Below are 57,671 nucleotides of genomic sequence, written 5' to 3' on the forward strand. Positions count from 1 at the left end.
TAAAAGATTATAGTGACCCTGATTATTTGGCAGGAAGTCAGTATCAAATAGGTTCATTTGCGAGTGAGGCTTGGCTAGGTGCTTTAGATTTGAATATTGCAGATGGCGAGTTAATTGTAGATGAGTTTGCGCCAAGCAACTTTAACGTAAATGAAGATGTGCTTGCTGGTTATGTAATGCTAAATCAAAAGCTATCTGAAAAATTTAGTGTTTTGGTGGGGGTGAGATTAGAGAATACGAAGCTGGAATCTAAGGGTAATAGAGTTATTTATATAGAGGAAGATGAAGATGCTGGTATAGATGAGGCTGTGCTGGTAGAAGAAGTAATTGGTGAAAATTCATATACAAATGTGTTACCTGGTGTGCATTTAAAATATGATGTATCTACAAATACCATATTAAGGTTTGCATGGACCAATACATTGGCAAGACCAAATTATCAAGATTTAATTCCACGTGCAGAAGTAATTAATGAGGACAAAGAATTGGTTTTAGGAAATGCAGATTTGAACCCAACTACATCTATGAATTTTGACCTTATGGCAGAGCATTATTTTGAAAGTGTAGGTTTAATTTCTGGAGGTTTGTTCTACAAGAATATAGATGAGTTCATTTATACATTTATATATGAGGCACCAGATGATAATTTAGGTGCAGGAACAGAAGGCTATGATGTTTTTCAACCATTAAATGGCGATAGCGCTACAATTTTCGGGATGGAATTTGCATTTCAGCGTCAGTTGGATTTTCTACCAGGTTTTGCTAGAAACTTTAGTCTTTATTTGAACTACACTTACTTATCATCTTCTGCCGATGGTATACGAAATGAAGATGGCGATGAGCGTAGCGATTTAGATTTGCCAAATACGGCACCCAATATGTTTAATGGGTCTTTAGGTTATGCAGATAAAAAATTCAGTGCAAGATTATCGGCAAATTTTTCTGATAGTTATATTGATGAAATCGGCGGTAACGATTTTGAAGATAGGTACTACGATACTCAAATGTTTTTAGATTTTAATGCTACTTTTCAGATTAATAAAAATCTTAGTGTGTATGCAGATTTAAATAATATTACCAATCAGCCATTGCGTTATTTTCAAGGAGTTAAAGAGCGTACACAGCAAATCGAATTTTATGGACAGCGTTTTAGCTTAGGCTTAAAATACGACCTGTTTAAAAAATAATTCAGTATCCACGTTAAATATTAAAAATGAAAAATATATCATATTTACTAGTACTTACAATTGTTATGGTTTCTTGCAGACAAAGTAGGTTGCCAAAAATTATACCTGATGTTATCACAGAATTTACGTTGAACGATACCGATGATCCAGCTATTTGGGTTAACCCTAAAAATCCTGCTGAGAGTATTGTTTTTGGAACCGATAAAAAAACGAATGGTGCTATCTATGCTTTTGATTTGAACGGAAAAATTATTCAGGATAAAACTATTAGAGATATTCAACGCCCAAACAATGTCGATATTGAATATGGCTTTCAGTTGAATGATTCTACGGTAACCGATATTTTGGTTTTTACAGAGCGTGAGAAACAGCAAATAAGAATGTTTTCTGTACCTGATATGAAGCCTTTAGACGGTGGTGGTTTTAAGGTATTTGAAGATGAGGAATTAGAAGAGAATAAATTGCCAATGGGGGTAAGTTTATATAAGTCATCTAAGGATGCAACTGTATATGCTATTGTAGGTAGAAAAACTGGTCCTGCAGATGGTTATCTGTACCAGTATGCTCTTAATGCTGATAGTCTTGGTGTATCCTCCAATTATGTTAGAAAATTTGGCAAGTTTAGCGGAGTCAAAGAAATTGAGGCAATTGCTGTAGATGATGAAAATGGTTTTGTTTATTTCTCTGATGAAGGTGTGTGCATTAAAAAATATCATGCAGAACCTAGTATGGGAAATGAAGAGATTTCTTGTTTTGGGGGTAAATATTTTGATGAAGATATAGAAGGTATTGCTATTGCATCTTACACAGATGGACATGGTTATTTAATTGTGTCTAACCAGCAGAAGGGCGAGTTCAATATTTTTGATAGGGAAACCAATGCCTATATTAATGCTGTGAATCTTTCTACCACCGAAACTGATGGTTGTGAGGCAGTAACTGTGCCGTTAAATGATACATTCAAAAATGGACTTTTCGTCGCAATGAACGACGAAAAGAACTTTTACTTTTATGACTTGAAGAGATTGGGGTTACAATAATTTTTCTCCAATCTCAAACCACGTATTCACACGTTCAAATCCTTCGGTATTTACATTGTGTGGTGAGGTGAATTGAAGGCTTCTACCATTGAAATTCTCTAAATTGAAACTACGGTCATCTATTAGGATATCTCCCTTTAGAATGTGTTTATGACCGCAAAGAATTCTATTCTGCCAAGGTAAAAAAGGAAAGTGCTCATCTAGCCATTCACTTTTTTCTTCTAAGGAATTTGGGAATTGCATGGCGGCAGATGCTATGTAAACTTCATGTTTATCGGCAAGTTGAGATAAAATTTCTTGACTGCCTGCAATAGGTTTTAGATTTCTGAAAAAGCCTCTTCTGGTGGCGTGTTTGCGAACACTATCTTGATGTGCCTCTGGCACCATACGCCATACTTCTGTACCAGAGCATAGATCTTTAGTAAGTTCTCCGTTAAATTCCGTATTGTAAAGTTCTATATGGGCGCCATAGGTATCTGCAATTACCTCGTCCATGTCAACAAATAGTATCATAAATATTTTTTCGATTTAAATGAAAGGAAAGCTTTGGTGTAAAAAATCAACTTTCCATTGAAGAATTAAAACTAAGAATTTAGAAATTAAATGTATAGACAAAAACATCTATAGGGTTAATAATAAAATGTTTAGGAGAAAGCTTAAGGATAGTCTCACTCTATTTTGCGAATCTAATTCTAAAGATTTAAAATCATGAAAAAATCAGTTATCTGTGTTGCAATGGCAAGTACATTATTATTCTCTAGTTGCTTAGGTTCATTCAGTGCCTTCAATAATTTAAAAGATTGGAATCAAGGACTGTCTGAAAGTAAATTTGTGAACAACCTTGTATTTTGGGGCTTAAATATTATACCTGTTTATGGCTTATTCTTTTTAGGAGATGCCGTAATCTTTAACGTAATAGAGTTTTGGGGCGGTTCTAACCCAATTGCGATGGAAGAAGGAGAGTCGGAAACTCAAATGGTTGAAAGAGATGGTAATACCTTTGAAATGATCGCAACTAAAAATAGAATGCAGGTAACCGTAGTTGACGGACCTAAAAAAGGAAAGAAAATTGATTTGGTCTACAAGCCAGGAGATAAATCATGGAATGCCGTTAGACCTAATGGTGAGATTATTAAACTATCATCTTTCGAAGAAGGATTTTATATAGTTTATATGCCAAACGGAAAAGAAGTAAAAATTAATCCGTTAAGTTCCAAAGAAGAAGGTTTAGCTCAAATTAAAGAACAAACAGATTGTTATTATTTAGAAGGTATGTTGGCAGAGAATAACTAATCCTAAGAAATAAAAAGCATAAAAAAGGTCCTGATAAATATCAGGACCTTTTTAGTTTCTAAAACTAATGTTTTAGTATCTGTAATATTCCGGCTTAAAAGGACCTTCAACGGTTACACCAATGTAATCGGCTTGGTAATTCTTTAACTCGGTCAGTTCAGCTCCTAAACGAGATAAGTGAAGTTTAGCAACCTTCTCATCTAAATGCTTAGGTAACATATAAACTTCATTCTTATAATTGGCACTGTTTTTCCAAAGCTCTATTTGAGCTAGTGTCTGGTTTGTAAATGAGTTACTCATTACAAAACTAGGATGACCGGTAGCACAACCTAAGTTTACTAATCTACCTTCGGCCAATATGATTAAATCCTTACCGTTGATAGTATATTTATCAACCTGTGGCTTAATTTCATCTTTAGTATTACCATGGTTTTTGTTCAACCACGCCATATCAATTTCATTGTCAAAATGACCAATGTTACAAACGATAGCTTTATCCTTTAGAGCTTCAAAATGTTCAGCTCTAATGATATCTTTATTTCCTGTAGTAGTGATTACAATATCAGCGTTACCAATAACGTTTTCCAGTTTTTTAACCTCAAATCCGTCCATACAAGCTTGTAATGCACAAATCGGGTCAATTTCAGTAACGGTAACAATAGAACCGGCACCTTTAAAAGAAGCAGCGGTACCTTTACCAACATCGCCATAACCGGCAACAACAACACGCTTACCAGCAAGCATAGTATCTGTTGCTCTACGTATAGCATCAACAGCACTTTCGCGACATCCGTATTTGTTATCAAATTTAGATTTAGTAACAGAATCATTAACGTTTATGGCCGGCATAGGTAAAGTTCCATTCTTTACACGCTCGTATAAACGGTGAACACCTGTTGTGGTTTCTTCAGAAAGACCTTTGATCTCCCCTGCCATTTCAGGATATTCGTCCAATACCATGTTGGTAAGGTCACCACCATCATCCAAGATCATGTTTAATGGCTTTCTGTCCTCACCAAAGAACAAAGTCTGTTCAATACACCAATCAAACTCCTCTTCGTTCATTCCTTTCCAAGCATAAACAGGAACACCTGCAGCTGCAATTGCCGCTGCGGCTTGATCTTGGGTAGAAAATATATTACATGAGCTCCAAGTAACATCTGCACCAAGAGCGGTCAATGTTTCTATAAGAACTGCAGTTTGTATTGTCATATGAAGACAACCGGCAATACGGGCACCTTTAAGTGGCTGCTCATCTTTATATTCTTCTCTTAATGCCATTAGGCCTGGCATTTCAGCTTCTGCTAACTCAATTTCTTTTCTTCCCCAATCGGCAAGGGTGATATCCTTAACCTTATAAGGCACATACGGAATAGTTTTCGTGCTCATATCTTTATTATTTTATACTTTCGTTTATCTGTGTACAGCAATTTTTAATTCTTGCAAAGGTACGAATAACACGAAGAAACCCATGCCGCTTTACAAAACTATAACAGTAAATGAAGAAACCTCCTTAGCCATTTGGAAGGTTGAAGAGACCGAAGAAAATCTTTGGGAGGGTATTGAGCTTACGCCTTATTGTCAAAATAGATTTGACGGCATGAAATCTGAACTTCATCGTAAGGCGTTTTTGAGTATTAGGCACTTGCTTGCCAAATATGGTTATACCGATGCAGATTTGATCTATGATGAAAATGGTAAGCCACATCTAAAAGACGGTAATCTTATTTCTATAACGCATTCCCATAATTTTACCGGCATCATCATAAGTTCAAGTGAACATGTAGGTATAGATATTGAAATGCAGCGCGATAAAATACTACGTATAGCACATAAGTTTACTCCTTTTGAGGAGTATAAAACTTTAGCGAATACGGCCGCAGTGGTTAGAAAGTTGACCATTGTATGGGGGGCAAAAGAATCGCTCTATAAAATTTATGGACACAGGGGTGTTAGTTTTTTACATCATATTAATGTGCAAGACTTTAAGTTTGATGCTAATAAGACTACCGCTCAGATTATTTTTCAAGGAAATTTGTCCAATTATAAGATACGATTTCTAGAATTTGAAGCGTTTACATGCGTTTATGCTACAAGAGATAAAGAATAAATAAATATAATATAGCTTACTTTAAATGGATATATCAGTAGAATTGACATTTTCACCATTGCAAGATGATTTTGAACAACACATTATAGATTTCATAAAAAAACTACGGGAGTCTGGCTTAACCATACTTGAGAATCCGTTAAGCACACAGGTATACGGAACTTATGACGAGGTAATGACAGTTTTAAATACCGAAATCAAAACAGCGTTTGAGCTTATGGACCGCGGACTCTTGTTCATGAAAATAGTTAAATCTGATAGAAGCGACTATGAGCCCCATTTTTGATTATCTCTTTGGTCAATATGCCGAGTATGATATGTTAGATGTCGTTCTAGAAATAGTAGCGGTAATATTTGGTTTGCTATCGGTTTGGTTTTCCAAACAGAATAAAATTTTAGTGTACCCTACTGGTTTGATCAGTACTTCTATATTCGTGTACCTGTTATTAAAATGGGGGTTGTTAGGTGATATGATGATCAATGCCTACTATTTTATAATGAGTTTATATGGTTGGTATATTTGGACAAGAAAAGTAGATGCCGAGCACTATACGCCAATAACAAGGGTGACCAGGAAAGAAAATATTACCTCGATTTTCATTTTTATAAGTACGATTGTTTTTGTTTTTACGGTATATCAAGTTTTTGATAAATGGAATAGCTGGACGGCTTATGTTGACACCATAACAACAGCTATATTTTTTGTGGGTATGTGGCTGATGGCCAAAAGAAAAGTAGAAAATTGGATATATTGGATTATTGGAGATTTAATATCTATCCCATTATACTTTTATAAAGGATTTACGTTTACTAGTTTTCAGTATCTCATTTTTACAATATTGGCCTTTTACGGGTATAATGCATGGAAGAAAAATACAGACAAGAACCTTCAGATGTCTTAAAAGTGGTTCTTTTTGGACCAGAATCTACAGGTAAGACAACATTGTCAGAGCAATTGGCAAGGCATTACCATACAGTTTGGGTGCCAGAATATGCTAGGGACTATTTGCAAGATAAATGGAACAATGAGCGAAAAACTTGTGAACCGCACGATCTGCTACCTATTGCTGCAGGGCAAATGCGTATGGAGAATAATTTGACAAAAAAAGCTACGGATATTCTTATTTGTGATACGGATCTTTTAGAAACCAAGGTTTATTCAGAGGCGTATTATATTGGTAATTGTGATCCGGTATTAGAAAAGTATGCTTTGGAGAATACATATGATCTCTATTTGTTGACCTATATAGATATTCCTTGGGAAGCAGATGACTTAAGGGATAAGCCAGATGAAAGAGAGCAAATGTTCAATTATTTTAAGGACACTTTAGAAAAATACGGTAAAAATTTTATTACCTTGAAGGGGAACAAAAAAGAACGTTTACAAAAAGCCATTAACCATATAGATAAGTTATTACATAAATGATTGAACTTACAGATAAAGATTTAAAACAATTAGAGGAAAAAGGAATTTCTAAAGAGCAAATGTTGGGTCATATCAACACGTTTAAAGAAGGTATTCCTTTTGTGAAATTAGAGAATGCCGCGGTAATAGGTAATGGTATTCTAAAGTTTTCTGATGCAGAAGAGAAAGAACTCATTGCATTTTATGATTCAAAACTAAAAGGACTTGATATTTTAAAGTTTGTACCGGCTTCTGGTGCTGCTTCTAGAATGTTCAAAGCTCTGTTCAGCTTTTTAGGAGCTTATAATCCTGCTAAAGAAACGTTAGATGCATATTTGTCAAGAACTAATGACAAGGATATAAAAAAGTTTTCTGAAGGCTTGGAGCGCTTTCCGTTTTACCAAAAGGTGATGGATAGAATAGCTGTAAAATCTGATTCTCAAGGAGAGAAAGTATTTAGTTTCATTTCTGAGCTTTTAGGTGAGAATGCACTGAACTATGGTTTTTATCCAAAAGGATTATTGCCGTTTCATAAATATGAATCTTCTGCAGCAACGCCTTTTGAAGAACATTTAAAAGAAGGCGCTTTGTATGCAGGTTCTAACGGTAAGGCAAACCTACATTTTACAATTTCAGAACAGCATGAAGAAATGTTTGGTGAAGAATTTAAAGCCTCTGGACCTAAAGTTTCTGCCGATACAGGTATTACCTATAACGTAGACTATTCGTTTCAGAAACCTTCTACAGACACCTTGGCAGTAGATATGGATGATAATCCTTTTAGAAATGAAGATGGTTCTGTGTTATTTAGGCCAGGAGGTCACGGCGCATTGATCCAAAATCTAAACGAGCAAGATGCCGATGTTATTTTTATAAAAAATATTGATAACGTTGCCGTTATGAAAGATGCTAAGGCGGTTGCCGATAGTAAAAAAGTTTTGGCAGGTGTACTTTTAAAAGAACAGGAAAAAGCTTTTGAATATGCTGCATTACTTGATAAGGAAAATGTAGACGATGCACAAATTGAAGAAATCAGAAACTTTTTGGTTACGAACTTGAACGTTCGTTTCTCTGATGACTTTGATTCAAAATCTAACAGCGAAAAAGTAGCTGTACTAAAAGATAAGATCAATAGACCTATTCGTATTTGCGGTATGGTAAAGAATGAAGGTGAGCCAGGTGGTGGTCCGTTTTGGGTAACCAATGGTAAAGGAGAAGTTTCTTTACAGATTATAGAATCTGCCCAAATAGATATGGATAATCAACAACAGGCAGACTTACTAAAGAATTCTACGCATTTTAATCCGGTAGATTTGGTGTGTGCTGTTCGTAATTATAAAGGTGAGAAATATGACTTGTTGAAGTTTGTTGATGAAAAGCAAGGTTTTATAACGGGTAAGACTAAAGATGGTAAAGAGTTAAAAGCTCTTGAGCTTCCCGGCTTATGGAATGGTGCAATGGCATTTTGGAATACAATTTTTGTAGAAGTGCCTTTAGTAACCTTCAACCCTGTAAAAAGTGTAGTAGATCTTTTAAAAGATTCACATCAGGCTTAAAACATAATATCTAGTATCGTATAAAAAAGTGTGTAGTTTCTACACACTTTTTTTGTTTACACACATTTTTACCCACTACATAAAATAATTGAATAAACATAAATAATTGATATTAAGTATTTTACGAGTAATGAGAAGGTAAATTGTTCAGTGGCACAGTTTTCCTAATATACTTTACAAGAATGTTTAATTTAATATAAGTAAATATGAAAAAATTAGTTTTTGCCACAGCTTTAGCCATCGGTAGTTTAACAATAGGTACTGCCGCTACTCCAATTATATTTCACGACGGTATAATGGAAGATATCTTTTTACAAGACTACACAGAAGTAGCTGCTTCTGATCTGCCAACACCAATTGTAAATGCTTTAGCAACAGATTATGAAGGTGCAATGTTGAACAAGGCATATGTAGATGATGAAAATAATTACAAATTAGAAATTACTACACAAGACGGAGTTTCTAGTGTACTTTATGCAGATGCAGAAGGTAACTGGTTAAAAATGTAGTAATTAGGAGTTTGAGTTAGTTGTTTGTAAAAAGCTGCCTAGGCAGCTTTTTTACTTTCAAAAATTTAAAATTTCGTTGATTAATAATCCATATGTAAGATTACTCCGTAAGTATTCTAAGATTGAGAGTTGTTAACGATTAAAATATTAAGCATGAAAAATTACGCATTACTAGTATTCTTAACTTTAGGAATAATGTTTAACGCAACTGCAAAAGCTAGTTCAGATATAGTTAAAGCAGAAATTATAATTCATACGGCAGACGAATACGTAAAAATAAAATCGAGCGAATTAACACCGCCGGTTATCGAAGAGATATTAAAGCAGTACCCAACATCTAAACTAGGTGGTGCTTTCAAAAATGATAAAGGAGAATTCAAATTAATCATGGTACTTAAAAGCGGAACAAGAAAGACCGTATACATAGACCAGTACGGTAATTGGATCAATAAAAGATAGTCTGCATTACAGACAGAAATAAAAAAAACTGCTAAATGCGGTTTTTTTTTATTTAAAATGTGACCTATCGAAAAATGTTGTGTCTAAATAAGTGAAGCAAGTTATGAAACAATGGTCACATTAGTATTTATTTTAGTCTTAAGCACAGTTTTGATTTTTTCATTAGGTGTCATATCAAAATTATGTTATGAGAAATAAATAATTAAAATATCACTTTCGCGTAAACACTAACCGTTAACTATGAAAGTGCCACCAAATAATTGTAATTGAAATAATCCCCCGGATTAGCATAGCCCAATTTTAGTTGTTGTTGAATTGATTGAGGTGTTGATTTAAAATTTTAAGACAAGAGTTTGATAGGTGGTTTGAGGGGGGCTGCAATTTGCAGCTCCTTTTTTTTGTCTTCAATAAAGTTCCAGAATCGTTTTTTAGTCGTAAACGAATTGAGTAAAAATTACACAGTAGTAATCATTAGGTACAACTTTACACAGCTACTTTAATGATGAACAAAATTCAAATTACTGATAATCAGTAGTATTGTTGTCTAACCTTTTTTTGGCATTCTTTTTTCTTTGTTAATATTATTGATATGTATTATTAACTTAAATATAAAAAAGATGAAGACTTTATTTTTATTAGGAGCAATGACAATAGGAGGTTTTGCAATGAATGCACAGGAAGCTTTGATTTCAGAAAATGGTATTCAGCATAACCACATAAGTGAAGTTTCAATAGTTACAGAAGATTTTAAAGAAATTTCTGTTTCAGAAGTTCCACAGGCAGTATCAGATGCAGTATCTAAGAATTTTCCAACGGCAAATTTAGATAAGGCATACACAAATGAAAAGAAACAATATAAACTAGTATTATCTCTGGAAGACGGTACACAAGGTACCGTGTATGCTGATGAAGAAGGTAATTGGATAGATATGTAATTATAGAGAAACTTGTTTGTTCAAGTTGGTTTGGTCAGGAAAGGATAGCTCAATGCTATTCTTTCCTTTTTTTATGTCCTTTTTAAATTAAAGCTGTAAAGCTTTATGATAATTTTAAAACACAAATAATCGGCTTATGGTATTTTTACGTAGATACTAAGAATACTTAACTGACTATGACAAAAATACTGATCATTGAAGATGATACTTCATTTGCTCAAATGCTTCAAAAGTTTTTGGCAAGAAATAGTTATGATGTAGTATTAAGTCATACCGGGTTAGATGGTGAAAAACAGTTAAAAGAACAAGATTTTCAATTAGTGATTACAGATTTGCGTCTGCCGGATTATGACGGAATTAAATTGGTTTCTAAGCTAAAAGGACAAACACCCGTTATTGTAATGACAGGGTATGCAGAAGTGTCTACAGCAGTAAAGGCAATGAAGATGGGGGCTTATGATTATATCTCCAAGCCATTTACACCAGATCAAATGTTGTCGGTTATTGATGGAGCATTGAATTCTAGACCAGTAATTGCTAAAGAAGCCACTAAAGAAAATTCTAAAGCCAGTGCGCCAATTGAAAAAAGTGGAGCTAATTCTGAACATTTACTTTTAAGTAGTGATGCCACTCAGAAACTAGAAGAGCATATTGTTCTGGTTGCACCTACAGATATGTCGGTTTTAATCATTGGTGAAAGTGGTACGGGTAAAGAGGTTACGGCGAAGGCTATTCATCAGAAAAGCACAAGAAATGAAAAGCCCTTTATAGCACTTGATTGTGGGGCAATACCAAAAGAATTGGCTGCAAGTGAGTTTTTTGGACATATAAAAGGAAGTTTTACTGGCGCAGTTGCTGATAAAATAGGGAGTTTTGAAGCGGCAAATGGCGGAACATTATTCTTAGATGAGGTAGGTAATTTATCTTATGAGAACCAAATACAATTATTAAGAGCTTTACAAGAACGAAAGATTAAAAGAATAGGCAGTAATACAGAAATACAGGTTGATGTTAGAATTTTATCGGCTACAAATGAAGATTTAAAGGCAGCAGTTGAAAAAGGTACTTTTCGTGAAGATTTGTACCATAGGTTAAATGAATTTTCATTGCAAATTCCTGCTTTGAAAAACAGACATGGAGATTTACCGGTATTAGCCAATCATTTTTTAGAAAAGTTCAATAAAAAGCTGAACAAGCAAATCTTAGATTTCTCAGATGAGGTCTGGGATATTTTTAAGGCATACAACTGGCCTGGTAATATACGTGAGTTGCAAAATGTCGTTCAACGTGCGGTATTGCTGACCACAACTGATAAAGTGCAGGCAAATACGTTACCTTCAGAATTAATAAATCCTGTTTTAGAAACAGTGGAATTAGGTAGTCTTTCAAAAGCAGATTTTGAAAAAGAGCAAATTGTAAATGCCTTAAAAATAACTAATTATAATAAATCTAAAGCAGCAAAACTGTTACAGGTAACCAGAAAGACACTGTATAATAGAATCAATTATTATGATTTGGATTTGTAATTTTTTTTGAAAATATATCAATTAGATTTTCAATTCCCTTCTCTAACTTTTTGAATTTTTTCATTACTTCATTATGACTAATTTCATCATTTTTCATTACTTCAAATACCTCTAAAATAGGTATAGCGTTTTGTATTTCTAATTGACGAAACATTGGAAGCATTTTATGGGCAATTTTGTTCAATTGTTCAATGTCATTACCAGTTGCAGCAGTATGAAGATATTGAAGGTTTTCTTCGGTATCTTTCCTGAAAATAAATAACACTTCGTCAATAGCATTTTGGTCATCACCCAAAAACAATTTTAAGTTATTTAAGCTGAGTAATTCGTATTTATCGTCTTCAAATACACTTGGTGAATAGCTTTCAAGTTCAGTGGGTTGATTAAATAAATTATTTAATTTTTGAACTAATTCGGTATTTGAAAATGGTTTGCGTAGAAGGCTGGTAAATCCTTTTTCTGTGAAATGCTTTAATGATAAATCTCGTCTACCGGTCATTGCCAAAATGGGTTGATTATGGTAGTTGTTGTGCAAGCCAGATTTTAATTGGTTTACGATTTCATAACCGGTAACGTTTGGCATTTCTATATCTGTCAAAACCACATCGAATTCAAAATTTTCTTGTGGTGTAAATTCGTTAAAATCTGAAAATAACTTAGCTTCGATTCCTATAGATTTTAGCATTTCACCAATAAGTTTTAGTAGTGATGCATCGTCATCAAAAACAATCATTTTAATATCTTCTAGTACTATGGTTTCTTGAGGTGTTTCTTCTAATTCTTTACCAAATTCAATAGGTATTTTAAGAATGAAAGTACTGCCTTTGTTAATATCACTTTCCAATAAGATGGTGCCTTGAAGTAGTTCTGTGAGTTTTTTGGTAATGGTAAGTCCTAATCCGTAACCGCCATATTTTTTATCGGTATCGTTTTCTGCTTGTGTAAACTCTTTAAAAATCAGCTCTTGCTTCTCTTGAGAAATCCCTATTCCTGTATCGGCTATTTGTAGTTTAAGGTATTTACGTTTTTCTTTATCCACTATGCTTCCAGTCAAGGTAATAGTACCTTTTTCGGTGAACTTGTACGCATTTCCTAAAAGGTTAGATATTATTTGTCTTAAACGAAAAGCATCCGAAATTACAGTTTGTTTTAAAGGATCATCCAGATTTAAAATCAATTCAATATCCTTATTTAGGTATTGCGTTGAAATATTTTTAGAACTTTCTTGTATTAATTTATCGGCTCTAAATGTGTCGTGCTTTGTAACTATTTTACCAGCTTCTAACTGAGAAAAATCAAGCAAATCATTAACTAAGTTGTTTACGTATAAAGTGGCAGATTTTATATGTGAAATATATTCTTTGTTATCCTTAGGATTATTACTTTCTTCAATAATATTGGTGTAGCCACTGATGGTATTTAAAGGGGAGCGTAAATCATGGCTTACAGTAGCAATCAACTGCTCCCTACTTTTTAATAACGATTCTGAGTATGACTTTTCTTTTTCTAGTTTCTCTCTATATGCGTTAGCTTTCCAAAAATCTCTATTGAGAATAAATGTAAAGATTCCCACTACTAAAAAACCAAGAATAGCAGCAATAACAGCTAGTCTAATACTTCTTTTCAATAGTGTTTCTTTTTTTATCGAACTTGCTAAGCTGTTCATGATAATCTCTTGCTCAAAAGAAGAAAGAATAGTGCGCAATTGCTGAGAGAGTTCAAAATCTGTTCTATTAATGTTGGTTTCACGAACCGCTAAAGAATTTTCATTAATGGTGTTTTCTTGTTGTACATCTTTTAATAGATTTTTAGAGACTTGAACAACACTGTCCATAGTCTGTGCATTCTGTTTAGGGTCGCCATCTGCAGGTACATTGGCATTTAAATAATCCGCAACCTTTTTTATGGCGCTTTGTGCTTTTGGTGAAAGTTCTTCAAAGTTTGGTGCTAGCCCTTCAGGTTTAATAATACCCAAAGATTCCTCTAGCTTATCAAACTCCTTTAAGGCGGAATTTATGGCTGTACCTGTTTGATCTTTAAGTCTAATGGAGCGTAATGCATTTATATTGGTTACTTTTTTGTTGAGTAAAGAGCTTAAGCTATCTAAAAGTCCACGTTGATGTTCACTTTCTGTAAGTGCTTTTAATTCTTCAATATGGGTGTGTAGCGAATCTATCTTATTCTCATAAGCTTTAAAGTTGATTCTGCTTTTTGTTTGTAAGGCGAGTTTAGACAGGCTTTCCGCTTCATACAATTGTGCAAGAAAAGAGTTGGTTTTAAGTAGTTTGTTGTCATTTTCAGAGGTTTGTTCAGTGGCAATATAATCTTGTACCTCATTGTAGATGTAATAAGAGGCTATGACTCCTAGAACAATCAGTAGCAAATAGCTGATGGTAATCTTAAGTGTGAATTTATTTTTATTTGAATCCATATAGTCTTTTTGTACTGGTATAATAAATACGATAAAACTGAGGGAAGAAGTTCTAAAATGATGTTAATTAAACAAGTTGTTATTTTTTTAGATTTATTTATGAGAGTTTAAATAACTGCATTACATTTGCCGCATCTCAAAGGGGTGCCGAGTTCTAATTTTGGAACAAAGCTGAGATTATACCCAAAGAACCTGGGCAGGTAATGCTGCCAAGGGAAAGTCCAAAAAGTTTATTTTAATTTTTTGGAATAAGATGTAGTATGAACATTTTGCTCATATGTAATCTTTTGGAAATGGAGCTTAGTTGCTCAAAAATCAATTTTAATTTTAGAATAATAGCCCCTTTTATTCGTATTTATTTTACGAATGAAACTATCTATTTTCACAATTGCGGCGTTTTTAGCGCTAAGTATGGGTGTCTGTGCCCAAGAACAGGAAACTGACTCTTTAGAGGGTAAAAAAGTGGTATTGGACGAGGTATTCGTCTCGGCAATTAGGGTAACCAAAGAATCTCCGGTTACATTTTCAAATCTTACAAAAGAGGATATTAAACCTAGAAATTTGGGTCAGGATATTCCCGTTTTAATGAATTTTTTACCATCTGTGGTAACTACTACAGATGCGGGTGCAGGTGTAGGGTACACTGGTCTTCGAGTAAGGGGTAGTGATGCTACACGAGTCAATGTGACCATAAACGGTATACCTTACAACGATGCCGAATCTCAAGGTACGTTTTGGGTAAATATGCCAGATTTTGCTTCTTCAACAGAAAGCTTGCAATTACAGCGTGGGGTAGGTACGTCAACAAATGGTGCAGGTGCTTTTGGGGCAAGTTTAAATGTATTGACAGACGGATTCTCACAAGATGCATATGCACAAATATCCTCTTCTATAGGCAGCTATAGTACCTTAAGAAATAATATAAAATTTAGCACGGGTCTTTTAAATGACCATATTGAAATTTCGGGAAGATTGTCTAAAATAAAATCTGACGGATATATAGACAGAGCTAGATCTGATTTGGAATCTTATTTTTTGCAAGCAGCTTATAAAGATGATAATACCTTGATTAAAGCATTGATGTTTGGTGGTCATGAGGTTACGTACCAAGCATGGTATGGTATAGACGCTCAGACATTACAAGATAACAGAACTTTTAATCCTTCAGGTATTTATACAGATTTAAACGGTAATACTCAATTTCATAATAATGAGGTTGATAATTACAAGCAGGATCATGCTCAGTTACTGTGGAATGAGCAGATATCTGATTTTTGGAGTACCAATATTGCATTGCACTATACCAGAGGTAGAGGGTTTTTTGAGCAATATAGAGAAGACGATGATTTTTCTACCTATGGTTTTGAGCCTTTAATAGTTGATGGAGCAGAAGTGAATTCTACTGACCTTATTAGAAGACGCTGGTTGGATAATGATTTCTACGGAACCGTTTTTTCTGCAAATTATAAGAAAGACAAACTAGATTTAATAATTGGTGGTGGTCTTAATAAGTATGAAGGTGATCATTTTGGTGAGGTAATTTGGGCTAGATATGCAAGTAACAGTAGTTATAGAGATCGTTACTATGATGATAGTTCATCTAAAACAGATTTTAACCTCTATACAAAAGCAAATTATCAATTAACTGACCAATGGTCGTTATATGGAGATTTACAATATAGAACGGTAGGTTACAAAGCAAATGGTGATGAAACAGGTTTGGTAGATGATACTTTTAACTTCTTCAACCCTAAGGCGGGCGTAACATTCGATTTAAATGCAAATAACAATTTCTATTTATCATATGCAGTTGCCAATAGAGAACCAAATAGGAATGATTATGAAAATGGAAACCCTAAGCCAGAGAAATTGAACGATTTTGAATTGGGATGGAGGTACGTATCTGCAGATGTACAGGTGAATACAAATCTTTACTACATGAAATATAAGGATCAATTAGTGGTTACAGGAGAATTAAATGATGTAGGTGCACCATTGAGAGAGAATGTTGGTGATAGTTACCGTTTTGGTTTAGAAGTAGATGCAAATATTAAATTGGGAGACAAATTTAATGTAAGGCCTAATGTTGCTATCAGTGATAATAAGAACAAAGATTTCTTTATTGATAGAGATGGTCTATTACAAGGTTTAGGAGATACAAATATTGCATTTTCACCAGGTTTGGTAGCGGGTAATATCCTTAGTTATATGCCTTGCGATGCTTTAAGTCTTTCGTTGTACTCAAAATTTGTTGGAGAGCAATATTTAAGTAACACAGATACCGAGGCATCTAAATTAGATTCTTATTTCACGAACGATTTCAATATCACCTATGAAATTGAAATGAATAACGTAGTAAAATCTATTGTATTCTCTGGTTTGGTGAATAACATTTTTAATGAAAAATACGTATCTAACGGTTACACTTATGTAGATAGCTGGTCTACACCCGGTAATTCTTTTGAAGTACAAGGCTATTATCCACAGGCGGGCACTAATTTCTTATTAGGGGCAACGGTAAATTTCTAATGCTCAGAAAAGTTAATTAGGTTTTTCAATATTAGAAATATAAGTTTTCAGCTAGGGTGTAGCTTTGCAAAAGGTTGCACCCTAGTTGTTTTAATTTATATGGGAGATAAAAATAGAAACTATGTTAAAGTTCTTAATTGGATATAATTACGCTGCCACCACTTAAAACTGCACGATATTCTAGCATGTCATAATAACGATTTTCATCATCGGGTCTATTCAATAGTTGACCGGTAAATAGGCTATATTGATAATCTTCACAGGAGCAAATAGCAATTTGACCGTCAAGTTCCATTGTTGAGCAATCATTTGGAGCATGATTTGGGCAGCTACCTTCAAAAGCTCTAAATTGATCAAATCCAGAGTTTATGACAAAAACACCTCTGGTACCAGCAAGATCACTTGGTATATAGATAGCGCTACCTGTATTTGTAAGAGGACTGTAAGAAGGCAGGTTCAAATTAGCTTCAAAACGAAAACCGATTTCCTGTAAAAACGGATTTCTGTTTGTGCCATCATTGCTACAAGCAGTGATAATCAATATAATTACGATGGTTAATCTCTTCATCATGCTTAAAATTTAGTTTTAAAAAACTTCAGCAAATGTGCGTAAAAATTATGTATATTTGTGTTAAATCCTCGCTTAAAAAGCCGAATTAATAGGCAATTGCAGAGGATTTGTTTATTTATAAAACGAGGAAGTTATGAGTAATATATCATACTATACTGCAGAGGGGTTAAAGAATCTTAAAGCAGAGCTAAATCATTTACGTGATGTGGAGCGTCCAAAAGCGTCTCAAGCAATCGCAGAAGCAAGAGACAAAGGAGATTTGTCAGAAAATGCTGAATATGATGCCGCAAAAGAAGCACAGGGACTCTTAGAGATGAAAATTTCAAAGATGGAAAATACAGTAGCAAATGCACGTTTAATTGACGAGTCTCAATTAGACACTTCAAAGGTGTTGGTGCTTTCTACGGTAAAGCTTAAAAATCAAAATAACGGCATGGAAATGTCTTATAAATTGGTCGCTGAAAGTGAGGCAGATTTAAAAACAGGTAAAATCTCTGTGAATTCACCAATAGGTAAAGGTCTTCTAGGTAAAAAGGTTGGTGATACTGCTGAAATAGTTGTGCCAAGTGGAGCTATTAAATTTGAAATTCTTGAAATTACAAGAGCTTAAAATTTTAAATAACTATATTTAATCCTATCCTTTTCATAAGGGTAGGATTTTTTTATTACCATTAAATACGAATTACTATGCCGACAATTTTTACGAAAATTATTAATGGTGAAATTCCATGTTACAAAGTAGCTGAAGATGAAAATTTCTTGGCTTTTTTAGACATCAATCCTAATGCAAAAGGGCATACGCTTTGTATACCTAAAAAAGAGGTGAACAAGATTTTAGATTTGGATGAAGAAACCTATTTAGGGTTAATGTCCTTTTCAAGAAAAGTAGGTTTAGCTTTAGAAAAAACGGTTAATTGTAAACGAGTAGGTATGTCGGTCATCGGTTTAGAAGTACCACATGTTCATGTTCATTTAATCCCGTTAAACGAAATGAAAGATGCTACTTTTCAACATAAGGTAAAATTAAGTGATGAAGAGTTTATTGAACTAGCCGAATCAATTGGTTCTAAAGTTGAATAGCTCCAGAAATAAATAAGTATACTGCACCGGCTACCAAAGCTATTAGAACCAAAATAAGGCTATAGAAAAGTAATGTTGGTTTAGATGATTTTTTAGTAGGTATTGCGGTTTTTTGATAGTAATTGAACATGCGTTCAATATCATCTGTCCAGGTTACTGGGTAAATTGTAGAATGGCAGGTATTACAGACCAATTTATTGCTTAATTCACCTGTAATTTTATGAAAGAAGATCCCGTAAGTATGTTTTTGATAAAAAGTAAGGTTTAAATCTTGATTAAAACACTCAGGGCAGTTATTCGTCAGTTTGGCTTCCTTAATAACTTCTAATTTTTCCTTCGCCATAATTAGTGAGACACTTTTAAAGAAATTTGCATTATAGTTCCTTCTTTGCCAGATGATAACACCTTTATTTTTCCATCGTGATATTCCTCCACAATTCGCTTAACTAAAGAAAGACCTAAGCCCCAGCCTCTTTTTTTTGAGGTAAAGCCGGGTGTAAAGATACTATTATAGTTGCTTTTAGAAATACCGTGCCCGGTATCGGCTATTAAAATGTTGACAAATTTGTTGTCCTGGACAATTTCTATGGCAATACTACCCTTGCCTCTCATGGCATCAATTCCGTTTTTGACCAAGTTTTCTATCGTCCAATTGTATAAAGAACTGTTTAGCATAACTGGCAGGTGGTCAATTTTTGTACTAAAAGAAAAATGTATGAGTTTAGAGCTTCTACGCTTTAAGTATTCAAATGCATCTTGTGTTTCTTTTACAATATCACTTTCAACAAGTTTAGGTAGCGAGCCAATTTTAGAAAAACGTTCTGTAATAGTTTGTAATCTGTCAATATCCTTTTCTATTTCTTTGGTAATACTAGGGTTGATCGCTTCAGATTTTAAAAGTTCGTTCCAGCCTAAAAGAGAAGAGAGTGGGGTACCTATTTGGTGCGCGGTTTCTTTGGCCATACCTGCCCATAATTTATTTTGTTCAGAGGCTTTATTGGTTCTGAACAGAAAATAGATAACTGCAGCAAAAAGAAAAATAATAAGAAGTAGCGCAATAGGATAAAATTTCAACTTGGTTAATACATCAGAATTACCGTAATATAATGTCGCTAAATGCTCACCTTGTTGATCAATAGATATAGGTGTGTTTTCGTCCTTAAATTTTCTGAGTTGGCTTTGTATATAAACAGAGTCTTTAGACTTGTTGGGCGGAAAATTATTTACCCTAATAGATTTATCCTTATTAATAAGAATCATTGGGGTAGAGGTGTTGTTTTGAAAAACCTTTAAGTGTAAGCTACCTAAATCTACGGTTTCAGAAGATTGTAGAAACTCTGATTGAGCGGTTGCCCAAATCTCCATTTTAAGGCGTTCTTCTTCTTTAAATTGTTTAAAAAAGCTATTGGTATTCCATAAGATAAGACTCACTACTACAAACGAGCCTATCAATAGAAAAATGTTGGAAATTTTGTTTTTAGGAATAAAGTTCATCCAATAGTTATCTAATACTAAAGATAACCCTAATTGTGAATAATTGTTGTGTTGTAATCGTTGTACCGTGTTTTATAACAACATCATTTTATGTATTTTTGAACTCTATTGTAAAAAGAGTTCAAGATGGAAATAGAAGGTAAAGTAAAATTGATAGGAGAAACCCAAACTTTTGGGTCTAATGGCTTTAGAAAAAGAGAATTGGTAGTTACTACAGATGAGCAGTATCCACAACATATTATGGTAGAGTTTGTTCAAGATAAATGTGATTTATTGAACAGCTACGGTGTAGGTCAAGATGTAAAAGTGAGTATTAACTTAAGAGGAAGAGAGTGGACAAATCCTCAGGGTCAGGTAAAGTATTTTAACTCTATTCAAGGATGGAGAATAGAAGGTGCATCGCAAGGAGCTCCAGCAGCAGGTATGCCACCGGTTGCACCAATGGAAGCTTTTGAGCCTGCAGATAATTTAAACGAAGAGGATCATGATGATCTTCCTTTCTAAAAATTGCAAATAGTTATTTAAGACGATAAGTCTTTATAATAATAAACTTGTTTAGCTTTAAATAGTTAAACAAGTTTTTTTGTTTTATGACCTTTAATTATTTTGAACGAAAATTTAAAAGCCTTAATTAGTCATGTATTTTTTGACCGATGAACTTATTTTTCCATCAGTAGAGAGTGCCAATGTAGAAGGCTTGTTGGCGGTTGGTGGTGATCTATCTCCAGAACGATTGCTATTAGCATACCAGAGCGGCATATTCCCGTGGTTTGATAATGATTCAATAATTTTATGGTGGAGTCCTGATCCTAGAATGATTCTTTATCCTAATCAAATAAAAATCTCAAAAAGCATGAGAAAGGTTATTAGTAACGATCAGTTTCGATTAACAAAAAACACGTGTTTTAGAGAAGTGCTAGAATATTGTTCATCTGTACCTCGTGAAGGTCAAGAAGGCACTTGGATTACTCAGGATATGAAAAATGCATACATAGAATTACATGAGAGAGGTATTGCAAAATCATATGAAGTTTGGGAAGGCGATACTTTGGTAGGTGGTTTATATGGAGTTGATCTAGGTAATGTTTTTTGCGGTGAAAGTATGTTTAGCTTAACATCTAATGCATCTAAATTTGCGTTTATTAAGCTAGCGGAAGAATTACAGGCTAAAGAGTATAAGGTTATAGATTGCCAATTGCACACTGACCATTTAGAGAGTATGGGTGCTCACGAAATATCGAGACAAGAATTCATGAAGTTTTTAGATTGATATGACCAGACTGTTCAAGAAAAAGAAAACGTGCTCTGTGCTTTCTGTATAATTTTCCATTCTAAATTGCACCCCTAATTGCGCTTTTAGGTGTTGCGATATAGACCATCCAATTTGTGAGGTTAGTCGTTGGTCATACATAGGCCTTATACTTTTACCTACACTCAGTAAAGATTCTGTAGTAGCTACTAAATAAGGTTCACCAATATCCATTTTTAAACCTTTTAATGGAAAATCTATTGCAAAACGATATCTAAAACGATGCACAACGTTAGAAGGTTGAATGCGTTGCTCTATTCTAAATCGGTTTCCAAAACGAGCACTATTCACTTTTTTGGTAATATTGAATTGTTGGGTTAGCCTAAGTTCATTTTCCTTATTATTTTCAAAAGCTTCCCTAAATCTATATTGAACACCTAGACCTATACTCTTATAAGGGTCTATGGTCAAAGAAGAAAAATGAGCAATCTCTATTTGTCGTATGTTTAGCTGTGCTTTGTTGTTATGATACGTATAATTTCTATTTGATAATGAAAAATTCTGCTTCAATAATGGGGTTACTCTATAGTTTAAAGCAACTTCAGGTTCCCAATAGGCAGTCGTATTATTTTGTGAACGAGCATAATGGGCGCCTAACAATAGTAAGACTATAATGAACCGAACTTTAATACAGTACGTGATCATAATTTGGAGGAAGAGAAGTTCTTATATTTTTAAAATTTCCATCAGCATCAAATAGAATTTCATAATCTAAATAGCCTTCATCTTTTTTGCCAACAATAACTATTTCATAATTGTTAGCAGGTAGAATAAGATTTTGAAATGCATTTTTGAAAATTTCTTCTGCTTGTTCTTTATTTGAAGGATATTGCTGTTGAAGCCTCTTTATTTTATATTTGGTGAAATTATTGTTCAAATAACCCACTATTTTGTCATAGGTGTCATTGGGTATATCTGTAGATTTAATAAGTATTTCTATATCTTCCAATATGCCTTCTTCATTAAATTCTATACTGTACCAAAGCTTGTCTTTTTTAAGTTTTGCCTCATAACTAATTTTAGTGCTATCTGTCTCTTTGTAGAATTTAATACGCTTAAAATCTGCTACATTTTCATCAATGGTCGCTATTGCCAAAGCAGGAAACTGAGATTTAAGAATACGATGTTCCCTCTCGTATTTGTATTGAGAATGACCAAACTGAAAACAGAATAGGCAAGCGATTAAAGTTATTTTTATAAAATGATTTTTCATAAGAGTTGTAATGGGTTCATATTATACTTGATTGTACCTAAAACAATCTACTTGATGATCGTTTACCATACCAGTGGCCTGCATGAATGCATAAATGATTGTGCTCCCTACAAATTTAAATCCGCGTTTTTTTAAATCTTTGCTAATAGCATCAGATATAGGCGTATTTGCTGGAGCCTCTTTGTAATTTACTACTGCATTCTTAATAGGTACGTTGTTCACAAATTTCCAAATATAACTGCTAAAACTGCCAAACTCTTTTTGAATTTCTTGATATGCTATTGCATTGGTAACCGTAGCACGAACTTTTAATTTGTTTCTGATAATTCCTTCATCCTGCAGTAAAGACAAGATTTTAGTTTCAGGGTATTTGGCAATTTTCTTGTAATCAAAATGGTCAAATGCAACTCTGAAATTCTCTCTTCTTTTTAAAATGGTAATCCAGCTTAACCCAGCTTGAAAGGTTTCTAATACTAAAAATTCAAAAAGGAGACCGTCATCCTTAACGGGAACGCCCCATTCTTGATCATGATATGCTTCGTAAAGCGTATCACCCTTGCACCAGCCGCACCTGTTTTTCTCCATAAAATAAAAGTACTATTAATTGAGTTCTGTTCAAACTAAAACCAAGTAACAATACATAAATACAAGGGCATACCCAAAGTAATGTTGAACGGAAATGTAATTGCCAAGGCCATAGGTAAATATAAGCTGGGATTTGCTTTAGGTGCTGCTAACCGCATAGCTGCAGGCACGGCTATATAAGAAGCACTTGCCGCTAAGATGGCAAATAAAAATCTATTTCCTACACTTTCGGTAAAAATGGTGCTGACCATAGCGACGATACTACCGTTTATAAGAGGTATTACTATAGCGAAAATAAAAGCAAACCATCCTTTTTTAATAAAATCAGCCAGTTTTTTACCGCTGGTAATACCCATATCTAAAAGGAAAACTGCTAAAAAGCCTTTGAAAATATCTGTAGTAAACGGTTCTATGCCTCTGGCATGTTGATCACTGGCCAAAAAACCGATAATTAAACTACCGATTATTAGAAGTACACTACCGTTTGTTAAAGAATGCCTTACTACGTTGGGTAGAAAAATTTTGTTTTCTTTGTTTTTTTGAAAATAAGACATCAACAGTACGCCGATAATAATAGAAGGTGCTTCCATAAGTGCCATTACCGCGACCATATGACCGCCAAAATCTATCTGTTCCATTTCTAAAAATGATACAGCGGTGACAAAAGTTACAGCACTTACTGAACCATATGATGCGGCTATAGCACCAGAGTTTGCGACACTGAATTTTCTTCTTAAAATAAAATAAGTGTAGAATGGTACGAACAAAGCCAAGAAAACACCGAATAACAAAGACCATAGAATTTCTATGTCGAGATTGCTATGCGAAAGTTCTAGACCACCTTTAAAGCCAATAGAAAACATTAAATAAAGGGAAATGAACTTTGATGAATTTGGCGGAATTTCTAAATCACTTTTTAATTGAACGGCAATTACCCCTAAGAAGAAAAAGAGCAGGGCCGGGTTGGTCAGATTATCTAACAGTAAATGTAAATCCATAAAAGTTTATTTGTAAAAAGGTTAAAGGGAGTTACTTGATCTAAATGTCATAACATAACTCCCTTTTCTAAAAGAAAGATTGAATATTATTACAGGGCGTTCAGTTTTCGTTCACCCTGGTCTTAATGAATAATATTAAAGTGATTATACTACAAGAAACTAAGATTTGGGTTAAAAACAGCCCATTGTTTTTGTAGGAAAGTAGGATAAGGGTTCCCATAAATAGAATGGTGGCTAACAAGGGTAGACTTACTTTTTTAAACATAATGTTTTTTTTAAGAAAGAAATTAAGACTATTCGTTTATGGTTATTTCTAGTACACCGTTAATTGTAACCGTTACGTTTTTACCAAATTGATCTCTAAAAAACTCATTTGAGATTTTCTTGTCATTTTGAAGTTGACCTATTCTACTGTCAGGAAATTCTGTGTTTGATTTTGAAAAACCTTCGCAAAGAGATAGGCGTTGTAATTTGTGAAAGTTTATTTTTTCATTGATGAGGTTCTTTACGATATCATTAGCCTCAGAAACTGTAAACTCACCATCTACGAGTTGAATGTTCTGTTTTTTGATAGTTTTTTTGACTTCGTCTTTAACTTCTGCGTTCATAATATTTAGTTTATAGAATTTGATTCGGGTGCAAATCTTATATTTTTTATTCATTTAATTTTATTTATATTTATTATGTCATACATAAAAATATTTTATGAATTATACATTGCATCAATTAAAGATATTCCTGCAAATATCTGAAAGTGAAAGCATTACAAAGGCTTCTGAAGAGTTATATCTAACACAGCCAGCAGTGTCTATTCAGTTAAAAAATTTTCAAGATCAGTTTTCTATTCCTTTAACAGAAGTTGTAGGGCGAAAGCTTTATGTAACTGATTTTGGTAAGGAAATTGCAGTGGTCGCCAAAAGAATACTCCAAGAAGTAGATGCTATTAATTATAAGATTCTATCCTATAAAGGAGAGTTGGTGGGTAAATTGAAATTTTCTGTAGTATCTACCGGAAAGTATGTAATGCCGTATATGATTTCAAATTTTTCACACCAGAACAAGGGTGTTGATTTAGTAATCGATGTTACCAATAAATCTCAAGTAATAGAAAGTTTAGAATTGAATACGGTAGATTTCGCCATGGTGTCCGTTTTACCTAAAAAGCTGAAGGTGGAACGTGTAGAGCTTATGCAAAATAAATTATATCTAATTGCCGGTAAAAATGGATTGGGGAGCAAAACCCTTTCTAGAAAGAAAATATTTGAGCAATCACCATTAATTTATAGAGAGGCTGGCTCTGCAACAAGGGCCGCAATGGAAAATTTTATAACTAAGAACAAATTCGAGGTTCGTAAAAAAATTGAACTTACCTCTAATGAGGCCGTAAAGCAGGCGGTAATTGCAGGTCTGGGTTTTTCGATAATGCCTATAATTGGGCTAAAGAATGAACTCAAAAATAAAGACGTGCAAATTATACCGATCAAGGGTCTGCCTATAGAAACCAAATGGAATTTAATTTGGCTTAAATCAAAAAAGTTATCACCCACCGCTTTGGCATTTTTAGAATATTTGGAGGAAGAAAAAAATCAAGTAATTGAAGATAATTTTAGTTGGATAGATGCTTACTGAGTTTTTTAATTTTTTGCTGTTTGATCTCGTAGTAATTGAATTTGTTCATCATTCATGTAAATAATGGGAACGGCATAGATCAATGGCATGTTTTCAAAATACTTTTGCCTTAATACCTTGTTGATCGTAGTAAATAATAGCGCTTTTGTTTTTCCTTCTATGATCGTTTTCTTCTCAAAAGTGATCTCTCCGTTCTCTTCATTTTTATTGAAAGCTTTATTGCTTATGATGTTGGCGCTATATATTAATTTTTGAGTTAAAAGTAGTCTCGCAATTTCTTCTGCCTGTTTTTTTGTCTTGACAATTATACGTGCTAAAACCATATGTATAAATTCTATTGATTTCGATTATTTAAAATAAAACCCAATTTTTATTTTCATGTTGCAAAGTAAATAGTACGGGGGTAATGAGAGTTTTTAGTTCGTAAAATACGAATGTAAGGGCTGTCAAAAAGGTGTTACTATTATAAATTAATGTTAAACTATTAAGATATGATAGTAATACTATTATATTTGCAATCGACTTAATTAAAATAATATGGATAAGCTATTACAAGGGGTTCAAATAAGAATCAATGAGAAGCTTTACGTGAAAGATCCGGAGTCTTCTGGGCTTGGTAAAAAGATTATTGAATTTAGTATTCAATTGATCAATGATATAGGCTTTGAAAGTTTTACCTTTAAGAAGCTTGGTGTTCAAATAGGGTCTAATGAAAGCTCTATTTATCGTTATTTTGAAAACAAACACAAGTTATTGTTATATCTAACATCATGGTATTGGGGTTGGATGGAGTATCAATTGGTTTTTGCTACCAACAGCATTAAAAATCCTAAAGAGAAGTTATTAAAAGCCATATTTATTATGACTAAGACAACTAAAGAAGATTCGGATTTTTCTCATATCAATGAAATATTATTGAACAATATTGTCATAAACGAATATTCAAAATCTTATTTGACCAAAGAGGTAGATGCAGAGAACAAAGAAGGGTTCTATGCAATTTATAAGAGATTGGTAGGCAGGTTGGCAGAAATGATTATAGAGGTAGATGCTACCTATGAATACCCTACTAGTTTAGCCAGTACTATATTAGAAAACGGTTTACATCAACATTATTTAAAAGAACATTTTCCGTCACTAACAGATTGTACCAATAAAATAACGCCTACACAGTATTTGACACACCTTGTGTTTAACACCCTAAACAACACCATAGATGAATAAAAATATACTAACCGCCTGGCAACGTTTTCTGGGTCTTTTGAAATTGGACAAGAAAGATATATTTCAGGTATTTTACTATGCCATCTTTGCAGGTGTTGTTAACCTTTCGTTGCCTTTAGGTATACAGGCGATCATCAATTTAATGCAAGGCGCTCAGATAAGTACATCATGGATTGTATTGGTAATAGGGGTAACCATTGGTGTTGCGTTTGTAGGTATACTACAATTAATGCAAATACGAATTATTGAAAACGTACAGCAAAAGATATTTACAAGAGCTTCGTTTGAGTTTGCTTATCGTTTCCCAAAGATTAAAATGAGTGAACTTCATAATTACTATCCACCAGAATTGGCGAATAGGTTTTTTGATACCTTGACCATTCAGAAATCTTTATCAAAGGTTTTAATAGATTTCCCTGCTGCACTGTTACAGATTGTTTTTGGGTTATTGCTATTATCTTTTTATCACCCATTTTTCATTGTTTACGGCATGCTTTTACTTCTATTAATTTATGTAGTATTTAAATTTACTGCTCAACGTGGTTTAGATACCAGTTTAGATGAGTCTAAGAGTAAATATAAGGTAGCGCACTGGTTACAAGAGATTGCACGTTCAATAGTAAGTTTCAAATTATCGGGTAAAACCTCTCACGCTTTAGATAAGAACGACACTTTAGTGATTGAATATTTGAATGCAAGAGAAAGTCATTTTAGAGTAATTGTATTGCAGTTTATTCAAATGATTGGCTTTAAAGTTTTGGTAACGGCCGGGCTTCTACTAATTGGTGGTTTGTTGGTGTTGAATCAAGAAATGAATATTGGGCAATTTGTAGCGGCCGAGATTATCATTCTTTTGGTGATTAATTCTGTGGAAAAACTAATTGTTGGTCTAGAGACATTTTATGATTTATTGACATCGTTAGAGAAAATGGGACAAGTGGTAGATAAGGAATTAGAAATTCAAGAAGGAGAAAAACCATTTATTGAAAACCAGGCATTTACTGTAGAGTTAAGTAATATTTCTTATAGTGTACCTGATCCAAAAAGAAAGATTATTTCTAATTTAAGTTTAACCATATCACCTACATGTACAATTCTTTTAAGAGGAAATAGTGGATCTGGTAAGAATACTTTGTTGAGACTTATCGCAGGAATCATTCAACCGGATAGTGGTGGTGTTTATGTAAACGGTGTATCTCTAAAAGGGATGAATTTAAATTATTACCGTTCTCACCTTGGTCAATCTCTGCCAGAAGAATCACCTTTTGAGGGTACTATTCTGCACAACATCACTTTTGGAGATAAAGAAACTACAAATGAGCAGGTGTATTGGGCGTTAGATAAAGTAGGACTTACAGATTTTGTTAAGCAACAACCAGATGGGCTCAATACGGTTCTCTATCCAGAAGGAAAACAAATTCCGTATACGGTTTCAAAAAAGATTGTTCTGGCAAGAAGTATTGTTCGTAAGCCAACACTTTTAATTTTAAAAGACCCATTGGATCAATTCAATAATGAAGAAGCAGATAGAATTCTTAACTTTTTAAGTGATCCATCTAATGGTTGGGCATTATTGGTAGTAAGTGAAAATGATAAGTGGATTAAAAAATGTTCACGGATCATAACCATGGACAAAGGACAGATTATTAACGAAATCGCAGGAAAAGATGCTTAATATATCTCATAACAAACTAAATCAAAAGGTTTCAATTGAGCGATTTAAGTCGGTTCAAAAAGTAAACCATCAAAGGCATTACAAGCATTTTAATAGATTTCTATTTGCATTTGCAGTAGTAGGGGTTATCGTTTTGTTTTTGCCTTGGACACAGACTATTAACGCAAGAGGCTTCTTAACCACCCTTACCCCAGGCCAAAGACCACAAACTATTCAATCTCAAATTCCGGGTAGAATAGAAGAATGGTATGTACAAGAGGGTGATTATGTAAAAAAGGGAGACACCATACTATTTATATCTGAAGTAAAATCAGAGTATTTTGATCCAGATTTGGTAGAAAGAACAGGGCAGCAATTAAAGTCAAAAGCATCTTCTGTAACCTCTTATGAGGATAAGGTGAAATCTTTAGATAATCAAGTAGCGGCCTTATTCAATGAAAGGCGATTAAAGTTAGAGCAAGCCAAAAATAAATTGATGCAGGCAAAACTAAAGGCACAAAGTGATAGTATAGATTTTGAGGCTGCAAAGACAAATATTCAAATTGCGGAGCGTCAATACGAGCGTACCGCTCAGTTACAAAGCGAAGGTTTAAAGGCAGTGACAGATGTTGAGGCAAAACGTTTAAAGCTTCAAGAGACACAAGCAAAATTACTCTCTCAAGAAAACAAATTATTGGCTGCTAAGAATGAGATTATAAATGCTGAAGTAGAAATCAATAGGGTGCAGGCTTCGTATACAGATAAGATTTCAAAGGCGCAGAGCGATAAGTTTACCGCAATGTCCAATCAATTTGATTCAGAGGCACAGGTTAGTAAATTAGAGAATGATTATACCAATTACCAAATGCGAAGCCAGCTTCGTTATATTCGGGCGCCACAAAACGGTTACATCAATAAAGTGCTTACTGCAGGTATAGGTGAAACTTTTAAAGAAGGTACCCCGTTAGTGGGTATTATGCCGGCTGATTACGATATGGCGGTTGAAACGTTTGTAGATCCTATAGATTTACCCTTGATCCATTTAGGGGAAAGCGTACGAATACAGTTTGATGGTTGGCCTGCAATTGTTTTTAGTGGTTGGCCAAATGCATCTTACGGTACATATGCGGGTAAAGTAGTGGCTATAGAAACCTTTATAAACCCTAATGGAAAATACAGAATATTGCTGTCGCCGGATAAAGATGATCAAGCATGGCCAGAAGCTTTACGTGTTGGGTCTGGTGCAAATACCATAGCCCTGTTAGAAGATGTGCCAATCTGGTATGAACTATGGCGTCAACTTAATGGTTTTCCTGCCAATTACTATCAACCGGAAGGGGCTCAAGATAAACCTGTAAAAAAATAAGAATGAAAAGAATTATTATCTTTTTCTATCTATTATTTGGGTTAGTGGTGAGTGCCCAAACTGTAGATTCTGTACAGCTAAATTTCAGGGAATATTTGGGTTACGTTAAAAAGTATCACCCGGTGGCCAAACAGGCAGAAATGGTGATGAGCGTTGGTCAGGCAAATCTGATGAAGGCACGTGGTGGTTTTGACCCTAAAATTGCGGTAGACTATGCTACAAAGGAATTTAAAGGATCAGAGTATTATGATTTATTGAATTCTACCTTTAAGGTTCCTACTTGGTATGGTATAGAATTAAAGGGTGAATTTGAGCAGTATTCTGGCGAGTATTTAAATGCGGAAAGAAACGTGCCAGATGACGGTTTATATAGTGCCGGCGTGGCTCTTTCTTTAGGTCGTGGCTCTTGGATCAATGAAAGAATGGCTACCGTTAAAAAAGCAAAATTTTTTAGGGAGCAATCTAAGGCAGATAGAGATTTATTGGTCAATCAAGTATTGTTCGATGCCTCATTGGCATATTTTAATTGGTTACAGGCGTACAGAAATAGTTTGTTGTTCAATGATTTTTTATTGAATGCCAAAGTAAGGCTAAAGGGTGTTAACCGTAGCGCACAAGCAGGTGAAATTGCCGCCATAGATACTGTTGAGGCAAAGATTGCGGTTCAGAATAGGGCGTTAGAAAAAGAGCAGGCCAATGTAGTTTTGCGTAATGCCAGATTAGAACTTTCTAATTACCTATGGATGGGTGAAAACATTCCTATGGAACTACAATCGCAAGTTGTTCCAGACACTTCTTTAGATGCTGAAATTGACCAAGCTCTGGAAATCTTAGGAAAACCGTTAGATAGTTTTGTGTTAGAGAATCATCCAAAGCTAAAATCACTAGGTTATAAAATTGATGGTTTAGTAGTTGATAAGCGTTTAAAAACGAATAAGCTTTTACCTAGAATTGATGTGGAGTATAAGTTCATTACAGATGAGCCCAGATATTTAAACTCATTTGAAACACAAAATTATAAAGCTGGTTTAAATTTTGAACTCCCCTTATTTTTGAGAAAAGAGCGTGGCGATTTAAAATTGGCAAAACTGAAGTTAAAAGATGCTCAATTTGAGCTTGATAATGCTGAGGTGCAGATTCAGAATAAAATAACTGCTATTTATAACGAGTTAGATTCTTTTCAGAATCAGAATGTTCTAATAGATGATATTGTGTCTAGTTATGAAGCGCTGTTAGCTGCTGAAGAACGAAAATTCAGTTTTGGCGAAAGCTCACTTTTCCTGATCAATTCTAGGGAAAGTAAATTGATAGATGCGGTGCTGAAGCAAAACCAAGTGGAAAATAAATATTTTACGGCAAAGGCTAAGCTATTTAATAGTCTGGCGGTGAATCCTGAAAATTTGTAAGCATTGTACTTTTATTACTACTAAATCGTTCAATTAGAGATTGTAAAATAGTAAGCGCATGGAATTAGTGATAGATGATTTAATAAAAAAGGGATTACAAACCGGTTTTAGTTATGCTGAATACAGGACTTTGGTGGCTGATTTAGCTGAAAAAGGAGAAGCAAGTGGTCCTGAACAGTCAGAAGCTTTAACACAATACACGCAGTTAAACAATAGCCGTATGCGTAGATGGGATAAAACCTTAAAGTTTAGTGATGAAGCTGTGGCTAAAATTAAATCTATAGACAAGAAAATTTCATGGTTGGTATTCTCTGAAAGCTGGTGTGGTGATGCATCACCTGCATTACCTGTTATGAACAAGATTGCAGAGCTTAATCCTAATATTTCTTTATCTATAATTCTTCGCGATGATAATTTAGAGGTGATGGATCAGTTTTTAACTAACGGAGGCAGGTCTATTCCTAAATTAATTGCTGTTGAAGAGGATAATAGTACCGTAGTTGCCACTTGGGGACCAAGATCGGCAAAAGCAACAAAATTGGTTGAAGATTATAAGACAGAGCATGGTAAGTTAACCCCTGAGTTTAAACAGGACCTTCAAATGTTTTACAATAAAGATAAAGGTCAAAGTATTTTAGAAGACTTACTACAGTCGCTGGATAGTCTGGTATAAAAACAGGGCTTTTTATCTTGTATTAGATTACTTCCCTTGAAATAAATAAGTGATCGTTCCTTTTTGAGAATCTTTGGTAGAAGAATTAAATCTTGCTTTTAACGCATAGTTGATGGCGTTATCAACAAGGCATCCGTTAGAAGTGCCTGAGCTTTTGGCATTATAATCTGCTTCGGTAACATAGCCTAAAGCATTTACCTCAATATTAATGACCACTTTACCGCCTTCTATACACGTGTATATTGGTGGTGGTAACTTATAGTTGTTTCTGTCAACTAAAGAGTAAGAAACAGAAGTTCTCCTTGCGGCCAGGTTGTTGGTGAATTCTTTCTTTTGAGCTTCCTTTTCTCCTAGAAGTTGTTTTTTTTCTTCTCGTTTTTTTGCCAGAGCTTTAACTCTTGCGGAATAACCGTCATCAGAAATCATATTTTCTGTTGGGTCGCCATCGCTCATTTCATTGCGCTCTGCCATTAACTCCTCTAGTGTTTGTAGTGGTTCTGGATTGCCATAACTGGGCTTCGCAGTTTCGTTAAAGGCTAAATGACTTTTAATAGGGTCAGATTCTACTTGTTCCTCTTGTGGTTCTTCCTCTTTTAAGATTTCTTCTAGAACCTCAGGATCAATAACCATTTCAACAACATAATCTTCTTTAGATTCTTCTTGACTACCAAACTGAATATTATACAATACCAACACTACAATAGACATGCTAAAGACAGTGGCAAGTAATGATAATTGTTTTCTGTTCAGATTCATGGGTATATAACCTTAATAATACCAAAATATTTTAGAAGATCGATAAATGGTAATCAATTGTTTGTTACCTGCTTTCTTCTGTATCTAACAAGATATTGGCAAAAACCAAAGGGTCTTGAGCATTATCTACGTTAAAATCACCTATTTTGGTTCTTCTTAATGCTGTTAAATGCGCTCCAGATTTAAGTGCTTTACCAAAATCATGTGCCATAGACCTTATATAAGTTCCTTTGCTACATGCAATTCTAAAGTGAACATTCAATCCTTCAACAGCTGTAATTTCAAAAGTGCTTACATTAACTTTGCGCTTTGGTATATCTACTGTTTTACCTTCCCGTGCCAATTCATACAACCGCTTTCCATCTTTTTTAAGTGCTGAAAATACAGGTGGCGCTTGTTCTATGTCACCTATGAATTCATTGGTGGTGGCTGTTATAAGCTCTGTTGTAATATGATCTGTGCTGAAGGTTTCATTTATTTCTGTTTCAAGGTCATATGAAGGCGTTGTTGCCCCTAAGGTGAAAACACCTGTATATTCTTTTTCCTGCCCTTGGTATTCCGTGATTTTCTTAGTGAATTTTCCAGTACAGATAATAAGAAGTCCCGTAGCTAGTGGGTCTAACGTACCTGCATGTCCTATTTTAAATTTCTTTAAACTGAATTTCTTTCTTATAGCCCATTTCAATTTATTGACCGCCTGAAAAGAGGACCATTCTAGTGGTTTATCAATCAATAATACCTGACCGTTTAAATAGTCTTCTTTGGTCAAATCTTTCATGAATTTGGGTGTTTTTTAGAACTACGGATTAGTGAATCCGTATATAACGGCTATCAATCCTACAACAAGACAGTAGATGGCAAAATAGGATAGCTTGCTTTTGCGAACGAGTTTGATCATCCAAGTACAAGCGGCAAGACCGGCAACAAAGGCTGCAATAAAACCGGCGCCCATGGCTACATTATTTTCTCCGTCAAAAGTTAAATCTCCGCTCATTAGGTCTTTGGCAATTTTACCGAATATTAGTGGAACGACCATTAAGAAAGAAAATCTTGCAGCTTTTGATTTATCTACACCTAACAGCACAGAGGTAGAAATTGTAGCTCCACTTCGTGAAATTCCTGGTAGCATGGCAATTGCTTGAGAAATACCTACAATAAAGGCATTACCAAAACTTACTTTCTTATCAGTGTCTTTCGCTTTATCGGCAAAATATAAAAGTACTGCTGTAATGATTAACATGAAACCAACAAATCTAATGTTGCCTCCAAAAAATGCTTCTAACTGTTCTTCAAAAAATAAGCCTACAAATACGGCCGGTAACATTGAGATGATAATTTTAGCGGAAAACTGACTTTCCTCGTTCCATTTAAACTGAAGCAAACCACTTAAAATTTCCCAAATGTCTTTTCTAAAAACAACAATGGTACTTAACGCAGTAGCAAAGTGAAGTACTACGGTAAATAATAAACTTTCTTCTTGTACAGAATTATCTCCTAAAATGGCTTTACCCAGTTCTAAATGTCCACTTGATGAAACAGGTAAAAACTCGGTTAATCCTTGAATAATACCGAGAATAATAGCGTCTAAAGTATCCAATTAATCTTTCTTTTTGTGTGGGTTCAATAAAATGGCATAAATTTCTATACCTAAGCCAATAAGCACTAAAGTTGGTGCAAGTCTTATTCTTCTAAAATTATAGATTTCAGGATTAAAAACGTTGGGGTCGTCACTACCACCACCGCTCATTAAGATAAAACCTATTGCAATACAGGCAAGACCAATAAACATGAACATGTAATTTTTCTTCTGAAAAATAAATTCTTGTTTAGAATGCTGTTCCACTTTGTTGTTTTTACTCATGCCGCAAATTTAATAATATAATTCGTCCGTTCTAAGATTTAAGAAGCGTTGGGTCGCGAAATAGGTGCTAATGAACGAAATAAGTATTCCCAATAGAAAAACGCTAACAAATAAAATAACCAAAATATAAGGTTCATCAAATAATCCTAAATCTTGAAAATTAGTATTTACATAATACACAACACCGCCAATAGCCAATAAGGCAATAGCGGCACCGATCATACCAAGTTTAATGTTTTGCCATATAAATGGTCTTCTGATAAAGGTCTTTGTAGCCCCAACCATTTGCATGGTTTTAATGATAAATCGTTTAGAATAAATAGATAATCGTATAGAGCTATTGATTAATAACACGGCAATAAAAGTAAATATGGCACTGGCAACCAAAATCCAAAATCCTATTTGTTCTACGCTCTTGGCGACCATGCTTACCAGAACTCTATCATAGCTAACCTCGTCTACGAAGGTCTTTTCTGAGAGGGTGTCGGCAATTTCTTCAACTTTTTCAGCAGTAACAAAATCGGCATTTAACTTTACGTCTATGGAATTTTTAAGCGGATTGTATCCTAAATAATCAACAAAATCTTCGCCAATATCTTCACTGTGTTGCTTGGCTGCTTCTTCTTTAGATACATAGGTAGAAGATTTGGTGTATTCAGACATAGCCAAAGTCTTTTGAAGCTGTTCAACTTCAATTTCTTTGGTATTTTCTTTTAGAAAGACAGAAATGGTTATTTGTTCTTTAGAACGATCTGCCATTTTTTTAGTGTTCAAAACCAGTAAACCTAAAATGCCCAATAGAAATAAGACTAATGCAATACTTAGCACCACAGAAAAATAGGAGGAGATGAGTTTGCGTCTTTGATAATTTTCGAAGGAGTTTGCCATAAACTTAAAATTCTCTGTAAAAATAACAAAGTAACCTTATACTTTAGTTTTTATTTAGTTTAGGAAGCGTTAAAGGTTTAGGAGCTGGCGGAATTCTTTTTCTTAATAAAAGCATTTGACCAAGATGGCTTGATTGATGTTCCATTACATGAAACCATGAAAAGTGATTGTTAATGTTTGATCCTGGGTAAACTTCTGCTAACCAAGCATCATCTCTAGCTTTGAAATTTTCTTTAGTTTTTGCTCTAACTTTTTTCCATAGATTAAAATAGTAACTAGCTTCTTTTCCGTTAATACTGTTACGTGCACCCTCTCCAAGAGCCATTGCTATATCTAACTGTTTAGTGTCTTCCTCATCATATTCCATTTCATCAAAAGTTAAGTTTTGGTAATATACTTCGGTAGCGATCAAGTGCATGATAAGTGCCCCTATAGAATTTGCTTCTTTATCCATGATGTGATCTAATTCCCTAACATCTAGGGAGCTCATTTGCTTTTCTATTCTAATGCTTAAGTTGTCTAGCATGGTAACTAAAGTGCCTATTTGTGGTGTAAATCCTTCAATAGGTCCTATAAGGTTCGATTTATCTTCTACTACCCCTTCCCCAACTATTATAATGGCATTTTTCCCGTCAGCGGTATCATCGGTGTTTGTAAAAGTGAACTCTTTTATTTTAACTGGGTTCTCCTCGCTTATCCCATTGGACCAACCAGAAATCCCGCTTTCGGTTAAAGTTTGTTCAAAACTTGGGTTTTTAATATCCAATTTTTCAAATGAACCATCTGGCTTTTCTGTTTCAACAATAAAATTGTCATAAAAGAATTTTCCATTGCCACTACATAGTCCTCCAAAAACTAATGCTTTTGCATTTTTGTCTATTTCACCTTCAATGGTATATGTTTTCCATTCATTAGAAAGAATAGGGCGATCACCCATATTATCAAAAAAGCCATTTTCTCCATCTTTTGTATCTGCTCTTGCCCAAAGACCAGACCAACTACTATCCTCATCAGTAATAGTTTTAGCGGATGCTGTTACCCTAAACTTAATTTTTTGGTCAGTTGTAATTGTAATATTTTGAGCAAAGGAGGTCCAATCACGTGATATTTCTTTTTGTGCGATTAATGTCGCAGTTGATAGGATAAGAATTGTTGCTATAAGTTTGGTTCTCATTACTTAAATTTTCTTCTAAGATAGAAAGTTTATACTAACGTTTTAAGCTAAAGTGACCCTTAAATTGCTCCGAATCAGCCTCAATAAGGTACCAATAATCATCTTCTGGCAATCGTTCACCTTGAAAAGTGCCATCCCAAGATGTGGAATTTGTATTTCCGAATTTTAAGAGCTTCCCGTAGCGGTCAAAAATTGAAATCGTAACAGTGCTAAACACCTCTAATCCGTCAGGTTGAAACAAATCATTGATAGTATCTCCGTTAGGTGTGAAGAATTTTTGAATGACCAAATGATAAAACTCTTCGGTTACCACACCGCAATCTGTATTATCTCGTACGTAAATAGTATATAATCCTCCGTCAGCAGTCTCAAAAACATTACTGGGTTGAAACGTAATTCCGTCTAAAGAATATTCAAAATTTCCATTGTTTGAAGTTGAAACTACTATTGATGGTCCGTCAGATCTAATAGTATCAATTCGTGGTAAATCTATCTGTTCAACCGTAAAGCTTCTTGTAGCTGAGCATCCATTTGTGTTGGTGACGATAACATCGTATTCACCAGGTTGGGTAACATCTATAAGTTGCGTTGTTGCGCCGGTAGACCATTGGTAGGTGACATTTTCCACATCGGCATCTAAGGTGATAAAAGAATCTTCACATAGAAAAACACTAGCGTCGTCAGGTATTATCGGTAATGGATTAACGATTAAGCTGACTGCTGTTCTTGTGGTAGATGCACATTCAATTTCTGTTGCATTAGCTTCGGCATAATAAGTACCTGCATCGTCAACTTCTAATCTACGATCATTCGATAAGACTAAATTTCCACCAATAGGGGCGTCATACCAATTTATGGAGTATGCCGATGGGGTGTTCATTGATAAAATTCCTACTTCACCTTCGCAAATTTCAACATCTCCATTACTGGTTGGAGCAGGCGGAATGGGTAATACGGTAATATCGAATACATCGGAAACTACATTACATAAATCATTATTTACATTAACAATATCCTCTGCTATTTTTGTTCTAAAGTAAGTAGTTGTGGTAACTGAAGGTGTGTTTAGAATAGCACTGTTTTCACCGGGTATATCTGTCCATGTTTGTTGATCCGTGCTCTGTTGCCATTGGTACGCATGAGAACTAAAAACAGAAGAATCTGGTGTTGCGGTAAGCGTTCTTGATACTCCGCCTTGGTCTTCACAAACAACCAAGCTAGCTTCATTAGCAGCGGTAGAAATGGTGACATTGTCGCCGCAAGAACGAAATAGGATATCGTCTATGGCCAAATCGTTTCCGCAACCTCCATTACTGTTGTTTCTCATTTTGAGTATGACCGATGTTTGTCCTGGTTCGGTTTTAAAAACCAAGGCATATTGTTCCCATACGGTAGTACCTGTTCCTGGTATACTGCCCGTATCACCCTGGGCAAGCATATTGGTGTCTGTTCCATCCCAAATTTGAAAGCGTACATTTACAGGTATACTATTGCCTTCACAGCTACCTGCAGGCTGTAAGTTTATTAACCATGATGAAAATTCATAAGTGGTATTCTCACATAGGCCACTTACCTCTCTTTGATAGAACTGCCCGGCTGTAAAGCTGGCGTTTACAATAAATGCTTTTCCGTTAGTATCCCCTGGTGTATGGTCTTGTAGTGATAGCCAATCAAAATAGTTTGTGGTGCTAGATATGGTATAATCGCCATCATTGGGTGTGCCCGTAGTAAATTGATATGAAGTGGTACCGGCTGATAGCGCCGGTCCGTCGGTGGTGCCAGACCCAAAATCTTCAATAAAAATGGGGTCACCGGAATTTCCACCGCAAAATCCAAGTTGTGCCTGCAGTGTAGCTATGCTACAGCAGGTGAATACTATGGAGAGTAAAAAAAGTTTGGGGCACCTCATAATCTAAGGTTAAAGATATACTTTTTAAAAAGATAGATAGTTATAGTTTAGCTTTGATCATGTTACGGTGCTAAGAATGGTATTTTTACGATAATGAGAACTTAACCCTATTGTATGTTAAATGTATTGGATTTAAAAATATCCAGACCCGGACTTTGGTTTCCTACTATCTGGATTTATTTAGTTCCTTTTGCCAATCAGGTTGATTACTGGCAGTCTTTTAATTTTTGGCTCGGACTATTTTTTGTCACCTTTCCCTTAAACTATTTGGTCTACGGTCTAAATGATTTTAATGATGTTAGTGCAGATGCGGTAAATGATAGAAAAGGAAATTTTCTGTTTGGTGCAAAGGCTTCAAAGTTGCAACTTAAAGGTGTGCTAACTAAAATTACCATACTCACAACGGTATTTGTAATTGCGTTCACCTTTATATCCGGATTTAAAATGTTCTTACTGTTATTGTTTATGGTAGTCGTAAACATTCTCTATAATTTTAAGCCGTTTAGAATAAAAGAGCGACCACCGTTTGAAATTCTAATTCAGGTAGGTTATGTAGTAACCGTATTCTTCTCAACGGAGCTTAATAACCTAGAAACGCTACCATGGCAGACATTGGTGTATTTATCATTGTTTGCTTTTCAGGCACATATTGCTGGCGAAATAATGGATATAGAGCCAGATTTGGCTTCTGGAAAAAGAACCACCGCAACCTTGGTTGGGCGTAAAAACTCAAAATTGTTGATGCTTTTGATTTTGGTGTGCGAATCTGTTTTGGTTTGGTACTGGTTTCAAGACATCGTTTTAGCTTCTTTTCTTGGTCTTTTCTCAGCGTTTATGGTGTTAGATATTTTTGTAATTTTTAAAGGTAGGGCGTATACGCTGCCACAGATGAAATTGTTTGGTTACCTAATTAACATATCGGCATTGGCTTCAATGCTTTGGGTGCTGTATAGCGGTAAATTGATAATGGCTTAGGTCTATAGTTATCAATTGGTTTAAACTTTTCCCTTTAGCAGAATAAACCTATTTTTGCGACTTACAGAAAAGAAGTAAATATCATGCAATACAATTTCAACGAAATTGAAGCCAAATGGCAAAAATACTGGGCAGAAAATCAAACATTTAAAGCGGAGAACGATTCTGAAAAAGAAAAGTTCTATGTGCTGGATATGTTTCCTTATCCTTCTGGTGCGGGGCTCCATGTTGGGCATCCTTTAGGGTATATTGCCAGTGATATTTATGCGCGCTACAAAAGGCATAAAGGTTTTAATGTATTGCACCCACAAGGGTATGATTCTTTTGGTTTGCCTGCAGAGCAATATGCTATACAAACAGGTCAACATCCCGCAGTTACTACCGCAGCTAACGTAAAAACCTACCGTAGACAATTAGATCAACTAGGTTTCTCTTTTGATTGGAGCAGAGAGGTGCGTACTTCTAGTCCTGAATATTATAAATGGACACAATGGATATTTATTCAGATTTTCAATTCTTGGTACAATAAAGATTCTGATAAGGCAGAAGATATAGAAACTTTGATTTCTAAATTTTCTTCGGATGGAAATGCTAATGTAAACGCCGTTTGTGACGATGATATCATATCGTTTTCCGCAGATGATTGGAATGCTTTTTCTGATGTTAAAAAACAAGAAATATTATTACAATATAGATTAACGTACTTGGCGGATACTGAAGTAAACTGGTGTCCGGCGTTAGGTACGGTATTGGCTAATGACGAAATAGTAAACGGAGTGTCAGAACGTGGTGGTCACCCGGTTGTTCGTAAAAAAATGACCCAGTGGAGTATGCGTATTTCTGCATATGCACAACGTTTATTAGATGGTTTGGCAAAAATAGATTGGCCACAGCCATTAAAAGATTCACAAACGAATTGGATAGGTCGTTCACAAGGAGCTTCGGCGGTATTTAATGTAAAGGGGCATGATGAAAAAATAGAAGTATTTACGACAAGGCCTGATACTATCTTTGGAGTGTCGTTTATGACCTTGGCGCCAGAGCATGAATTAGTAAGTGAAATTACTACCGCAGAGCAGAAAGCTGAGGTAGAAGCATATATTGAGGCAACAGCAAAACGTAGTGAGCGTGATCGTATGGCAGATGTAAAAACCATTTCTGGTGCATTTACAGGCGCTTATGCAGAGCACCCTTTTACAAAAGAACCTATTCCAATTTGGATCGGTGATTATGTGTTGGCGGGTTATGGTACAGGTGCTGTAATGTCCGTGCCATGTGGTGATCAGCGCGATTATGATTTTGCAAAACATTTTGATATAGATATCCCTAACATATTTGAAGGTGTGGATATTTCTGAAGAAGCTTTTGCTGACAAGGAAAAAACGGTTATTGCCAATTCTGATTTCTTGAACGGATTACCGTATAAGAAAGCTATGAAATTAGCAATCTATGAACTGGAGAAAATAGGACACGGAGAAGGTAAAATAAATTACCGTTTACGCGATGCTGTTTTTAGTCGCCAAAGATATTGGGGAGAACCTTTCCCGGTGTATTATGTAGACGGTATGCCGCAAATGTTGGATAAAAAATTCTTGCCTTTAGAATTGCCAGAGGTTGATAAATATTTACCTACGGAAACCGGTGAACCACCATTGGGTAATGCAAAAGAATGGCATTGGTTGCAATATGGCGATGAAGGCAAAGTGGTATCTGAAGAAGAGTTTAATAATTCCTCCCCTTCGGGGAGGCTAGGTGGGGCTCTTGAATTGAACACCATGCCAGGTTGGGCAGGTAGTTCACAGTACTTTAATAGGTACATGGATCCACATAATAATGAAGAGATATTTTCTAAAGATGCTATTGATTACTGGCAAGATGTAGATTTATATATAGGTGGTAGCGAGCACGCAACAGGTCACTTATTGTATTCTCGTTTCTGGCAAAAATTCATGTTTGATAAAGGTTTGGTGCCTAAAGATGAGTTTGCTAAAAAACTTATTAATCAAGGAATGATTACTGGGACTAGTGCTTTTGTTTATAAAGTGCTATGGGAAATAACTCAAGCTGATGAACATTATAGTAAAGATGAAATTGTAAAGTTTCATTCCGAGTTGATAAATAATAATCAAATTTTTATTTCTAAAAGTGTTAGAAATAAACTTGTTCATTCTGAGAATCCTGATGATTTTAAGGAGTTAATTGATGAGGTAAAAGGGATACTGAATAAGTTAGAAGAGGTTGCGCAAAAGAGGTTTCCTAAAACTGAAATAATACGTGTCGAATTGGATTTGGGTAAAAATTTCGCAATACCTATTCATGTTGATGTATCTATGGTTAATGGTTCTGATGAATTAGACGTCGAATCTTTTAAAAAATGGAGAAGTGAATATAAAAATGCTATTTTGATTGGTGAGACAGGTAGAATTATTCAAGAAAAGAATGACAAATACATTGTAGGTCGCGAAGTCGAAAAAATGTCCAAATCCAAATACAACGTAGTAAATCCAGATGCTATTTGTGAAGAATATGGTGCAGACAGTCTGCGTTTGTATGAAATGTTCTTAGGTCCGTTAGAGCAATCTAAACCTTGGAATACGGCAGGTATTACGGGAGCACATGGTTTCTTAAAGAAATTGTGGAAATTGTACACGCCATTTTTAGATGAAACCGCGATCGCTGAGCGTAGCCGAAGTGGAGAAGAACCATCTAAAGAATCTTGGAAAACATTGCATAAGACTATTAAAAAAGTAGAAGAGGATATTGAAAACTTCAGTTTTAATACATCGGTATCTACTTTCATGATCTGTGTAAATGAACTTTCAGCTCAAAAATGTGTCAGCAGAAAAGTGTTGGAGCCATTGGCAATATTGGTATCGCCATATGCGCCACATATTGCGGAAGAGTTGTGGAGCAAATTGGGTCATTCAGATTCTATTGCAACGGCACCTTTTCCAAAATTTGAAGAAAAGTATATCAAAGAAAGTGATAAAGAATATCCTATTTCCTTTAACGGTAAAATGAAATTTACCATGCAGTTGTCCTTAGATTTAAGTAAAGATGAAATAGAGGCTGCGGTCATGGCACATGAAAAAACCCAACAACAATTGGCAGGGCGTACTCCTAAAAAGGTGATTGTAGTACCTGGTAAAATTGTAAATATTGTTGGTTAACTCTTAAATAGTATAACTGGAAAAGAGGCAATGAGAATTGCCTCTTTTTTTTGCATTAATTATTTATCAAGGTTATGGTTAAATTGAGGGGTATAATTTAAAAATTAATATAAAAATGAAATATACCCCCTAAAAAATTAGGGTATGTTTGTGATAAAATGATAATTATAACACAATACCCCTGTGTTTTGTCGAATTAATGTTTGATATGTTATTAATTAGTTTCAATTTTGCAATGTAACATTAAATGATAAATCATGATTGTTGGTATTCCAAAAGAAATTAAGAACAATGAAAGCAGGGTAGGTATGACACCGGCCGGAGTTTTCGAATTGGTAAAGAACAACCACAAAGTATATGTACAATCAGGTGCTGGTGAAGGAAGTGGTTTTTTTAATCAAGATTATCAACAGGCAGGTGCTGTAATACTAGATACTATTGGTCAAGTATATGCTATGAGCGAAATGATCGTAAAAGTAAAAGAGCCTATTGCAGAAGAGTATAATTTAATACAGGAAGGTCAAATACTATTTACATATTTCCATTTTGCGTCAAGTGAGGCATTGACCAAGGCAATGATCAAGCAAAAAGCGGTTTGCATAGCATATGAAACGGTAGAGGATGAAGAAGGAACATTGCCACTTTTAACGCCAATGTCAGAAGTTGCCGGTAGAATGGCCATACAACAAGGTGCTAAATATTTAGAAAAACCTGTAAAAGGCCGTGGAGTGTTATTAGGTGGTGTGCCAGGTGTGGCCCCGGGCAAAGTTTTGGTGTTAGGTGCCGGTGTTGTGGGTATACAAGCTGCTAAAATGGCAGCAGGTTTAGGGGCTCATGTAACTATATTAGATGTGAATATGAAGCGTTTGCGTTATGCAAACGATGTAATGCCACCACATGTAGTAACTGAATTTTCAAATGAGTTTAATATTAGAAGACTTATAAAAACACATGATCTTATTATTGGTGGTGTTTTATTAAAAGGAGCTAAAGCTCCAAATTTGATTACAAGAGACATGTTGAAAGAAATGAGACCTGGAACTGTAATTGTCGATGTTGCTGTGGATCAAGGCGGATGTGTAGAAACTACCAAGCCTACCACACATGAAGATCCTATTTATATTATTGATGACGTGGTTCATTATTCGGTAGCAAATATGCCGGGTGCTGTACCTTATACGTCAACTATGGCTTTAACGAATGTAACGTTGCCCTATGCGTTAAAGCTTGCTAATTTGGGTTGGGAAGAAGCATGTGAAAAAGATGCACCTTTAAAGAAAGGATTAAATATAGTAGAAGGAAATGTAGTGTATCAAGAAATTATTGAAGCCTTTGGTTGGGAAGAGATAGTTGCTTAATCTGTACATTTTGTCAATAAAATATGCCTCGCCATATCCGAAAGGAATTTGGCGGGGTTTTTGCTTTTATAACAATAGATTCTTAAAAAAGTGGGAATCTTTAGTATATTTAATCGATTTAAAAATTGAAACATTATGATGGGATATTATATATTGATCGGAGCAATTGCTTTGGTCAGCTGGTTAGTGAGCAGTAAATTAAAAAGTAAATTCAAGCATTACTCTAAAGTACATTTGCAAAATGGAATGAGTGGTGCGGAGATTGCGGAAAAAATGTTGGCCGATCATGGTATTAGAGATGTAAAAGTAGTTTCTACACCAGGTATGCTTACCGATCATTACAACCCTGCTAACAAAACTGTAAATTTAAGTGAAGGGGTGTATAATCAACGAAATGCAGCTGCAGCAGCAGTTTCTGCACATGAGGTTGGGCACGCCGTACAACACGCGCAAGCTTACCAATGGTTAGGTATGCGTTCAAAATTGGTACCTATAGTTAGTGTAACATCTAGCATGTCTATGTGGGTCGTATTTGGTGGTTTGGCATTAGGTGCCGCTGCCGGAGTTGGTTTTGGTTATTGGGTAGCCGTTGCCGGTCTGGTAATGATGGGTATGGCAACTTTGTTCAGTTTTGTAACGCTGCCAGTAGAATATGATGCTAGTAATAGAGCATTGGCATGGTTGAAGAATAAAAATATAGTTACACCAGAAGAATATAAAGGTTCTGAGGATGCATTAAAATGGGCTGCACGTACCTATTTGGTAGCTGCAATTGGTTCATTGGCAACTTTAGTGTACTGGGGACTTCAAGTTTTTGGTGGTAGAGATTAAGTTTAAGCTAATATTGAATAAAAAAAACCTTCCCAATTTGGGAAGGTTTTTTTTATATACTTATTTGTCTGTCAATTTGTTGGGCTAAAGAAATAAAAGTTTCTGTTCTTGAAACCCCTTCTATGGCTTGTATTTCTTTATTTAATACCTGCATTAAATGTTCATTATCTCTACATAGCACTTTAATTAGAATAGACCAATTGCCTGTAGTGTAGTGGCATTCCAAAACTTCGGGTATTTTTTCAAGCTGCTTCACGGCCATGGGGTTGCTCATTGCCTTGTCAAGATAAATACCGATGTATGCCATAGTGGTATACCCCAAAGATTTAGGGTTGACAATGAACTTGGAACCAGACAATAATCCTGATGCTTCTAGTTTTCTTAAACGTTGATGAATGGCAGCACCGGAAATTCCAATACTTCTTGCAATTTCAAGTACTGGTTTACGGGCATCTTCCATTAAAAATCGTAAGATTTTTTTATCGATTCCGTCAATTTTAGCCAAAGAAGTAGGTGTTTTCATGTTTTCTCAAATCAATTACCCCGGTCTAAGTGTCTGAGGTATGCTTATAAATATATATGTCATTTTAAGGCAAGCCTTGAGTAATTAAACCCTCAATGAGGAATTAAAACATAAATGTACTTATTTGGTTTCAATCTGTTAGTTAAAATATACTAGTTGACTACAGAATTAGGATTGTATCCTAAGTACGGTATATCGTATTCCTTGAAGTTGACTCCGTAATCTTCAAGTTCTTTCAATATAGGTTCGTACACTTCTTTTGTAGTAGGTATTTGTACCCCAGGCGTAGTAATTTCTTTATTCAGTATTTTTAAAGCCGCCATAGCAACGGGTAGCCCTACTGTTTTTGCCATAGCTGTAAAGGTTTGGTTTTCCCCTGTAACAACTAGTTTAGAATCTATTTGTTTTTTTTCACCATTCAGTTCATATCCAAATTTATGGTACATAACGATCATATCTTTCTCGTCTGCTTTTAGCGTCCAGCTGTCTTCAAGAATTTTCTGAAGTGCTTGGGCGGGTGTGGCATTTGAGATACCGATGAATTTATTTTGGTCAAAAATGTTCAATTCTAGTAATTTATCCCAACGGATATCGTCTTGATCTAATTTTAGGTAATGTCTAAGTTTTAGTTCAACAGAATCTGTTGGTGAATAAGGTAGAAATAGATTTATAAATTCGCGATAACTCATATTTTCTGAGTTTTCTATTGAATAAGAATCATCTGTAGCCCCTAATTGTATAAACATGTTCCAGGCTTTGGAAAACCCTACGCGGCGCATGGTGCCTCTATAAATGGTCAATGCATCCTGTAATTTGTATGCTTCACGATAATTCAAGGAATCGCGATTGGCATATCCTTCAAAACGGCCATATTCTTCAATTTCAAAAAATTCTGTACGCCTAAACAAACGGTGATAAGGTATGTACTTATATGTGCCCTCTTGTATGAATTTGGCTGTGCCGCCTTGCCCGGCAAGAACTACGTTTCTTGGGTTCCAAGTGAATTTGTAGTTCCAGAGGTTGTTGTCATGTTCAGGAGCAACAAGACCACCGCAGAAAGATTCGAACAATATTATTTTTCCACCTTTATCACGTATGCGATCAATCACTTGCATGGCACTCATGTGGTCTACTCCGGGATCTAAGCCTATTTCGTTCATAAAAACTAGTCCCGCTTCTATTACCTTTTCATCAAGTTCAAGTAACTCTGAGCTAACGTACGATGCCGTAACCAAATGCTTTTTAAGGCGAACACAATCTTTGGCAACCTTAATATGAAAACGGGCAGGGAGCATTGAAATTACGATATCGGTATTTTCTATTGCTTTTTGTCTTGCGGCATCATCAAAAATATCAAGAGCTATTACAGTGCAATGCGCATGTTCGGCAATGGAAGATGGAATACCAGCCGGATTGATATCGCCAATAGTGATTTCTAATTTTTCGGCTTTCGCTTTTTTTAATAAATAATCTAATAAATAGGAGGTTGATTTACCTGCGCCTATAACAAGAATTTTTCGCATCATACGATTTCAGTATTTTTGATTGGTAACGATTTACTAAGGTATCAAATTGTTACATTTATAAAAAAACTTATCGTAAAAGTTATGGAAAAAACAATTTTAGCTACTGCATGTCTTCTTGGAATGTTAGCTGTGGTGTTCGGTGCCTTTGGAGCACATGGTTTAAAAAATTTAGTTGATGCGCAATCTGTAGCCACTTTTGAGACAGGTGTACGCTACCAAATGTACCATGCCTTTTTCTTGTTTGCGCTTGGGTTATTGCCTCTTGAGTACGTAAAATCTAAGAAAACTATTTATATATGTACGGTAGTTGGTGTTGTGCTATTTTCATTTTCCATTTATCTGCTATCATTAAATTCATTGGTAGCTTTTGACTTTAAAATGTTCGGTATAGTCACTCCGATCGGTGGTTTGTTCTTAATAGGAGCTTGGGCAATTATGGGTTATGGAATAATAAAATCAAAATTTATAAAATAGCGGTCTAATAAATCAATTGAGCGTATAAATAGCGTATTTTCAACGCATCAATGGCATTTTCATGACTAAAACAAAATTTTTAGGACTAGTCTTGGGTCCTCTTTCATTTGTAATCATTCTTTTATTTTTTCATCCGGACGGACTTTCAGAACAAGCAAATGCTGTTTTGGCTTCTACGATATGGATTGCAATTTGGTGGATTACCGAAGCAATACCCATTGCAGTAACGGCATTATTGCCATTAGTGTTATTTCCGCTTTCTGGCGGATTGGATTTATCATCTACCTCTGGATCTTTTGGTCATAAATATGTATTTCTCTATATGGGTGGTTTCATTATTGCCATCGCCATAGAAAAATGGAACCTGCACAGAAGAATAGCCTTAAATATTATCAACCTAATAGGTTCAGATGTTAGAAAGATTATTCTTGGTTTTATGATGGCGACCGCATTTCTTTCTATGTGGATTTCCAATACGGCAACTTCTGTTATGATGTTGCCAATAGGTTTGGCGATCATAAAGCAATTACAGGATAATCCGGATACTGTGGAAGATGAAAACCAAACTTTTGGTAAGGCATTAATGTTGGCAATAGCTTATAGCGCATCTATAGGTGGCGTGGCAACATTGATAGGTACGCCGCCAAATTTAGTTTTGGCAGGTGTGGTTTTAGATACTTATGGTTATGAAATTACCTTTATACAATGGTTTGCCTTTGGTTTGCCCATATCTATTATTCTAATTTTTATTTGTTGGAAATATTTGACCAAGTACGCCTTTACTTTTAAGCAGAAATCTTTTCCGGGTGGTAAACAAGAAATTAAACGTCTTTTGACCAACCTTGGCAAAATTTCATATGAAGAGAAAGTAGTGGCATTTGTATTTGCGTTAACCGCATTTTGTTGGATCACACGTTCATTTCTATTGCAAAAGATATTACCTGGCTTAGATGATACTATCATTGCTATATTTTTTGCTATTGTATTGTTCTTGATTCCGTCAAAGAAAAAAGGAGAGCAACTTATTAATTGGGAGGAAGCCGTTAAAATGCCATGGGGAATCATTCTTTTATTTGGTGGTGGTATGGCTTTGGCGAAAGGTTTTGAGGTTAGTGGGCTGGCGGTATGGATCGGCGGTCAAATGACATCGCTGTCTGGATTGCCAATAATTATTTTAATTTTAGTGCTGATAGCAGCGGTAAATTTTCTTACTGAAATTACATCTAACCTTGCAACTACGGCAATGTTACTACCAGTATTGGCACCAATGGCGTTGACTATAGATGTGCACCCATTTGTTTTGATGGTTGGTGCTGCGGTTGCTGCATCATGTGCTTTTATGCTGCCGGTTGCTACGCCGCCAAATGCCGTAGTCTTTGGTTCAGGATACCTAAGAATACCAGATATGGTGGGTAAGGGCTTCTTTATGAATATTATTTCTATTATTATATTAACCTTTTTTGTATATTTTGTACTCCCAGAGTTATGGGATATTACTATAAATAGTTTCCCCCAGAAATTTAAATAGATGAAGCTATTACTTATTCCGGATAAATTTGATGGTTCCTTAACAAGTGAATCATTTGCTAATGCCTTTGTTGATGGTATGAAGAAATCGGGCGTGCCTTTTACCTCCCGATTTATTAAAGCAACGGATGGTGGAGAGGGCTTTTTGAAAGTGATTGGAAAATATAAGCCCTGTATTTCGGTGGAGGTAATTAGTGAGAATCCGCTAAGAGAACCCATTAGGTCCTATTATTTATACAGCCAAGAAGATAATTCGGCATATATAGAATTAGCAAATGCTTCTGGTCTTGAATTATTGCCTTATGATGAGCGTAATCCCATGTTGACCACTACATATGGTACGGGTATTGAAATTAAAGATGCTGTTGAAAAAGGTGTAAAGCATATTTATGTAGGGCTAGGTGCAAGTGCTACAAACGATGGTGGTATTGGTATTGCAAATGCTTTAGGTTATATTTTTTTAAATGAAAAAGGAGAGGTGTTGCCGCCGCTTGGCTCAAGTCTACAATTAATTAGGTCTATTGATGATTCACATGTGTCTGAAAAAGTAAAGCAGGTGAAATTTTATACGGTTCATGATGTAATCAATCCGCTATTCGGTAAAAATGGAGCAGCTTATGTATATGCTAAGTATAAGGGAGCTACAGATGAGGTCATTGCGGAGCTGAATAAAGGTTTGATACGATTGAACAAGGTAGTTTCAGATAAATATAATGTGTACTATAATGATGTACCGGGTGCTGGTGCCGGAGGTGGAGCTGCTTTTGGCTTAAAAACCTTTTTAAATGCAGAGTTCTTAGGTGCTATGGATTTTATTTTGAAATTATCTGGTTTACGGGAAATATTGGATGAGGAGAGTTTTGATTATATTATTACCGGTGAGGGTAAAATTGATGAGCAAAATCTAAATAGTAAATTATTACAAGGTGTAATAGCTTTGGGTAAGGAATATGAAATTCCTGTCATTGCCATTTGCGGAACGTTAGAAATCTCTAAAAAAGATTTAAAAAAGATAGGTGTTTTTGATGTATTCGATATTAAGGATGAGCATAAAGATCTTGAGCATAATATGAAGCACGCAGCCCTGCTTTTAACTACAAAAACGGCTGAATATTTCTCTAAAATGTAAAAATTGGCTATCAAAAAAATGGCTCTTTTTTTATTTATTTCTTAAAATTTTAAGCCCTAAATAACAATAATGTATTTAAAATGCGTTATCTCCTTATAATGTGTATTAAAAGGAATAAAGTGTCTGCGAATATTTTTTGTTTATGGCGATTCTTTAATTGAATTCGTATTTCGACGAGAAATGGCGCTAATTGAGCATTGAAAATCAGTGGTTCAGCTTTTATTTTTTTAGTTTTACACGAACAAATTTTCTAAAGCATGAAAAGCTCAATGACAAATGCGAATACCATATCCCTAGAAAACTACGGGATTACACACGCCAATTTTCATTATCAGGAAACACCGGAAAATCTCCAAAAAGCCACTCTAGAAATGGATATGGGAGTTGAAACTAGCAATGGAACACTTGCTGTCAATACTGGTGAATTTACAGGTAGATCCCCCAAAGATAGGTTTATCGTAAAAGATGATATAACCAAAGATAAAATTTGGTGGGGAGATATAAATATTCCATTTGAAAAGGAAAAGTTTGATGCCTTATATACTAAGGTAATCAGTTATTTAAACGAGAAAGAACTTTTTGTTAGGGATAGTTATGCCTGTGCTGACGAAGATTATAAGTTGAATATTCGTGTGATCAATGAATATCCTTGGTCAAATATGTTTGCTTATAATATGTTTTTAAGACCTACGGAGAAAGAGTTAGAAGACTTTACGCCAGAATGGACCGTTATCAATGCGCCAGGTTTTATGGCCGATGCAGCGGTAGATGGTACAAGACAGCATAATTTTGCAATCTTAAACTTTACGGATAAAATTGCATTAATAGGCGGTACAGGATATACGGGAGAAATCAAAAAAGGTATTTTTTCTGCATTGAACTTTATTTTACCAGTTTACAAGGAAACCTTGCCAATGCACTGTTCATCTAACGTTAGTAAAGATGGCGATACTGCAATCTTTTTTGGATTATCTGGAACAGGAAAAACAACCTTGTCAACAGACCCAAATAGAAAATTAATCGGTGATGATGAGCATGGCTGGACGAGTAGGAATACCGTTTTCAATTTTGAAGGAGGTTGTTATGCCAAGGTGATAAATTTATCTGAAGAGCAAGAACCTGAAATTTATGGAGCTATAAAACCAGGTGCAATACTTGAAAATGTAGTTTTAGATGATAAAGGCAATGTTGATTTTGCAGATACTTCTATAACCCAAAATACAAGAGTTAGTTACCCAATTCATCATATAGATAATATTCAACAACCATCTATTGGTAAGAATGTCAAAAATATTTTCTTTTTAACGGCAGATGCTTTTGGTGTGCTGCCTCCAATTTCTAAGCTTACACCTAGTCAGGCTGCATATCACTTTATATCTGGTTATACGGCTAAAGTAGCAGGTACAGAAGCAGGTGTTGTAGAACCTGTACCATCATTTTCAGCTTGTTTTGGTGCGCCATTTATGCCATTGCATCCAACAAAGTATGCTGAAATGTTGAGCAAGAAAATGAAAGAATCTGGTGTAGATGTTTGGCTTGTGAATACAGGGTGGACAGGCGGACCTTATGGCATTGGAACGCGAATGAAGCTAAAGTATACTAGAGCAATGATCTCAGCAGCTCTTAATGGAGATTTAGGTTTGTATTCTTATGATAAATACCATATTCATTCTGTTTTCGGTGTTGCACAGCCAAGGGAGTGTCCTGGTGTACCAACTTCGGTACTTAGTCCTAGAGCCACTTGGAACGACGATGAGAAATATTATAACACTGCATTTAAGTTAACAAATGCCTTCAGGGAAAATTTCAAGAAATTTGAAAGTTATGCCAGTGAAGAAATAAGAAGAGGCGGACCGCAACGGTACGCATTTTAAGACAATAAAAAAGCCTTGCATTGCAAGGCTTTTTTTATATCGTTATTGTGCGTTTTATTTGTTTACGCTTATAATATATTTCTGTAACGCCATAGTCATAGAAGGCGTTTCTGGTGTTGGTGCTTTAATGTCTATACGTAAACCGGCATCTGTTGCTGCGTCTACTGTAGAGTTTCCAAATACTGCAATTCTAGTGTCCTTTTGATCAAAATCTGGAAAATTTTGCAATAAAGATTCAATTCCTGATGGACTAAAAAATACCAAAATGTCATAATATACATTACGAAGATCGGAAAGATCACTAATTACGGTTTTGTAAAAAATAGCTCTTTTCCAATTAATACTTAAAGAATCTAAAGTATCGGGAACATCTTGTTTAAGCACATCTGAAGAAGGAAGTAAGAATTTTTCGTCTTTGTATTTCTTGATCAATGGTACTAAATCTGTAAATAATCTTTTACCTACGTATATTTTACGTTTTCTGTAAACGACGTATTTTTGAAGGTAATAGGCTACCGCTTCTGATTGGCAGAAGTACTTCATAGAATCTGGAACTTTAAATCGCATTTCGTCTGCAATTCTAAAGAAATGATCTACTGCATTTCTACTTGTTAAGATAATAGCAGTAAAATCATTCAAATCTATTTTTTGCTGTCGCACAGTTTTTGCGTCAACTCCTTCTACATGAATGAACGGTCTAAAATCAACCTTTACTTTCTCTTTGTCGATCAACTTGGAATAGGGGGAGTTTTCCATTTTTGGTTCCGGTTGAGAGACCAAAATCGTTTTTACTTTCATATGTTGCGCTATTTTAGAAAGCTTCCCATAATAACTAAGGGTGCAATTTCGAGTGCGCAAAGGTACAAAATAAAATAGAAAAAATAGGTGCTTATGAATTTTTGATAATTCCTGAGTACTGTTATCCAACCAATTATATTAATAGCGGCAAAGAGAATTAGTGCAATAGTTATCACAATTTCTGAGTCTATAAAAACATATGCTAAAAATATATTGGCAATAAATAAAACGATACCTGCGTAATTTAAATATGTTAGTTTCTTAAAAATCAACTCATTAAAGGTGTTATAAGAGTTGAATATGAAACCATTTACTAACTGAGACATTGTTTTCGCAGTTATAAATAAGAAAACACCTGCAAGAAGTAAGGGAAAAATATATGGGTTTTTTGCTTCGGTAGGATTTAGGTATGCTCTCCAAATAAAAAAAAGAAATAACGTTGTATTTATGATTTGAAACACACTCATTAGAAAGTGAAACCAATTAAATAGCTTTTCTTTTTTAGTGTACATGGTTATGTACTTGTTGTTAAAAGGTAAGATTACAAAGTTTAAAAACCTAGGGTAATAGATGCTTTTGGCGATTAGTGGAAATAACAAACTAACCACAAGTGTTATGGTAATCCAATCGGTTTGCTCAAAAGTTCTTGAAATAGGTTCCATTAGTTTATACGAATTGCTTTTCCGTTTAAACCATATAATAGGTCGTTTTCAGAAATTACTACTCTAAAGTAACCAATGTTTTCCTTTTTTGTCTTTGGGAGCTTAAATATAAAATGAGTAGTGTCTTGTTGTTTTAAGAACGTAGTTCCAGAATGGATTGGTTCTGGTGTCATCCGCAGCGTTTCTTGTGGAATTTTGTAGTTGTCCATATAACTTACTGCAAATTTCAATTTTTTAAGATCAATAGCTTTAATGTAAGGATTGTAGACCTCAAGTTCAATTTGTTCCTCAGTATTTAAGGTCACAGGTGTATCTTCAATAATACAATCTAATTTTCGATACGATTGAAAATTAGAAATATACTTGCCTTTATAAAGACCGCCATCTTCTCTTGTGTAGGTAAAAGTTGGGTTGTTTAAATATTTAGACACATATGCTACGTCTTTACCACGAACTTGCTCTTCAGAATCATTAATTGAGTATTGGTTTTTACGATACATGAAGTTGTTTAGGGAAAAGGTAGGCGTAGCATCAGTATAAAAAGAATACATTGGTGCATTTCTATACGAGTTTTCAAAAACCACTGGTATATTCCCTACTTCTTCCTGAATAGCTTCTGCCCATTCTTTGTTACCGTGACTTTCATAATAAAAATTAAAAAGTAACGGTTGATAAACAAGTCCCATTCTTAAATAAATAATTAGAACCGTGTTAATGAGTCCTAATCTAAAAATCCAAGTTAAAGCCTGCTTGTTTTGTAGCATGTAGTTAAAAGCGATAATTACTAGAGGTATGCAAACAATAATAATCCACTGTGTTTGTACCCTTCTATTAAAGCTTGAAACGAAAAAGAAAATCAATACTCCATATGTGAGATAGATAAGCGCTTTGTTGAACAAGTCGTTTCCTTTCGTTTTAAATAAAGCTTTGTATATAAACGGAAAAGTCAATCCAAAAATGGCAACCAAATTCACCAAGAACCCTAATGTGTATTTTTCAAACTTATATGCGCCGTTAGGACGTTCATATAAATGATATTTTATAGATACAAAGTCATTTTCGTATAGCCAATAAAAATGCGGCGAATAACAGCATAATGCAATTATTACTGCAAGCCAAGCATATTTGTTGGTAATAAGTTTAAGGTTAGATAGTAATACAAAAAATATAACAAGCACGGCATGGTACTTACTGTACATTAATGCAGCCATAATTATACCTAAAAGAACAGCTAAACTTGCGGTCGGTTTTTTTATGAAATGCTTGTAGGTAAGCAAAAAGCAACTTGTAAAAAATAGCAATGGGGTATCTGGCAATGTGAAAAAACCATAGGCATTTAGCAAGGTCATTGAGAAAACCAATACAAAAAAATGTTTGATATAGTCGTTCTTCTTGGGGTTGTCTATCATTAACCAAAGAAGCATAATATTAATGGCAGATAGTATGCAGCTCATAAACCGTACGCCTAATTCACCATTAAAAAAAAAGCTGCTGATTTTCACTAAAAGAGCCACCATAGGCGGGTGGTCAAAATAGCCCCACGCCATGTTTTGACTGTAATACCAGTAATAGGCTTCATCAAAAATGAGTTGCGTAAAACTAGATTGAATAAGATTTAAAATGAATATGACAGCTAAAAAATAATAAAACTGCTTTGGTATTTTAGTCAACATTTGCATAGGTTACTAAATGGCAAAATTACAAATTTAAGGGGAGCTAACTATTTTAAAAATTTCATAAAGATATTGTTGCCCATTTTAAACGATTATTAAAACCTTACTTTTGTCAAAACACCTATAAATAACATATGTCTAGTAGTATCGTAATCATACCTACGTATAACGAAATTGAGAATGTAGAGGCTATAATTCGTGCGGTATTTGATTTGCAGAAAGAATTTCATGTACTCATCGTAGATGATAATTCGCCAGACAAAACAGGGGACTGCGTTCGTGGACTTCAAGAAGAGTTCAAGGATAAATTATTTTTAGAAACTAGATTAGAAAAATCAGGATTAGGTACAGCTTATATTCATGGTTTTAAATGGGCCATAGCCAAAGCGTACGACTATATTTTTGAAATGGACGCTGATTTTTCACATACGCCGTCAGATTTATTACGACTGTTGAAAGCTTGTGAAAATGGTGCTGATTTAGCTGTAGGTTCAAGGTATAAAAAAGGGGTAAACGTTGTAAATTGGCCATTACATAGGGTATTATTGTCTTATGGGGCTTCTATTTATGTAAAGCTAATTACCGGTATGCGCGTAGATGATCCTACTGCAGGTTTTGTGTGTTATAAAAGAAAAGTGTTAGAAGCTGTAAATTTAGATTCTGTTCGTTTTGTAGGTTATGCATTTCAGATAGAAATGAAGTTTAGGGCACACTTAAAGCATTTTAAAATAGAAGAAGTTTCTATTATTTTTAGAGATCGAGTATTAGGAAAATCTAAAATGAGTTCATCAATTATAAGTGAGGCTATTTGGGGCGTATTTGTTATGAAAATGAGAAGTCTATTTTTAAAAAATAAGTTTTAGTTATGGGTAAAATTTTATTGAAAAACGGAATAATCGTTAACGAGGGAGTAACACAAGAAAGTGATATTCTAATTGTTGATGATGTTATTGCTAAAATAGGCAAAGATATTTCTGATGCAGATGCAGAGGTTATTGATATTTCTGGGAAACATATATTGCCGGGTATTATAGATGATCAAGTTCATTTTAGAGAACCGGGTCTTACCCATAAAGGTACCATTGCAACAGAAAGTAGAGCGGCACTTGCGGGTGGTATTACTACATTTATGGAGCAGCCCAATACAACACCGCAAACAACAACAATAGAAAAATTAGAAGAGAAGTTTGCTACAGCAGCAGATTCTGCATTTGCCAACTATTCTTTTCTATTTGGTGGTACCAATGATAATTTAGAGGAATTAAAGAGGTTGGATAAAAACGCTTGTTCAGGTATCAAGTTGTTTTTAGGTTCTTCTACGGGGAATATGTTGGTAGATGATGAAAAGGTAATAGAGAATATATTTAGTAATACTGAAATGGTCATCTCTGCCCATTGTGAAGATGAAACCACCATTCGTGAAAATTTGGCTAAGTACAAGGCTAAGTATGGAGATAATATTCCTGTAGAATTGCATCCAATCATAAGAAGTGAAGAGGCTTGTTATCTTTCTTCGTCTAGGGCAATTGCTTTAGCTAAGAAAACAGGTGCTAGATTACATGTATTTCATTTATCCACCGGAAAAGAAACAAACTTGTTCCGTAATGATATTCCGTTAGAACAAAAGAAAATTACAGCAGAGGTGTGTATACATCACCTTTGGTTTTCTGATGCCGATTATGCAAATAAAGGAACTTTGATAAAATGGAATCCGGCAGTAAAAACGGCTAAAGATAGAGACATGCTTTGGGATGCGCTGTTGGACGATAGGATAGATGTTATTGCAACCGATCACGCACCTCATTTATTGGAGGAGAAGGACAATGTATATACAAAGGCTCCATCTGGCGGACCGTTGGTGCAACATGCATTAAATGCAATGTTAGAGAAGGTGAAAGAAGGTAGGATTACCTTAGAGAAAATGGTACAGAAGATGTGTCATAATCCGGCAATACTATTTCAAATAGAAAAGCGTGGATATATTCGTGAAGGTTATTATGCAGATTTGGTAGTGGCAGATTTAAATAATTCTTGGACGGTGACCAAAGAGAATATTGCTTATAAATGTAAATGGTCTCCTTTTGAGGATACTACATTTTCATCTAAAGTGGTACATACGTTCATAAACGGACATTTAGGCTACAGTAACGGAGAGTTTTCTGAAAAACGAAATGCAAAAAGGCTAACATTCAATAGACCATGAAGCACTTATTACTTTTAGTAACTGTACTGTTATTGGTAACATCGTGTGCAGAAGAATTAATAGAAAAGCCCGATAATTTAATACCAGAAGATAAAATGGTATCTATTATTAAAGAAATGGCTATTGTTAATGCTGCAAAAGCTACTAATTTGGGTAAGCTTAGGGAAAATGGGGTAGA

At 34.9% G+C, this 57,671-nt stretch carries 58 protein-coding genes (2 of these 58 only partly in view); 34 read left to right on the top strand and 24 right to left on the bottom strand.

The window, feature by feature from the left end; translation table 11 throughout:
• Positions 1–1,187, top strand: the 3' end of a protein-coding gene (locus PXD56_RS11390) for a TonB-dependent receptor (RefSeq protein ID WP_276493469.1). It extends 1,696 nt beyond the left edge of the window; only the last 1,187 of its 2,883 coding nucleotides appear in the window; its start codon lies beyond the left edge, outside the window; the stop codon is at positions 1,185–1,187.
• A gap of 26 nt (positions 1,188–1,213) precedes the next feature.
• Entirely contained in the window at positions 1,214–2,227 is a 1,014-nt protein-coding gene (locus PXD56_RS11395) for a phytase (protein WP_276493470.1), read from the top strand.
• Here PXD56_RS11395 and PXD56_RS11400 read toward each other — a convergent pair.
• Positions 2,219–2,740 carry a 5' nucleotidase, NT5C type gene (locus PXD56_RS11400; RefSeq protein WP_276493471.1) on the bottom strand — a complete coding sequence of 174 codons (522 nt, stop codon included), beginning with the start codon at positions 2,738–2,740 and terminating at the stop codon, positions 2,219–2,221. The two genes, PXD56_RS11395 and PXD56_RS11400, sit on opposite strands and share 9 nt — an antisense overlap.
• A gap of 195 nt (positions 2,741–2,935) precedes the next feature.
• Here PXD56_RS11400 and PXD56_RS11405 point away from each other — a divergent pair, with 195 nt between their 5' ends.
• A complete protein-coding gene (locus PXD56_RS11405; protein WP_276493472.1) occupies positions 2,936–3,520 on the top strand; it encodes a DUF3332 domain-containing protein in 585 nt (194 codons plus the stop codon).
• A gap of 72 nt (positions 3,521–3,592) precedes the next feature.
• Here PXD56_RS11405 and ahcY read toward each other — a convergent pair whose 3' ends face one another.
• The gene (ahcY, locus tag PXD56_RS11410) at positions 3,593–4,909 is read right to left on the bottom strand and encodes an adenosylhomocysteinase (RefSeq protein WP_276493473.1); all 1,317 of its coding nucleotides are present in this window, start codon (positions 4,907–4,909) and stop codon (positions 3,593–3,595) included.
• 82 nt (positions 4,910–4,991) lie between these two features.
• Here ahcY and PXD56_RS11415 point away from each other — a divergent pair, with 82 nt between their 5' ends.
• The 9 genes from PXD56_RS11415 to PXD56_RS11455 all read left to right on the top strand — a co-directional run bounded on the left by PXD56_RS11415 (position 4,992) and on the right by PXD56_RS11455 (position 12,020).
• Positions 4,992–5,630, top strand: a complete 639-nt coding sequence (locus tag PXD56_RS11415; RefSeq protein WP_276493474.1) for a 4'-phosphopantetheinyl transferase family protein — start codon at positions 4,992–4,994, stop codon at positions 5,628–5,630.
• A 25-nt stretch (positions 5,631–5,655) separates the two neighbouring features.
• Positions 5,656–5,916, top strand: coding sequence for a thiamine-binding protein (locus tag PXD56_RS11420; RefSeq protein WP_276493475.1), 261 nt, complete (start codon positions 5,656–5,658; stop codon positions 5,914–5,916).
• Positions 5,900–6,532, top strand: coding sequence for a nicotinamide riboside transporter PnuC (pnuC, locus tag PXD56_RS11425; protein ID WP_276493476.1), 633 nt, complete (start codon positions 5,900–5,902; stop codon positions 6,530–6,532). Before PXD56_RS11420 ends, pnuC begins: the two co-directional genes overlap by 17 nt.
• Positions 6,493–7,056, top strand: coding sequence for an ATP-binding protein (locus PXD56_RS11430; protein ID WP_276493477.1), 564 nt, complete (start codon positions 6,493–6,495; stop codon positions 7,054–7,056). Before pnuC ends, PXD56_RS11430 begins: the two co-directional genes overlap by 40 nt.
• Positions 7,053–8,591 carry a DUF4301 family protein gene (locus PXD56_RS11435; RefSeq protein ID WP_276493478.1) on the top strand — a complete coding sequence of 513 codons (1,539 nt, stop codon included), beginning with the start codon at positions 7,053–7,055 and terminating at the stop codon, positions 8,589–8,591. The genes PXD56_RS11430 and PXD56_RS11435 overlap by 4 nt, the downstream gene beginning before the upstream one ends.
• A gap of 206 nt (positions 8,592–8,797) precedes the next feature.
• A complete protein-coding gene (locus PXD56_RS11440; protein ID WP_276493479.1) occupies positions 8,798–9,100 on the top strand; it encodes a hypothetical protein in 303 nt (100 codons plus the stop codon).
• A 153-nt stretch (positions 9,101–9,253) separates the two neighbouring features.
• Positions 9,254–9,559 (top strand): hypothetical protein, encoded by a 306-nt coding sequence (locus tag PXD56_RS11445; RefSeq protein ID WP_276493480.1) that lies wholly within the window; start codon positions 9,254–9,256, stop codon positions 9,557–9,559.
• Positions 9,560–10,176: 617 nt separating this feature from the next.
• Positions 10,177–10,494 (top strand): hypothetical protein, encoded by a 318-nt coding sequence (locus PXD56_RS11450; protein ID WP_276493481.1) that lies wholly within the window; start codon positions 10,177–10,179, stop codon positions 10,492–10,494.
• A gap of 176 nt (positions 10,495–10,670) precedes the next feature.
• Positions 10,671–12,020 carry a sigma-54-dependent transcriptional regulator gene (locus PXD56_RS11455; protein ID WP_276493482.1) on the top strand — a complete coding sequence of 450 codons (1,350 nt, stop codon included), beginning with the start codon at positions 10,671–10,673 and terminating at the stop codon, positions 12,018–12,020.
• Here the strand turns inward: PXD56_RS11455 and PXD56_RS11460 are convergent.
• Entirely contained in the window at positions 11,995–14,451 is a 2,457-nt protein-coding gene (locus PXD56_RS11460; protein WP_276493483.1) for a hybrid sensor histidine kinase/response regulator, read from the bottom strand. The two genes, PXD56_RS11455 and PXD56_RS11460, sit on opposite strands and share 26 nt — an antisense overlap.
• Positions 14,452–14,817: 366 nt before the next feature.
• Here PXD56_RS11460 and PXD56_RS11465 point away from each other — a divergent pair, with 366 nt between their 5' ends.
• Complete coding sequence (locus PXD56_RS11465; RefSeq protein ID WP_276493484.1) at positions 14,818–16,980, top strand: TonB-dependent receptor; 2,163 nt, start codon at positions 14,818–14,820, stop codon at positions 16,978–16,980.
• A gap of 133 nt (positions 16,981–17,113) precedes the next feature.
• On the opposite strand, the gene PXD56_RS11470 is transcribed toward PXD56_RS11465, so the two are convergent.
• Positions 17,114–17,551, bottom strand: a complete 438-nt coding sequence (locus PXD56_RS11470) for a Rieske (2Fe-2S) protein (protein WP_276493485.1) — start codon at positions 17,549–17,551, stop codon at positions 17,114–17,116.
• A 133-nt stretch (positions 17,552–17,684) separates the two neighbouring features.
• Between PXD56_RS11470 and greA the strand changes: the two genes are divergently transcribed.
• Together greA and PXD56_RS11480 are read left to right on the top strand one after the other, a co-directional pair.
• Entirely contained in the window at positions 17,685–18,161 is a 477-nt protein-coding gene (gene greA, locus PXD56_RS11475) for a transcription elongation factor GreA (RefSeq protein ID WP_276493486.1), read from the top strand.
• 77 nt (positions 18,162–18,238) lie between these two features.
• Entirely contained in the window at positions 18,239–18,631 is a 393-nt protein-coding gene (locus PXD56_RS11480) for an HIT family protein (protein ID WP_276493487.1), read from the top strand.
• Here the strand turns inward: PXD56_RS11480 and PXD56_RS11485 are convergent.
• Complete coding sequence (locus PXD56_RS11485) at positions 18,618–18,974, bottom strand: hypothetical protein (protein ID WP_276493488.1); 357 nt, start codon at positions 18,972–18,974, stop codon at positions 18,618–18,620. The two genes, PXD56_RS11480 and PXD56_RS11485, sit on opposite strands and share 14 nt — an antisense overlap.
• A gap of 2 nt (positions 18,975–18,976) precedes the next feature.
• Complete coding sequence (locus PXD56_RS11490) at positions 18,977–20,125, bottom strand: sensor histidine kinase (RefSeq protein WP_276493489.1); 1,149 nt, start codon at positions 20,123–20,125, stop codon at positions 18,977–18,979.
• Positions 20,126–20,251: 126 nt separating this feature from the next.
• Between PXD56_RS11490 and PXD56_RS11495 the strand changes: the two genes are divergently transcribed.
• Together PXD56_RS11495 and aat are read left to right on the top strand one after the other, a co-directional pair.
• Positions 20,252–20,629, top strand: coding sequence for a DUF3127 domain-containing protein (locus PXD56_RS11495; RefSeq protein ID WP_276493490.1), 378 nt, complete (start codon positions 20,252–20,254; stop codon positions 20,627–20,629).
• A 133-nt stretch (positions 20,630–20,762) separates the two neighbouring features.
• Positions 20,763–21,395, top strand: coding sequence for a leucyl/phenylalanyl-tRNA--protein transferase (gene aat, locus PXD56_RS11500; RefSeq protein WP_276493491.1), 633 nt, complete (start codon positions 20,763–20,765; stop codon positions 21,393–21,395).
• On the opposite strand, the gene PXD56_RS11505 is transcribed toward aat, so the two are convergent.
• The 5 genes from PXD56_RS11505 to PXD56_RS11525 all read right to left on the bottom strand — a co-directional run bounded on the left by PXD56_RS11505 (position 21,387) and on the right by PXD56_RS11525 (position 24,838).
• The gene (locus tag PXD56_RS11505) at positions 21,387–22,079 is read right to left on the bottom strand and encodes a DUF2490 domain-containing protein (protein WP_276493492.1); all 693 of its coding nucleotides are present in this window, start codon (positions 22,077–22,079) and stop codon (positions 21,387–21,389) included. The two genes, aat and PXD56_RS11505, sit on opposite strands and share 9 nt — an antisense overlap.
• Complete coding sequence (locus tag PXD56_RS11510; RefSeq protein WP_276493493.1) at positions 22,060–22,647, bottom strand: hypothetical protein; 588 nt, start codon at positions 22,645–22,647, stop codon at positions 22,060–22,062. The genes PXD56_RS11505 and PXD56_RS11510 overlap by 20 nt, the downstream gene beginning before the upstream one ends.
• Positions 22,648–22,668: 21 nt before the next feature.
• A complete protein-coding gene (locus PXD56_RS11515) occupies positions 22,669–23,232 on the bottom strand; it encodes a DNA-3-methyladenine glycosylase I (protein ID WP_276493494.1) in 564 nt (187 codons plus the stop codon).
• A gap of 35 nt (positions 23,233–23,267) precedes the next feature.
• The gene (locus tag PXD56_RS11520) at positions 23,268–24,230 is read right to left on the bottom strand and encodes a sodium-dependent bicarbonate transport family permease (protein ID WP_276493495.1); all 963 of its coding nucleotides are present in this window, start codon (positions 24,228–24,230) and stop codon (positions 23,268–23,270) included.
• Positions 24,231–24,523: 293 nt separating this feature from the next.
• Complete coding sequence (locus PXD56_RS11525; protein WP_276493496.1) at positions 24,524–24,838, bottom strand: hypothetical protein; 315 nt, start codon at positions 24,836–24,838, stop codon at positions 24,524–24,526.
• Between the two features lie 97 nt (positions 24,839–24,935).
• On the opposite strand from PXD56_RS11525, the gene PXD56_RS11530 reads away from it, so the two are divergent.
• Positions 24,936–25,859, top strand: coding sequence for a LysR family transcriptional regulator (locus PXD56_RS11530; RefSeq protein ID WP_276493497.1), 924 nt, complete (start codon positions 24,936–24,938; stop codon positions 25,857–25,859).
• A gap of 5 nt (positions 25,860–25,864) precedes the next feature.
• On the opposite strand, the gene cutA is transcribed toward PXD56_RS11530, so the two are convergent.
• Positions 25,865–26,182, bottom strand: a complete 318-nt coding sequence (cutA, locus tag PXD56_RS11535; RefSeq protein ID WP_276493498.1) for a divalent cation tolerance protein CutA — start codon at positions 26,180–26,182, stop codon at positions 25,865–25,867.
• A gap of 214 nt (positions 26,183–26,396) precedes the next feature.
• On the opposite strand from cutA, the gene PXD56_RS11540 reads away from it, so the two are divergent.
• The 5 genes from PXD56_RS11540 to PXD56_RS11560 are packed head-to-tail and all read left to right on the top strand — an operon-like array spanning position 26,397 to position 32,182.
• Positions 26,397–27,083, top strand: a complete 687-nt coding sequence (locus PXD56_RS11540) for a TetR/AcrR family transcriptional regulator (RefSeq protein WP_276493499.1) — start codon at positions 26,397–26,399, stop codon at positions 27,081–27,083.
• Positions 27,076–28,758 carry a peptidase domain-containing ABC transporter gene (locus tag PXD56_RS11545; RefSeq protein WP_276493500.1) on the top strand — a complete coding sequence of 561 codons (1,683 nt, stop codon included), beginning with the start codon at positions 27,076–27,078 and terminating at the stop codon, positions 28,756–28,758. The genes PXD56_RS11540 and PXD56_RS11545 overlap by 8 nt, the downstream gene beginning before the upstream one ends.
• Positions 28,751–30,103: an HlyD family secretion protein gene (locus tag PXD56_RS11550; RefSeq protein ID WP_276493501.1), complete on the top strand. Its 1,353-nt coding sequence runs from the start codon at positions 28,751–28,753 to the stop codon at positions 30,101–30,103. The genes PXD56_RS11545 and PXD56_RS11550 overlap by 8 nt, the downstream gene beginning before the upstream one ends.
• 2 nt (positions 30,104–30,105) lie before the next feature.
• The gene (locus tag PXD56_RS11555) at positions 30,106–31,509 is read left to right on the top strand and encodes a TolC family protein (RefSeq protein WP_276493502.1); all 1,404 of its coding nucleotides are present in this window, start codon (positions 30,106–30,108) and stop codon (positions 31,507–31,509) included.
• Between the two features lie 58 nt (positions 31,510–31,567).
• Entirely contained in the window at positions 31,568–32,182 is a 615-nt protein-coding gene (locus PXD56_RS11560; protein ID WP_276493503.1) for a thioredoxin family protein, read from the top strand.
• Between the two features lie 27 nt (positions 32,183–32,209).
• Here the strand turns inward: PXD56_RS11560 and PXD56_RS11565 are convergent, their stop codons facing one another.
• From PXD56_RS11565 to PXD56_RS11595, 7 genes are all read right to left on the bottom strand, one after another.
• On the bottom strand, positions 32,210–32,938 hold the full coding sequence (locus PXD56_RS11565; RefSeq protein WP_276493504.1) for a hypothetical protein: 729 nt from the start codon (positions 32,936–32,938) through the stop codon (positions 32,210–32,212).
• Positions 32,939–33,002: 64 nt separating this feature from the next.
• Positions 33,003–33,716, bottom strand: coding sequence for a tRNA pseudouridine(55) synthase TruB (gene truB, locus PXD56_RS11570; RefSeq protein ID WP_276493505.1), 714 nt, complete (start codon positions 33,714–33,716; stop codon positions 33,003–33,005).
• A 21-nt stretch (positions 33,717–33,737) separates the two neighbouring features.
• Complete coding sequence (locus PXD56_RS11575; RefSeq protein ID WP_276493506.1) at positions 33,738–34,535, bottom strand: undecaprenyl-diphosphate phosphatase; 798 nt, start codon at positions 34,533–34,535, stop codon at positions 33,738–33,740.
• Positions 34,536–34,799: a DUF3098 domain-containing protein gene (locus PXD56_RS11580; protein WP_036157077.1), complete on the bottom strand. Its 264-nt coding sequence runs from the start codon at positions 34,797–34,799 to the stop codon at positions 34,536–34,538. It abuts the gene before it with no gap.
• A gap of 9 nt (positions 34,800–34,808) precedes the next feature.
• Positions 34,809–35,687, bottom strand: coding sequence for a cell division protein FtsX (locus PXD56_RS11585; RefSeq protein WP_276493507.1), 879 nt, complete (start codon positions 35,685–35,687; stop codon positions 34,809–34,811).
• A gap of 43 nt (positions 35,688–35,730) precedes the next feature.
• The gene (locus tag PXD56_RS11590; RefSeq protein ID WP_276493508.1) at positions 35,731–36,861 is read right to left on the bottom strand and encodes a mycothiol transferase; all 1,131 of its coding nucleotides are present in this window, start codon (positions 36,859–36,861) and stop codon (positions 35,731–35,733) included.
• Between the two features lie 34 nt (positions 36,862–36,895).
• Complete coding sequence (locus PXD56_RS11595; RefSeq protein WP_276493509.1) at positions 36,896–38,770, bottom strand: T9SS type B sorting domain-containing protein; 1,875 nt, start codon at positions 38,768–38,770, stop codon at positions 36,896–36,898.
• Positions 38,771–38,884: 114 nt separating this feature from the next.
• Between PXD56_RS11595 and PXD56_RS11600 the strand changes: the two genes are divergently transcribed.
• From PXD56_RS11600 to PXD56_RS11615, 4 genes are all read left to right on the top strand, one after another.
• The gene (locus PXD56_RS11600; RefSeq protein WP_276493510.1) at positions 38,885–39,745 is read left to right on the top strand and encodes a UbiA family prenyltransferase; all 861 of its coding nucleotides are present in this window, start codon (positions 38,885–38,887) and stop codon (positions 39,743–39,745) included.
• An 83-nt stretch (positions 39,746–39,828) separates the two neighbouring features.
• Positions 39,829–42,915: a leucine--tRNA ligase gene (locus tag PXD56_RS11605; RefSeq protein ID WP_276493511.1), complete on the top strand. Its 3,087-nt coding sequence runs from the start codon at positions 39,829–39,831 to the stop codon at positions 42,913–42,915.
• Between the two features lie 257 nt (positions 42,916–43,172).
• Entirely contained in the window at positions 43,173–44,273 is a 1,101-nt protein-coding gene (ald, locus tag PXD56_RS11610) for an alanine dehydrogenase (protein WP_276493512.1), read from the top strand.
• A 135-nt stretch (positions 44,274–44,408) separates the two neighbouring features.
• Positions 44,409–45,104 (top strand): zinc metallopeptidase, encoded by a 696-nt coding sequence (locus PXD56_RS11615; RefSeq protein ID WP_276493513.1) that lies wholly within the window; start codon positions 44,409–44,411, stop codon positions 45,102–45,104.
• 52 nt (positions 45,105–45,156) lie between these two features.
• Here PXD56_RS11615 and PXD56_RS11620 read toward each other — a convergent pair whose 3' ends face one another.
• Together PXD56_RS11620 and PXD56_RS11625 are read right to left on the bottom strand one after the other, a co-directional pair.
• Positions 45,157–45,627, bottom strand: coding sequence for an Lrp/AsnC ligand binding domain-containing protein (locus PXD56_RS11620; RefSeq protein ID WP_027065872.1), 471 nt, complete (start codon positions 45,625–45,627; stop codon positions 45,157–45,159).
• 152 nt (positions 45,628–45,779) lie between these two features.
• On the bottom strand, positions 45,780–47,153 hold the full coding sequence (locus PXD56_RS11625) for a saccharopine dehydrogenase family protein (protein WP_276493514.1): 1,374 nt from the start codon (positions 47,151–47,153) through the stop codon (positions 45,780–45,782).
• An 81-nt stretch (positions 47,154–47,234) separates the two neighbouring features.
• Here PXD56_RS11625 and PXD56_RS11630 point away from each other — a divergent pair, with 81 nt between their 5' ends.
• From PXD56_RS11630 to pckA, 4 genes are all read left to right on the top strand, one after another.
• Positions 47,235–47,627, top strand: coding sequence for a DUF423 domain-containing protein (locus tag PXD56_RS11630; protein ID WP_276493515.1), 393 nt, complete (start codon positions 47,235–47,237; stop codon positions 47,625–47,627).
• A 61-nt stretch (positions 47,628–47,688) separates the two neighbouring features.
• Complete coding sequence (locus tag PXD56_RS11635; RefSeq protein WP_276493516.1) at positions 47,689–49,155, top strand: SLC13 family permease; 1,467 nt, start codon at positions 47,689–47,691, stop codon at positions 49,153–49,155.
• Entirely contained in the window at positions 49,156–50,283 is a 1,128-nt protein-coding gene (locus PXD56_RS11640; RefSeq protein ID WP_276493517.1) for a glycerate kinase family protein, read from the top strand. It abuts the gene before it with no gap.
• A 257-nt stretch (positions 50,284–50,540) separates the two neighbouring features.
• A complete protein-coding gene (gene pckA, locus PXD56_RS11645) occupies positions 50,541–52,157 on the top strand; it encodes a phosphoenolpyruvate carboxykinase (ATP) (RefSeq protein ID WP_276493518.1) in 1,617 nt (538 codons plus the stop codon).
• A 54-nt stretch (positions 52,158–52,211) separates the two neighbouring features.
• Here pckA and PXD56_RS11650 read toward each other — a convergent pair whose 3' ends face one another.
• The 3 genes from PXD56_RS11650 to PXD56_RS11660 are packed head-to-tail and all read right to left on the bottom strand — an operon-like array spanning position 52,212 to position 55,290.
• Positions 52,212–52,955, bottom strand: coding sequence for a uroporphyrinogen-III synthase (locus PXD56_RS11650; RefSeq protein WP_276493519.1), 744 nt, complete (start codon positions 52,953–52,955; stop codon positions 52,212–52,214).
• A gap of 8 nt (positions 52,956–52,963) precedes the next feature.
• Complete coding sequence (locus PXD56_RS11655; protein ID WP_276493520.1) at positions 52,964–53,617, bottom strand: DUF4271 domain-containing protein; 654 nt, start codon at positions 53,615–53,617, stop codon at positions 52,964–52,966.
• On the bottom strand, positions 53,617–55,290 hold the full coding sequence (locus PXD56_RS11660; RefSeq protein WP_276493521.1) for an ArnT family glycosyltransferase: 1,674 nt from the start codon (positions 55,288–55,290) through the stop codon (positions 53,617–53,619). The genes PXD56_RS11655 and PXD56_RS11660 overlap by 1 nt, the downstream gene beginning before the upstream one ends.
• Before the next feature lie 134 nt (positions 55,291–55,424).
• Here PXD56_RS11660 and PXD56_RS11665 point away from each other — a divergent pair, with 134 nt between their 5' ends.
• The 3 genes in view from PXD56_RS11665 to PXD56_RS11675 are tightly spaced (at most 2 nt apart) and all read left to right on the top strand, a layout consistent with a single transcriptional unit that may run on beyond the window.
• Positions 55,425–56,153: a polyprenol monophosphomannose synthase gene (locus tag PXD56_RS11665; RefSeq protein ID WP_276493522.1), complete on the top strand. Its 729-nt coding sequence runs from the start codon at positions 55,425–55,427 to the stop codon at positions 56,151–56,153.
• 2 nt (positions 56,154–56,155) lie between these two features.
• Positions 56,156–57,493 carry a dihydroorotase gene (locus PXD56_RS11670; RefSeq protein WP_276493523.1) on the top strand — a complete coding sequence of 446 codons (1,338 nt, stop codon included), beginning with the start codon at positions 56,156–56,158 and terminating at the stop codon, positions 57,491–57,493.
• Positions 57,490–57,671, top strand: partial view of a DUF4296 domain-containing protein gene (locus tag PXD56_RS11675; RefSeq protein ID WP_276493524.1) — the 5' portion only. It continues 253 nt past the right edge of the window; 182 of the gene's 435 nt are visible here — the first part of the coding sequence; the start codon lies at positions 57,490–57,492; its stop codon lies beyond the right edge, outside the window. The genes PXD56_RS11670 and PXD56_RS11675 overlap by 4 nt, the downstream gene beginning before the upstream one ends.

This window comes from Maribacter zhoushanensis (assembly GCF_029350975.1).
Taxonomy (GTDB): domain Bacteria; phylum Bacteroidota; class Bacteroidia; order Flavobacteriales; family Flavobacteriaceae; genus Maribacter; species Maribacter zhoushanensis.

Bases quoted from the DNA above. Each gene is read 5' to 3' on its own strand.
- PXD56_RS11615 (WP_276493513.1), top strand. From the start codon at position 44,409: ATGATGGGATATTATATATTGATCGGAGCAATTGCTTTGGTCAGCTGG.
- PXD56_RS11405 (WP_276493472.1), top strand. From the start codon at position 2,936: ATGAAAAAATCAGTTATCTGTGTTGCAATGGCAAGTACATTATTATTC.
- PXD56_RS11395 (WP_276493470.1), top strand. From the start codon at position 1,214: ATGAAAAATATATCATATTTACTAGTACTTACAATTGTTATGGTTTCT.
- PXD56_RS11450 (WP_276493481.1), top strand. From the start codon at position 10,177: ATGAAGACTTTATTTTTATTAGGAGCAATGACAATAGGAGGTTTTGCA.
- PXD56_RS11480 (WP_276493487.1), top strand. From the start codon at position 18,239: ATGCCGACAATTTTTACGAAAATTATTAATGGTGAAATTCCATGTTAC.
- PXD56_RS11490 (WP_276493489.1), bottom strand. From the start codon at position 20,125: ATGAACTTTATTCCTAAAAACAAAATTTCCAACATTTTTCTATTGATA.
- pnuC (WP_276493476.1), top strand. From the start codon at position 5,900: ATGAGCCCCATTTTTGATTATCTCTTTGGTCAATATGCCGAGTATGAT.
- PXD56_RS11640 (WP_276493517.1), top strand. From the start codon at position 49,156: ATGAAGCTATTACTTATTCCGGATAAATTTGATGGTTCCTTAACAAGT.
- PXD56_RS11585 (WP_276493507.1), bottom strand. From the start codon at position 35,687: ATGGCAAACTCCTTCGAAAATTATCAAAGACGCAAACTCATCTCCTCC.
- pckA (WP_276493518.1), top strand. From the start codon at position 50,541: ATGAAAAGCTCAATGACAAATGCGAATACCATATCCCTAGAAAACTAC.
- PXD56_RS11595 (WP_276493509.1), bottom strand. From the start codon at position 38,770: ATGAGGTGCCCCAAACTTTTTTTACTCTCCATAGTATTCACCTGCTGT.
- PXD56_RS11565 (WP_276493504.1), bottom strand. From the start codon at position 32,938: ATGAATCTGAACAGAAAACAATTATCATTACTTGCCACTGTCTTTAGC.
- ald (WP_276493512.1), top strand. From the start codon at position 43,173: ATGATTGTTGGTATTCCAAAAGAAATTAAGAACAATGAAAGCAGGGTA.
- PXD56_RS11635 (WP_276493516.1), top strand. From the start codon at position 47,689: ATGACTAAAACAAAATTTTTAGGACTAGTCTTGGGTCCTCTTTCATTT.
- PXD56_RS11465 (WP_276493484.1), top strand. From the start codon at position 14,818: ATGAAACTATCTATTTTCACAATTGCGGCGTTTTTAGCGCTAAGTATG.
- PXD56_RS11600 (WP_276493510.1), top strand. From the start codon at position 38,885: ATGTTAAATGTATTGGATTTAAAAATATCCAGACCCGGACTTTGGTTT.
- PXD56_RS11510 (WP_276493493.1), bottom strand. From the start codon at position 22,647: ATGAAAAATCATTTTATAAAAATAACTTTAATCGCTTGCCTATTCTGT.
- PXD56_RS11505 (WP_276493492.1), bottom strand. From the start codon at position 22,079: ATGATCACGTACTGTATTAAAGTTCGGTTCATTATAGTCTTACTATTG.
- PXD56_RS11590 (WP_276493508.1), bottom strand. From the start codon at position 36,861: ATGAGAACCAAACTTATAGCAACAATTCTTATCCTATCAACTGCGACA.
- aat (WP_276493491.1), top strand. From the start codon at position 20,763: ATGTATTTTTTGACCGATGAACTTATTTTTCCATCAGTAGAGAGTGCC.
- cutA (WP_276493498.1), bottom strand. From the start codon at position 26,182: ATGGTTTTAGCACGTATAATTGTCAAGACAAAAAAACAGGCAGAAGAA.
- PXD56_RS11440 (WP_276493479.1), top strand. From the start codon at position 8,798: ATGAAAAAATTAGTTTTTGCCACAGCTTTAGCCATCGGTAGTTTAACA.
- PXD56_RS11495 (WP_276493490.1), top strand. From the start codon at position 20,252: ATGGAAATAGAAGGTAAAGTAAAATTGATAGGAGAAACCCAAACTTTT.
- PXD56_RS11470 (WP_276493485.1), bottom strand. From the start codon at position 17,551: ATGATGAAGAGATTAACCATCGTAATTATATTGATTATCACTGCTTGT.
- PXD56_RS11650 (WP_276493519.1), bottom strand. From the start codon at position 52,955: ATGAAAGTAAAAACGATTTTGGTCTCTCAACCGGAACCAAAAATGGAA.
- PXD56_RS11455 (WP_276493482.1), top strand. From the start codon at position 10,671: ATGACAAAAATACTGATCATTGAAGATGATACTTCATTTGCTCAAATG.
- truB (WP_276493505.1), bottom strand. From the start codon at position 33,716: ATGAAAGATTTGACCAAAGAAGACTATTTAAACGGTCAGGTATTATTG.
- PXD56_RS11520 (WP_276493495.1), bottom strand. From the start codon at position 24,230: ATGGATTTACATTTACTGTTAGATAATCTGACCAACCCGGCCCTGCTC.
- greA (WP_276493486.1), top strand. From the start codon at position 17,685: ATGAGTAATATATCATACTATACTGCAGAGGGGTTAAAGAATCTTAAA.
- PXD56_RS11530 (WP_276493497.1), top strand. From the start codon at position 24,936: ATGAATTATACATTGCATCAATTAAAGATATTCCTGCAAATATCTGAA.
- PXD56_RS11620 (WP_027065872.1), bottom strand. From the start codon at position 45,627: ATGAAAACACCTACTTCTTTGGCTAAAATTGACGGAATCGATAAAAAA.
- PXD56_RS11665 (WP_276493522.1), top strand. From the start codon at position 55,425: ATGTCTAGTAGTATCGTAATCATACCTACGTATAACGAAATTGAGAAT.
- PXD56_RS11545 (WP_276493500.1), top strand. From the start codon at position 27,076: ATGAATAAAAATATACTAACCGCCTGGCAACGTTTTCTGGGTCTTTTG.
- PXD56_RS11560 (WP_276493503.1), top strand. From the start codon at position 31,568: ATGGAATTAGTGATAGATGATTTAATAAAAAAGGGATTACAAACCGGT.
- PXD56_RS11555 (WP_276493502.1), top strand. From the start codon at position 30,106: ATGAAAAGAATTATTATCTTTTTCTATCTATTATTTGGGTTAGTGGTG.
- PXD56_RS11445 (WP_276493480.1), top strand. From the start codon at position 9,254: ATGAAAAATTACGCATTACTAGTATTCTTAACTTTAGGAATAATGTTT.
- PXD56_RS11655 (WP_276493520.1), bottom strand. From the start codon at position 53,617: ATGGAACCTATTTCAAGAACTTTTGAGCAAACCGATTGGATTACCATA.
- PXD56_RS11515 (WP_276493494.1), bottom strand. From the start codon at position 23,232: ATGGAGAAAAACAGGTGCGGCTGGTGCAAGGGTGATACGCTTTACGAA.
- PXD56_RS11550 (WP_276493501.1), top strand. From the start codon at position 28,751: ATGCTTAATATATCTCATAACAAACTAAATCAAAAGGTTTCAATTGAG.
- ahcY (WP_276493473.1), bottom strand. From the start codon at position 4,909: ATGAGCACGAAAACTATTCCGTATGTGCCTTATAAGGTTAAGGATATC.
- PXD56_RS11660 (WP_276493521.1), bottom strand. From the start codon at position 55,290: ATGTTGACTAAAATACCAAAGCAGTTTTATTATTTTTTAGCTGTCATA.
- PXD56_RS11540 (WP_276493499.1), top strand. From the start codon at position 26,397: ATGGATAAGCTATTACAAGGGGTTCAAATAAGAATCAATGAGAAGCTT.
- PXD56_RS11400 (WP_276493471.1), bottom strand. From the start codon at position 2,740: ATGATACTATTTGTTGACATGGACGAGGTAATTGCAGATACCTATGGC.
- PXD56_RS11460 (WP_276493483.1), bottom strand. From the start codon at position 14,451: ATGGATTCAAATAAAAATAAATTCACACTTAAGATTACCATCAGCTAT.
- PXD56_RS11435 (WP_276493478.1), top strand. From the start codon at position 7,053: ATGATTGAACTTACAGATAAAGATTTAAAACAATTAGAGGAAAAAGGA.
- PXD56_RS11625 (WP_276493514.1), bottom strand. From the start codon at position 47,153: ATGATGCGAAAAATTCTTGTTATAGGCGCAGGTAAATCAACCTCCTAT.
- PXD56_RS11485 (WP_276493488.1), bottom strand. From the start codon at position 18,974: ATGGCGAAGGAAAAATTAGAAGTTATTAAGGAAGCCAAACTGACGAAT.
- PXD56_RS11525 (WP_276493496.1), bottom strand. From the start codon at position 24,838: ATGAACGCAGAAGTTAAAGACGAAGTCAAAAAAACTATCAAAAAACAG.
- PXD56_RS11420 (WP_276493475.1), top strand. From the start codon at position 5,656: ATGGATATATCAGTAGAATTGACATTTTCACCATTGCAAGATGATTTT.
- PXD56_RS11415 (WP_276493474.1), top strand. From the start codon at position 4,992: ATGCCGCTTTACAAAACTATAACAGTAAATGAAGAAACCTCCTTAGCC.
- PXD56_RS11605 (WP_276493511.1), top strand. From the start codon at position 39,829: ATGCAATACAATTTCAACGAAATTGAAGCCAAATGGCAAAAATACTGG.
- PXD56_RS11670 (WP_276493523.1), top strand. From the start codon at position 56,156: ATGGGTAAAATTTTATTGAAAAACGGAATAATCGTTAACGAGGGAGTA.
- PXD56_RS11430 (WP_276493477.1), top strand. From the start codon at position 6,493: ATGGAAGAAAAATACAGACAAGAACCTTCAGATGTCTTAAAAGTGGTT.
- PXD56_RS11630 (WP_276493515.1), top strand. From the start codon at position 47,235: ATGGAAAAAACAATTTTAGCTACTGCATGTCTTCTTGGAATGTTAGCT.
- PXD56_RS11580 (WP_036157077.1), bottom strand. From the start codon at position 34,799: ATGAGTAAAAACAACAAAGTGGAACAGCATTCTAAACAAGAATTTATT.